The 57671-nt window shown below is 37.1% G+C and carries 70 protein-coding genes (1 of these 70 running past the window's edge); 62 read left to right on the top strand and 8 right to left on the bottom strand.

Features of this window, described 5'->3' with window-relative positions; all coding sequences use genetic code 11:
- The 41 genes from AVJ19_RS00335 to AVJ19_RS00135 all read left to right on the top strand — a co-directional run.
- Positions 1-282, top strand: partial view of a terminase gene (locus AVJ19_RS00335; protein ID WP_111857854.1) — the end only. 1701 nt of this gene lie to the left of the window's left edge; only the last 282 of its 1983 coding nucleotides appear in the window; its start codon lies beyond the left edge, outside the window; it ends in the stop codon at positions 280-282.
- Positions 283-347: 65 nt separating this feature from the next.
- Complete coding sequence (locus AVJ19_RS00330) at positions 348-2069, top strand: hypothetical protein (RefSeq protein WP_162626510.1); 1722 nt, start codon at positions 348-350, stop codon at positions 2067-2069.
- A 63-nt stretch (positions 2070-2132) separates the two neighbouring features.
- Positions 2133-3635 (top strand): phage tail protein, encoded by a 1503-nt coding sequence (locus tag AVJ19_RS00325; protein WP_111857852.1) that lies wholly within the window; start codon positions 2133-2135, stop codon positions 3633-3635.
- A 69-nt stretch (positions 3636-3704) separates the two neighbouring features.
- A complete protein-coding gene (locus AVJ19_RS00320; RefSeq protein WP_111857851.1) occupies positions 3705-3995 on the top strand; it encodes a hypothetical protein in 291 nt (96 codons plus the stop codon).
- Positions 3985-5082 (top strand): hypothetical protein, encoded by a 1098-nt coding sequence (locus AVJ19_RS00315; RefSeq protein WP_111857850.1) that lies wholly within the window; start codon positions 3985-3987, stop codon positions 5080-5082. Before AVJ19_RS00320 ends, AVJ19_RS00315 begins: the two co-directional genes overlap by 11 nt.
- Before the next feature lie 3 nt (positions 5083-5085).
- Positions 5086-6234, top strand: coding sequence for a hypothetical protein (locus AVJ19_RS00310; RefSeq protein ID WP_111857849.1), 1149 nt, complete (start codon positions 5086-5088; stop codon positions 6232-6234).
- A 1-nt stretch (position 6235) separates the two neighbouring features.
- A complete protein-coding gene (locus AVJ19_RS00305; RefSeq protein ID WP_111857848.1) occupies positions 6236-7231 on the top strand; it encodes a hypothetical protein in 996 nt (331 codons plus the stop codon).
- 83 nt (positions 7232-7314) lie between these two features.
- Positions 7315-8124, top strand: a complete 810-nt coding sequence (locus tag AVJ19_RS22410) for a hypothetical protein (protein WP_228203255.1) — start codon at positions 7315-7317, stop codon at positions 8122-8124.
- Positions 8097-9182 carry a hypothetical protein gene (locus AVJ19_RS22405; protein WP_228203254.1) on the top strand — a complete coding sequence of 362 codons (1086 nt, stop codon included), beginning with the start codon at positions 8097-8099 and terminating at the stop codon, positions 9180-9182. The genes AVJ19_RS22410 and AVJ19_RS22405 overlap by 28 nt, the downstream gene beginning before the upstream one ends.
- 67 nt (positions 9183-9249) lie before the next feature.
- Positions 9250-9930, top strand: a complete 681-nt coding sequence (locus AVJ19_RS00295; protein WP_111857847.1) for a hypothetical protein — start codon at positions 9250-9252, stop codon at positions 9928-9930.
- 3 nt (positions 9931-9933) lie between these two features.
- Positions 9934-11223, top strand: coding sequence for a hypothetical protein (locus tag AVJ19_RS00290; RefSeq protein WP_111857846.1), 1290 nt, complete (start codon positions 9934-9936; stop codon positions 11221-11223).
- A gap of 2 nt (positions 11224-11225) precedes the next feature.
- Positions 11226-11981, top strand: a complete 756-nt coding sequence (locus tag AVJ19_RS00285) for a hypothetical protein (protein WP_228203253.1) — start codon at positions 11226-11228, stop codon at positions 11979-11981.
- Positions 11982-12133: 152 nt separating this feature from the next.
- A complete protein-coding gene (locus tag AVJ19_RS00280; RefSeq protein WP_111857844.1) occupies positions 12134-12316 on the top strand; it encodes a type II toxin-antitoxin system HicA family toxin in 183 nt (60 codons plus the stop codon).
- A 69-nt stretch (positions 12317-12385) separates the two neighbouring features.
- Positions 12386-12790: a type II toxin-antitoxin system HicB family antitoxin gene (locus tag AVJ19_RS00275; RefSeq protein WP_111857843.1), complete on the top strand. Its 405-nt coding sequence runs from the start codon at positions 12386-12388 to the stop codon at positions 12788-12790.
- Positions 12791-13029: 239 nt separating this feature from the next.
- Positions 13030-13560 (top strand): hypothetical protein, encoded by a 531-nt coding sequence (locus tag AVJ19_RS00270; protein ID WP_111857888.1) that lies wholly within the window; start codon positions 13030-13032, stop codon positions 13558-13560.
- Positions 13553-13915 carry a hypothetical protein gene (locus tag AVJ19_RS00265; protein WP_111857842.1) on the top strand — a complete coding sequence of 121 codons (363 nt, stop codon included), beginning with the start codon at positions 13553-13555 and terminating at the stop codon, positions 13913-13915. The genes AVJ19_RS00270 and AVJ19_RS00265 overlap by 8 nt, the downstream gene beginning before the upstream one ends.
- Positions 13912-14250 (top strand): hypothetical protein, encoded by a 339-nt coding sequence (locus AVJ19_RS00260; protein ID WP_111857841.1) that lies wholly within the window; start codon positions 13912-13914, stop codon positions 14248-14250. The genes AVJ19_RS00265 and AVJ19_RS00260 overlap by 4 nt, the downstream gene beginning before the upstream one ends.
- Positions 14234-15691: a hypothetical protein gene (locus AVJ19_RS00255; protein ID WP_111857840.1), complete on the top strand. Its 1458-nt coding sequence runs from the start codon at positions 14234-14236 to the stop codon at positions 15689-15691. Before AVJ19_RS00260 ends, AVJ19_RS00255 begins: the two co-directional genes overlap by 17 nt.
- Positions 15676-16281, top strand: coding sequence for a hypothetical protein (locus AVJ19_RS00250; RefSeq protein ID WP_111857839.1), 606 nt, complete (start codon positions 15676-15678; stop codon positions 16279-16281). Before AVJ19_RS00255 ends, AVJ19_RS00250 begins: the two co-directional genes overlap by 16 nt.
- A 104-nt stretch (positions 16282-16385) precedes the next feature.
- A complete protein-coding gene (locus AVJ19_RS00245) occupies positions 16386-17009 on the top strand; it encodes a hypothetical protein (RefSeq protein WP_111857838.1) in 624 nt (207 codons plus the stop codon).
- Entirely contained in the window at positions 17009-17452 is a 444-nt protein-coding gene (locus tag AVJ19_RS00240; RefSeq protein WP_111857837.1) for a hypothetical protein, read from the top strand. The genes AVJ19_RS00245 and AVJ19_RS00240 overlap by 1 nt, the downstream gene beginning before the upstream one ends.
- An 11-nt stretch (positions 17453-17463) precedes the next feature.
- Positions 17464-18363, top strand: coding sequence for a hypothetical protein (locus AVJ19_RS00235; RefSeq protein ID WP_111857836.1), 900 nt, complete (start codon positions 17464-17466; stop codon positions 18361-18363).
- A complete protein-coding gene (locus AVJ19_RS00230; protein WP_111857835.1) occupies positions 18360-18974 on the top strand; it encodes a hypothetical protein in 615 nt (204 codons plus the stop codon). Before AVJ19_RS00235 ends, AVJ19_RS00230 begins: the two co-directional genes overlap by 4 nt.
- 145 nt (positions 18975-19119) lie before the next feature.
- Positions 19120-20727, top strand: a complete 1608-nt coding sequence (locus tag AVJ19_RS00225) for a hypothetical protein (RefSeq protein ID WP_111857834.1) — start codon at positions 19120-19122, stop codon at positions 20725-20727.
- On the top strand, positions 20727-21440 hold the full coding sequence (locus AVJ19_RS00220; RefSeq protein WP_111857833.1) for a hypothetical protein: 714 nt from the start codon (positions 20727-20729) through the stop codon (positions 21438-21440). Before AVJ19_RS00225 ends, AVJ19_RS00220 begins: the two co-directional genes overlap by 1 nt.
- A 72-nt stretch (positions 21441-21512) precedes the next feature.
- Complete coding sequence (locus tag AVJ19_RS21970) at positions 21513-24068, top strand: lipase chaperone (protein ID WP_162626509.1); 2556 nt, start codon at positions 21513-21515, stop codon at positions 24066-24068.
- 3 nt (positions 24069-24071) lie between these two features.
- Positions 24072-25373 (top strand): hypothetical protein, encoded by a 1302-nt coding sequence (locus AVJ19_RS00210; protein ID WP_111857832.1) that lies wholly within the window; start codon positions 24072-24074, stop codon positions 25371-25373.
- A 143-nt stretch (positions 25374-25516) separates the two neighbouring features.
- Complete coding sequence (locus tag AVJ19_RS00205) at positions 25517-31897, top strand: SNF2-related protein (protein WP_111857831.1); 6381 nt, start codon at positions 25517-25519, stop codon at positions 31895-31897.
- A gap of 7 nt (positions 31898-31904) precedes the next feature.
- The gene (locus tag AVJ19_RS00200; RefSeq protein WP_111857830.1) at positions 31905-32348 is read left to right on the top strand and encodes a hypothetical protein; all 444 of its coding nucleotides are present in this window, start codon (positions 31905-31907) and stop codon (positions 32346-32348) included.
- Positions 32349-32546: 198 nt separating this feature from the next.
- Positions 32547-32939 carry a hypothetical protein gene (locus AVJ19_RS00195; RefSeq protein ID WP_111857829.1) on the top strand — a complete coding sequence of 131 codons (393 nt, stop codon included), beginning with the start codon at positions 32547-32549 and terminating at the stop codon, positions 32937-32939.
- 3 nt (positions 32940-32942) lie between these two features.
- Positions 32943-33347: a hypothetical protein gene (locus tag AVJ19_RS00190; RefSeq protein WP_162626508.1), complete on the top strand. Its 405-nt coding sequence runs from the start codon at positions 32943-32945 to the stop codon at positions 33345-33347.
- 1 nt (position 33348) lies between these two features.
- Complete coding sequence (locus AVJ19_RS00185) at positions 33349-33603, top strand: hypothetical protein (protein WP_111857827.1); 255 nt, start codon at positions 33349-33351, stop codon at positions 33601-33603.
- A gap of 326 nt (positions 33604-33929) precedes the next feature.
- Positions 33930-34724: a hypothetical protein gene (locus AVJ19_RS00180; RefSeq protein WP_111857826.1), complete on the top strand. Its 795-nt coding sequence runs from the start codon at positions 33930-33932 to the stop codon at positions 34722-34724.
- Positions 34721-35440 (top strand): hypothetical protein, encoded by a 720-nt coding sequence (locus tag AVJ19_RS00175; protein WP_111857825.1) that lies wholly within the window; start codon positions 34721-34723, stop codon positions 35438-35440. The genes AVJ19_RS00180 and AVJ19_RS00175 overlap by 4 nt, the downstream gene beginning before the upstream one ends.
- A 228-nt stretch (positions 35441-35668) precedes the next feature.
- Positions 35669-36106, top strand: coding sequence for a hypothetical protein (locus tag AVJ19_RS00165; RefSeq protein WP_228203252.1), 438 nt, complete (start codon positions 35669-35671; stop codon positions 36104-36106).
- 4 nt (positions 36107-36110) lie between these two features.
- On the top strand, positions 36111-36398 hold the full coding sequence (locus AVJ19_RS00160; protein WP_111857822.1) for a hypothetical protein: 288 nt from the start codon (positions 36111-36113) through the stop codon (positions 36396-36398).
- Positions 36379-37014: a lysozyme gene (locus AVJ19_RS00155; protein WP_111857821.1), complete on the top strand. Its 636-nt coding sequence runs from the start codon at positions 36379-36381 to the stop codon at positions 37012-37014. Before AVJ19_RS00160 ends, AVJ19_RS00155 begins: the two co-directional genes overlap by 20 nt.
- 9 nt (positions 37015-37023) lie before the next feature.
- A complete protein-coding gene (locus AVJ19_RS00150) occupies positions 37024-37203 on the top strand; it encodes a hypothetical protein (protein WP_111857820.1) in 180 nt (59 codons plus the stop codon).
- A gap of 8 nt (positions 37204-37211) precedes the next feature.
- Entirely contained in the window at positions 37212-38027 is an 816-nt protein-coding gene (locus tag AVJ19_RS22400; protein ID WP_228203251.1) for a hypothetical protein, read from the top strand.
- A gap of 117 nt (positions 38028-38144) precedes the next feature.
- On the top strand, positions 38145-38423 hold the full coding sequence (locus tag AVJ19_RS00140; protein WP_111857819.1) for a hypothetical protein: 279 nt from the start codon (positions 38145-38147) through the stop codon (positions 38421-38423).
- 163 nt (positions 38424-38586) lie between these two features.
- Positions 38587-39213, top strand: a complete 627-nt coding sequence (locus AVJ19_RS00135; RefSeq protein ID WP_111857818.1) for a hypothetical protein — start codon at positions 38587-38589, stop codon at positions 39211-39213.
- 65 nt (positions 39214-39278) lie between these two features.
- Here the strand turns inward: AVJ19_RS00135 and AVJ19_RS00130 are convergent, their stop codons facing one another.
- From AVJ19_RS00130 to AVJ19_RS00100, 7 genes are all read right to left on the bottom strand, one after another.
- Positions 39279-39923, bottom strand: coding sequence for a hypothetical protein (locus AVJ19_RS00130; protein ID WP_111857817.1), 645 nt, complete (start codon positions 39921-39923; stop codon positions 39279-39281).
- A 166-nt stretch (positions 39924-40089) separates the two neighbouring features.
- Entirely contained in the window at positions 40090-40755 is a 666-nt protein-coding gene (locus AVJ19_RS00125) for a recombinase family protein (RefSeq protein ID WP_111857887.1), read from the bottom strand.
- A 50-nt stretch (positions 40756-40805) separates the two neighbouring features.
- Positions 40806-41285 carry a hypothetical protein gene (locus AVJ19_RS00120; protein WP_111857816.1) on the bottom strand — a complete coding sequence of 160 codons (480 nt, stop codon included), beginning with the start codon at positions 41283-41285 and terminating at the stop codon, positions 40806-40808.
- A 14-nt stretch (positions 41286-41299) separates the two neighbouring features.
- Positions 41300-41935, bottom strand: coding sequence for a ParA family protein (locus tag AVJ19_RS00115; protein WP_111857815.1), 636 nt, complete (start codon positions 41933-41935; stop codon positions 41300-41302).
- A gap of 79 nt (positions 41936-42014) precedes the next feature.
- Entirely contained in the window at positions 42015-42788 is a 774-nt protein-coding gene (locus AVJ19_RS00110) for an ERF family protein (RefSeq protein ID WP_162626507.1), read from the bottom strand.
- A 77-nt stretch (positions 42789-42865) separates the two neighbouring features.
- Positions 42866-43054 carry a hypothetical protein gene (locus tag AVJ19_RS00105; RefSeq protein WP_111857813.1) on the bottom strand — a complete coding sequence of 63 codons (189 nt, stop codon included), beginning with the start codon at positions 43052-43054 and terminating at the stop codon, positions 42866-42868.
- 243 nt (positions 43055-43297) lie between these two features.
- Positions 43298-43984, bottom strand: coding sequence for a helix-turn-helix domain-containing protein (locus tag AVJ19_RS00100; protein WP_111857812.1), 687 nt, complete (start codon positions 43982-43984; stop codon positions 43298-43300).
- Positions 43985-44178: 194 nt separating this feature from the next.
- Between AVJ19_RS00100 and AVJ19_RS00095 the strand changes: the two genes are divergently transcribed.
- From AVJ19_RS00095 to AVJ19_RS00075, 7 genes are all read left to right on the top strand, one after another.
- Complete coding sequence (locus tag AVJ19_RS00095) at positions 44179-44490, top strand: hypothetical protein (protein WP_111857811.1); 312 nt, start codon at positions 44179-44181, stop codon at positions 44488-44490.
- A 47-nt stretch (positions 44491-44537) separates the two neighbouring features.
- Positions 44538-45560 (top strand): hypothetical protein, encoded by a 1023-nt coding sequence (locus tag AVJ19_RS21965; RefSeq protein WP_162626506.1) that lies wholly within the window; start codon positions 44538-44540, stop codon positions 45558-45560.
- A gap of 1 nt (position 45561) precedes the next feature.
- Positions 45562-46530: an ATP-binding protein gene (locus AVJ19_RS00090; protein ID WP_162626505.1), complete on the top strand. Its 969-nt coding sequence runs from the start codon at positions 45562-45564 to the stop codon at positions 46528-46530.
- Positions 46531-46959: a hypothetical protein gene (locus AVJ19_RS00085; protein ID WP_111857809.1), complete on the top strand. Its 429-nt coding sequence runs from the start codon at positions 46531-46533 to the stop codon at positions 46957-46959. It begins immediately after the preceding gene.
- An 87-nt stretch (positions 46960-47046) separates the two neighbouring features.
- Complete coding sequence (locus tag AVJ19_RS22840) at positions 47047-47313, top strand: hypothetical protein (RefSeq protein ID WP_416240561.1); 267 nt, start codon at positions 47047-47049, stop codon at positions 47311-47313.
- A gap of 40 nt (positions 47314-47353) precedes the next feature.
- A complete protein-coding gene (locus tag AVJ19_RS00080; protein WP_416240560.1) occupies positions 47354-48556 on the top strand; it encodes a DNA cytosine methyltransferase in 1203 nt (400 codons plus the stop codon).
- A 13-nt stretch (positions 48557-48569) separates the two neighbouring features.
- On the top strand, positions 48570-49064 hold the full coding sequence (locus AVJ19_RS00075; protein ID WP_111857808.1) for a hypothetical protein: 495 nt from the start codon (positions 48570-48572) through the stop codon (positions 49062-49064).
- A 40-nt stretch (positions 49065-49104) separates the two neighbouring features.
- Here AVJ19_RS00075 and AVJ19_RS00070 read toward each other — a convergent pair whose 3' ends face one another.
- Positions 49105-51009 carry a DEAD/DEAH box helicase family protein gene (locus AVJ19_RS00070; protein WP_111857807.1) on the bottom strand — a complete coding sequence of 635 codons (1905 nt, stop codon included), beginning with the start codon at positions 51007-51009 and terminating at the stop codon, positions 49105-49107.
- A gap of 828 nt (positions 51010-51837) precedes the next feature.
- Between AVJ19_RS00070 and AVJ19_RS00065 the strand changes: the two genes are divergently transcribed.
- Genes AVJ19_RS00065 through AVJ19_RS00005 form a run of 14 tightly spaced genes read left to right on the top strand, consistent with a single transcriptional unit; the run spans position 51838 to position 57298 of the window.
- Positions 51838-52092 (top strand): hypothetical protein, encoded by a 255-nt coding sequence (locus tag AVJ19_RS00065; RefSeq protein ID WP_111857806.1) that lies wholly within the window; start codon positions 51838-51840, stop codon positions 52090-52092.
- A complete protein-coding gene (locus AVJ19_RS00060) occupies positions 52089-52823 on the top strand; it encodes a hypothetical protein (protein WP_111857805.1) in 735 nt (244 codons plus the stop codon). Before AVJ19_RS00065 ends, AVJ19_RS00060 begins: the two co-directional genes overlap by 4 nt.
- Positions 52820-52993, top strand: coding sequence for a hypothetical protein (locus tag AVJ19_RS21960; protein ID WP_162626504.1), 174 nt, complete (start codon positions 52820-52822; stop codon positions 52991-52993). Before AVJ19_RS00060 ends, AVJ19_RS21960 begins: the two co-directional genes overlap by 4 nt.
- Positions 52994-53018: 25 nt before the next feature.
- Positions 53019-53507 carry a hypothetical protein gene (locus AVJ19_RS22310; protein WP_213067179.1) on the top strand — a complete coding sequence of 163 codons (489 nt, stop codon included), beginning with the start codon at positions 53019-53021 and terminating at the stop codon, positions 53505-53507.
- Positions 53492-53989, top strand: a complete 498-nt coding sequence (locus AVJ19_RS00050; protein ID WP_162626503.1) for a hypothetical protein — start codon at positions 53492-53494, stop codon at positions 53987-53989. The genes AVJ19_RS22310 and AVJ19_RS00050 overlap by 16 nt, the downstream gene beginning before the upstream one ends.
- A 3-nt stretch (positions 53990-53992) precedes the next feature.
- Positions 53993-54520 (top strand): hypothetical protein, encoded by a 528-nt coding sequence (locus AVJ19_RS00045; RefSeq protein ID WP_111857803.1) that lies wholly within the window; start codon positions 53993-53995, stop codon positions 54518-54520.
- A complete protein-coding gene (locus AVJ19_RS00040; RefSeq protein WP_111857802.1) occupies positions 54517-54816 on the top strand; it encodes a hypothetical protein in 300 nt (99 codons plus the stop codon). The genes AVJ19_RS00045 and AVJ19_RS00040 overlap by 4 nt, the downstream gene beginning before the upstream one ends.
- A 1-nt stretch (position 54817) precedes the next feature.
- Entirely contained in the window at positions 54818-55129 is a 312-nt protein-coding gene (locus AVJ19_RS00035) for a hypothetical protein (protein ID WP_111857801.1), read from the top strand.
- Positions 55122-55664, top strand: coding sequence for a hypothetical protein (locus tag AVJ19_RS00030; protein ID WP_111857800.1), 543 nt, complete (start codon positions 55122-55124; stop codon positions 55662-55664). The genes AVJ19_RS00035 and AVJ19_RS00030 overlap by 8 nt, the downstream gene beginning before the upstream one ends.
- Entirely contained in the window at positions 55657-55878 is a 222-nt protein-coding gene (locus AVJ19_RS00025) for a hypothetical protein (RefSeq protein WP_111857799.1), read from the top strand. The genes AVJ19_RS00030 and AVJ19_RS00025 overlap by 8 nt, the downstream gene beginning before the upstream one ends.
- Positions 55871-56158: a hypothetical protein gene (locus tag AVJ19_RS00020; protein WP_111857798.1), complete on the top strand. Its 288-nt coding sequence runs from the start codon at positions 55871-55873 to the stop codon at positions 56156-56158. Before AVJ19_RS00025 ends, AVJ19_RS00020 begins: the two co-directional genes overlap by 8 nt.
- The gene (locus AVJ19_RS00015) at positions 56158-56607 is read left to right on the top strand and encodes a hypothetical protein (RefSeq protein WP_111857797.1); all 450 of its coding nucleotides are present in this window, start codon (positions 56158-56160) and stop codon (positions 56605-56607) included. Before AVJ19_RS00020 ends, AVJ19_RS00015 begins: the two co-directional genes overlap by 1 nt.
- The gene (locus tag AVJ19_RS00010) at positions 56607-56870 is read left to right on the top strand and encodes a hypothetical protein (RefSeq protein WP_111857796.1); all 264 of its coding nucleotides are present in this window, start codon (positions 56607-56609) and stop codon (positions 56868-56870) included. Before AVJ19_RS00015 ends, AVJ19_RS00010 begins: the two co-directional genes overlap by 1 nt.
- Positions 56870-57298, top strand: a complete 429-nt coding sequence (locus tag AVJ19_RS00005; RefSeq protein WP_111857795.1) for a hypothetical protein — start codon at positions 56870-56872, stop codon at positions 57296-57298. The genes AVJ19_RS00010 and AVJ19_RS00005 overlap by 1 nt, the downstream gene beginning before the upstream one ends.
- Positions 57299-57671: the final 373 nt, after the last annotated feature.

The raw sequence follows: 57671 nt of genomic DNA, 5'->3' as shown, positions 1-57671 counted from the left end.
AAAGCCAAAGCGGAAGAACAATTGACTCGTATTCCGTACACCTTTGATGATCAGGCACGTTTTAAAATCTTGTCTAAGGAAGATATGCGCCGTAAAGGGATTAAATCGCCCGATTTGGTTGATACATTCGCATTTATGTTTATGGACGGTACTGTATATTCGCCCGCAAATGATTGCTTCAGTAGTGATGAGGATATGCAAGGCTTTCATGAATCATCGCCAGACATGGATAAAAAGGCTGATTTGGAGCGCGCTAAGAAGCTTGCGGATCTTTATGCTTAGGAATATCAAAATATTCATTTTGGGGAAATCTCTATAACTATAGTTTTTATACATAGAGATTTACCATGAAGAAATTGTTCATAGCAGCGGTACTGGGATTGGATGCAATGTATCGTTTTTGGGAAAAATTAAAAGATGTGCGTGAGTCTGTTTTAGGAGATAAGCATAATGATTTGGATGAGCAAGCCACCATTGAAAACAAAGAACTTCGCTCAAAAAAACTATTAAAATCATCTTCAATTTTTTCTGGAAATAAAGTTGATTTTTCTAATGAAAATGAAATCGTGAATATGTTTGAAAAATATGGCCAAGTTTTAATTTACCCTCAAACAGTCGAAAAAGTCTGGGAAGGTACGGCGATAGATCATACCAAACATGATTTTGGTTTTTTCATGTCAATTAAAGCTGATGATTTTAATAATTCAGTCAAAATACTGATTGCTAAAGCTTGGAAAAGTGATACACCAGAAGAGCATTGCAAGTACATTGATGTGTTGAGTATTAACCACTATAAAGACTTTCAACATGCATTAGATGAAATTAAATACATTATAGGTTGTTACTCTAATATCACCTTGCTTTTAATACCTGATGGTGTAGGTAAAGAATTTGCTCAAGCTTTAAACAACAATGGTATTGGTTTTGAATCTATTTATTGGGATGGCAATTGCTTTAGCGAAAATGATAACGAAAATTATGTGAATAAACGGTCACAGGCTTTTGTTGATCTTAGTCGTGCCGTACATACCAACCGATTAAAAATTAAAACACAGCATTTTATGGATGAAATTAAAGAGCAGCTTGTATCTTTACATTATGATCTTGATTATCGTGCACGTTTTAAGGTTTTAACCAATAAAGAAATGATGAAATCACCTAATTCATTGGGAATTGCTGAGTTATTGGCTTATATGTTTTTGAATGATGTGAATCATAAGCTTGTTGGTGATGGTGAAGAACAGCAAGAAAAAATAGACGTAAAAAATATGAGTTTCATTGATTATTGCAAAGAAATTCGAGGGGATACAGAATTTTATGACACAGAAACAGTATGTCGTGAATTATCACAAAAAGGTTCTAATTTAAGCCTTACATTTGCGGGCTTTTATTATAGCCAAATGACACATGTGGCTAAAGACGACTTTACTTATCGGGATCGTGGCTTTACATCAAAAGGGATCAGTATATTGGCATTATTCGCCGTGTGGAGTTTGCTGTGCGAAGATGCTTCAAAAATTTATTTATTCACTGAAAAATGTGCTGAAAGCAGTAAATTTTTAAAGGGATATATTGAAAGCCATAAACGTAAACTAAAGCAAAATGGCTACCAATACCTAGCAGATCAAATCATTATTGATGAAGATCGTATTTACATAGATGGTTATAAAGATACTCGTTTTATATGTGTTAAAAATCCTAAAAATGAACAAAATTTAGATGGTTTAGACTTGGGGAATGTAACGATTTGGTATGATGTCCCATATCAAGTGCAAATTATTGATAATACAGAATACATCGATAGCAATCGAACCGACTATGATGCTTTACGAAGTCTTGGTGTTTATGCACATCGGGATAATGTGCGTGTAATTATGACGAATAGACCTTACGCAAAACTCTATAAAATGAGTTGTAGATGGTTTGAATATACATTTAATGCAGAAAATATAGACGGTCCATACACCCAATTTATTAAAAATGAACTTAAAAGATACGGCAGCCGCAATCATCCAGACTACCTATATTTTATACGTGGTATTTTTCCTGATACTGAAACACAGGAATAACGAAAAACCGATCACGCCGTAAATTTATATAAAGATCCTCATTAAGTATGAGGATTTTTTATTATGGCGACAGAAGTTAATGAAATAGTGTTTACTGTGACACATGCAGGGCGAAATGCCGCATTGAATGCTGAAGCTGTAGGATTGATTCTAAAACTCGATAAAATGGGCTTTGGTGATGGTCACGGCGTAAGTGATAAGACGGTTACAAGTCTTGCCAGTAAAAAACAAGAAACAGATATGTCAGCAAGTGGCGTACAGCCAACAACGAATACACTGTTATTGGGTGTAAATTACACACCCACGCAAGACCTGTATTTATCAGAAATCGGAATTTATACTGTAGATGGTGTTCTATTTGCTATTGCTCGTAAAACAGATGGGCATTTTTTCATTCTAAGTAAAGATATTCCGTTTATTGCATCATTTGGTTTACGACTTGCTGATATTAATGAGGGAACTGTTGCAGTTAGCGTGATGCAAGATGCGCCGATTGCACAACAAATGATTTTTGATCATGAGTCACATCCAGATCCACACCCTCAATACTCCAAAGGAATTGGGGATTTAAAGAATTATTTTATTGAATTATTTAATGAATTTACTGAAAACATAGGCGATACTTTTAATGAGTTTAAAAATGAAGTCGCTAATAATTTAGAGGTTATAAATAAAGAAATTGAAAGAATATGGGAACATCTTAATGAAATTACTTATCCGCGTACGATTGTTTGCGGTGTCGCTATGGGAGAGAAATTTACAATAGATGTATCAGGAAAAGTTGATGATTTGCGTGATAACAAATATTTAATTCAAGTCACACCAGAAAACACACATGAAGCTTGGGAGATAAAACGAGAAGCGCAATCGTTTACAGTTACTATCTGGAATAGATCAGGTAGCAATAGAATTGGTTATTCAGGTAGTGCAAACTGGGCAGTTATTCAAGCGACTGGTGAAACAGTGGCGGGTGGTAATGGTGACTACTATGCGGGAAGATACTTCATACAAGTTTTACCAAATGAAACTAAAGACTTTATCTTGGTATCTGGTGGTGGCGCAGGTGGTGTTTCGGCATGGCAAGACTACCCTATTTGGAACGGCGGAAATGGTGGAGTGACTAGCCTATATTTGGATTCTGTCAAGTTAGTGGAAATTGATGGCGGGCATGGAGGACCATGTGGTCACTGGTCAAATGGATCATCTATGATTGACGGAACGGAAGGGACGCGTGGTGGCATCTATGTTTCTGAATTGGTGACACAAGACTCTAAGGTGTTGGGTATTATTGGGGGGAATAAATTAGCGGATCATAAAGGTGGCATTTCAGTTAGCGTGGTTGGTCAGTATGGTGCGGGTGGTAACGGTGCTGATGGTGTTGGTGATGATGGGCGTGCATTTGGTACAGGTGGTACATCTGGTGGCTATGCTAAGATTAAATATAAGAATACAACCGAAGCAATTCAAACATTAACTTTAGTTGTTGGTGCGGGTGGTGAATCCCCTGAATCTAACGGAAATCCAGGCTTTGTTGGCACAAATGGGTTTGCAAGAGTATCTAACTAAGGAATATCGAAAAAATTCAACCGAAAGGCTAATCCAAAATGGGTTAGCCTTTTTTGTGTGTTGAATGTTATGTCACTGAATGAATATCACACTGATATACGCCGTTTGATCAATAAAAATAAAAAACGCCATGGTTATGGCGGTTTTTTGTTTGCATATCAGATCGGGCGTGATGAAATTTATGATCCATCATTGATTAGTCAGCGGGTTTATCAAACGCGCAGTCATGGCGATGTAGTGCGTATTGCCAGTGGTGTGTCATTTGCACATGAGCCATTGCCACAAAACATCATTATTTTGCCGAAATTAGCGCAAATTATCGCACTTCAAAGAAAGTACGGGGTAACACATGCCTTCTAACTTTGATCCAGATAAATTTCGGCAAGAAATCTTAAAAGGTGGTTTTGGTAAAGACCTAAAGCAGCGCACAGCTGAAGATCGGCAACAACGAAAACTTGCTGAAGAAGAACGTGAAAGTAAGGCAGACAAAAAAGGCTCAAAGCCCACATTTTTACGACCGCAAGATATATCAGGTGATTATGATTTTAAACGGGCATTGCAGACCACGCTAGGTATGCCCGAAGGCATGGTAAGGACATTAACCCGTGCCGATTTGGAAGCCTTTAAACATAATATTGAAACGATTGCCAAACAATACAAAGGCGGCATTACCGTTGAACAAGTCATTGCTTTTAGTCGTCAAGATGATATTGATCGGGCAAATCAACAGATCCATGTTGCACATCCCGCACGGCGTAAAGCAGGCTTGGTGCATTTTATTACCAATGCCAGTGCAGAAAGTAAATCACGATTTCACCATGTCAATGTTGAGTTTCAATCTTTTAATGAATTGTCATTGCAGCCGAAAGATGTATCACAGTACGCCGTAAAAAATAAGCTGTCATTGGGTCATGTCAAATTTGAATGTGATTGCGGCAGATTTAAGTATTGGTATCGCTATATCAATACAGTAGGCAATACAGTATTGGGGCGTAAAGAAGGTGGTTTTCCGAAGATCCGTAACCCAAATTTAACAGGTATTGCATGTAAGCATATTTTACGTGTCATGCATTGGATCAAATCAGGACATGGCCAGCGTTATTTAACTCAAGCCATTCAAAACGAACGTACCCGTCAAGTTGGCGCACGTTACAGACAAGACAAGCAAGGTTTGGCTGAAAGCATTGCACAGCAAATAGCGAAAGTAGGCAGTAAACGTAGTGAAATTAAGCCACGCTTACAACATGAGTTAAATAAGCTTGAACAGAAGCGAAAACAGCGTGAGCAGCTACAGAAAAGAACATTGCAGCGTCAAAAGGATCTATTAGAACGCAGCAAAAATAAACAGACCAAACAGCAGTCTTTAACTCGTTATAAAGCCTTACTGAATCAAGGCGTGATTACTGATGCTGAATACCAAGTTTTAGTACAGAATTTAGGAAAATAAGCCATGTTGAAGCCAATTAGAAAAGAATCGACACGGGTAGCAGACGGTCGCAGATTTGCAGCACGTTCTATTGTGATTACCAATCTGTCATCTATCGAATGCTATGTATATCGCCGTAATGTTGTTCCTGTAAATGCCAATGAAACACGCCAAGAAACGATTTATGCAGGGGCGGTGGTATTAAGCAGCCAAGAAGAACACGCCACAGAATATGACGATCTAGGCTATGCCAAGCTGCTATTTGATCATTTCAGCGGTGGCAGCTTACACAATGATATGGATGACATTAACAGCGGTGATCCAATCTTTTATGCACAAATTGAACCGTTTGATTTGGCATACATTGAAAGTCAGCGGGACATGATTCGTAACGTACCTGATTGGCAGCCCAAAAAAGGCGATATTTTCGCATTATTAATATCAGAAGATACGATCAAATGGCTTGAATGTGTTGGCTCACAAGGTCAAAGCATTCATTCTGATTTTGGTAATAAATACGTGTTGAATTTACGTGATCCGCTGGACCATTTAGAGCCGTTTATTTCGCAAGAAGATCTATTAACGCCAGAGTCAAAACTTTATCCATTGCTTATGTCAGATCTCGTTTATAACGATGCGCCAATTTTTGATATTTATGACAATGATCCAGGTACTAAAGACGATGATCAAATTACGATGCGTAAATTCAAGTTTGGCAATATGAATGATCCGACTTTTGAGCGTGAAATGGCTGTATTGGCGATTAAGAACATTCAGCATCGCACGAAAAGCGCATACTTTTTTGATGAAAATGACACAAAAACCATCACTGTCAGCTTAAAAGAGCCTGAAACTTTTGTTTTATCGGCTGATACCGCCGTGAAGTCAATTTGGGTTAATGGTGCATACATGACGTATGGATTGGTGGTGATTGATCATATTGCACTGGTCAAAGCCATTGATACGGATCTCACGGCGAATAAGCCTGTATTGATCACACATGACAGCATTAAATCATTTGAGATTTTACCATCCAATTTTAACGATGTTCATAAATTCTATACGGTGGTCATCATGATGAACCTTAACGCCGTGAATCACTATGAATTGCAATTATCATCGGGTGAAAAACACGCATTTTCTATTGATTTAACACAAATTCGAGGGGTTTAAAATGTCGGATAGCTTAATTGAAAAAATGATTGAAAAAGGCGTGAATATTAATAACTTCCAAGAAGTTTTTAATTTTTTTCATTCAGTCGATGCAATGGAAGATGATCTTTTAAATCTAATTACGCCTTATTTGGTAGGTATAGCACAAGGTATTGTGAATGAGGCAACAGAAGGAAAGGCAGATAAGGTTGCCACAGATTTGGCATTATCACAAAAATTAAACCGTGATGAATATAACAATCATTTTAGAGGACTTTATAAGAGCTATATTGCATTAACAGAAGCTAATATTGTCGCAGTCGATGGGGATTACGCACATATAGACGGCGGTATTAGTTTTGGGCGTATGGCGGCTATCTGGGATAGTGACGATGGAAAATGGGTCATTAATGAGGTTCAAATTGCTTTAAACACGGATGAAATGCCAGAAGGATCAAATAACCTTTATTTTAAACAAGATCGGGTGAAAAACACGGTATTAACAGGCTTAGTTCCGCAAAATCCGACTGAAATTATGCCAACAGATAACATTATTACAGCTTTGGCGAAGTTGCAGGCACAGTTAAAAGTACCACCAGAAGTCAAATGGCATAAAGCAGAAGATGTTCTGATTCAAAAAGTAGTAAAAACAAATCTGTATGCAACGATTAGTGGTGTTCGATTTGATCTTGAGTTTGCAAAAATCAACGGCATGTTGTGGATGCGAGGAGCTTTTGAAGTTTTAAGCTCTATACAGATTGGATATACAATATGGACATTAAAACCAGAATGGCGGGTACAATCAGTTAGGGTAGGGAAAGTACCAAATCACACATCACCATACAATGTATATGTTCCGACAAGCCCTACATCAGAAAATTCACTTTATGTTCATTCTCATGCAGTTGTAAATTCAGATATAACAGTAGAGCAAGATATAAGAGCTTTCGGAACTTTAACAGTAAATGTTTGGGGAGTTGGTGGAGCTGTTTGCTTAGGTTCATTAATCCAACCATAAAATCTAGGAATACCGAAAAACGCATTTTTATAGAATCTACAAAATGAGTTCATACAAGCCAATAACGGCGTGGAGAACTCAAAATGACTCGTTTTTCAGAGAGTGAAATTAAAGAAGCTTCAGCGGCATTTTCTCGAATTGCTTTAGTCGGCAAAAACTTTCTTGACGCAATGAAGTATAAAGATGGTACGCCGTCAGATGCAGTACAGTTGTTTGATAGTGTTGTGGCTCAAGCGGTGAAAAATGGTATTGATCCCGCATTCTATGTGCCTGAAGCTTTATCAAGCTTGATTGATCAATTTAAAGAAAGCCCATTAGCAAAAAAACAGCTTTTAGATAGTATTTCAACAGGTATTCGTGAATATCAATCACGCCATGGTGCAATGCCAAGCACAGGTATTGTTGGTTCGGCACTTGAAGCAGCAAAAACGATTTACTGTGATTTAACGCCAGATAAAACGATGGGCTTGTTTGATAGTGCAACAGCACGCAAGCCAAATACAGAAACACAATCATTCTATGACAGCGTAACATCACAGTCCTCTACCCATATTGCAGATGTACCCGCTTTAGCAATGGTCACAATTACCATGCTGATTGCCAATGCATCGCCGTTGACTGCTTATTTACCAAACCCGAAAGGTACAGCATCATTACCTTTGCTTTATGTTCGTCATATTGCGGGTCGTGACTATGGTTCAACGAAAAAAGGCGAGTTTTTAGACGGTATTAAAGCTGCTAGTCAGTATTTTGATTCAATTCATAAATTCGCTTTAACGACTGCTAACAATATCACTTATACAGTGACAACCAAGCGTCAGCGTGATGAAACCAACGCACCAGTGGCAATGAGCGTTTACCAATCGTGGTCGGTGCAAACCGTGCGTATTTAAACGGGATTTTAGTCGGTAAGGATGAGTTCTATACAGGCAAGAAAAATGCAGCGGGTTCTAAGTTTGAACCACTTGAAAATGTTGAAGTTGTCATTGGTGCGGACAAATTCAAATTAGTGTCAGGTACGCATGATGCAAATACCGATACCATCACTTTAGTATTCGATAAAGCATTACCGCCTGAAGCAAAAGTCCATGTATTGACCGCAGCAGATTATGAGCGTGTAGACAATGCGGGTAAAACCATTCTGATTGCACCAAATACCGATGTTGATTTGGATTATGCAGCAGTACACGCATACGGTATCCGCGCGATTTACACGGCGACCATTGATGCATTGATGCAAATGCAAAACGAGCTTGGTGTAGACATGCGTTCTGCATTCGTAGCCATCGTGATTGCAAAATTGATGCTTGAACAAAATACCCGCTTGTTGACTGAAGCAGCAGAACGTGCAGATGGCTTAGGCTTGAGCCGTGAAGTTGATTTAACGCGCGGTAGTGACATGACAGCGGCATTCAATAAAACATCGGACATTGGTGCGGAAATTTTCCCTGCTATTGAAGATGGTAAACGCCGTATGGTTGAGCGTACAGGTCATCGTCCAAATGGTCATAATATTTACGTTACAGGTGCATTAGGCACATTGATGACTGTATTGGCAGATGATACGCATTTCATCCCGTCAGCACTGTCTTTCGGTATGTCGAATGAAATTGTCCGTATCGGTTCAAAAGGTGCAGATAACTACTATTACGTGCCAACGACAACCAATATCGTCAAAGAAGGCGAAGTCGATGTTGCGGGTAAAAAGAGCGTGTTTTCTGAAATGCTGATTATCGGTCGTAACACTGAAGCTGCTAAATCAGTATTTGTCGGTCATGTGTGCGTACCTGTTATTACGGGTGATGTTCGTTCTGAGGAATTTAAACAGGGCGTAACGTATTACTCGAAAATTGCAGCACAGATGAATGACATTGGTCGTTATGCAGACCAGGTATTCAAGCTCAAAGTGTTGAATCTTCCTAAATCTCTAACTGTATCACCTAGCCCTTAATGGGCTTGTGTGGGGCGTTTTAATAACGCCCTACATGCTGATTTTTATTAAAAAATAGGAAAATGTCATGAGTACAGTAGGTAAAGAAGATGAAACGATTATTGATGCGGGCGGTGATGATCAGCAGCAGCTTGGCAATGGCGGCAACGCAAATGATGAAACTGGTGAATCACTCGATCTTTCCACTGCCACGAAAAGCAATGAAGATCCATTATCCCCAGTGGATGAAAAACCTGTATCACCAGAGTTGGATCAGTCCACCAAATCTGATGATGTGGCAGCAGCAGAGCAAGAATCACAGCCAAAGCCAAAACGAGCAGCTAAAAGCACAGCGAAGCAAGTTCCAAAGCCTGAAGCGGATCAACCTTTGGCGACAACTCAAGCAATTAACCCAGTTGGCGGCGTAACAGCGGGTGATTCAGATCCTAAGCAAGAAGAATCACAGCCCAAGCAAGGTGACTTAACACCTGAAAAGCCTATTGAATCAGAGCAAAACAATGATTCTAAGCAAGCTGATTCAGATCCTAAGCAAGAAGAACCTAAAGCGGAAGTGGTTTTAGATCCATTGGATCTTGAAATCACCAATCATGGTTCAGAAACATCATGTATGGTCACACGTAAAATCATCCCACGCGGTGAAACCGTTATTTTGCGTTATGGATCAATGCATGACAAACATTTGGCAATGGGTAACTTTGCTCAAATCAACGCATTAGCGGGTTATAAACGCTTCATTTTTGAGGGCTAATATATGTTTTTAGTCATGGATACAGACGGCTCTCTAAATTTAGCAGCCGACTTGGTGGGAACACCGCCACTATGGGTAAACCTAGAGCCGTATAGCTTTCTAGGTGATGGGGTTGAATTACATTTGAATTTTAAGCAAACAGATACAGATGTTGATTCTGATACTGTGAAGCTTGAAATTGGTTTTATTGATCAACAAACCAATGATGTAATTTATAATTTTATTGGTTCATTGAATCCTGATATTAATCAAACTAATAGCTTGATGAGTATTGTTGATGCTACTGAAGAATTTAAAGACTTTGAAGTTAAAACAAGTCCTAGTTTTGCAAGTGCAGTTGTTTTAAGTGATGCATTTAATGAGCTTAATTCTTTGGGTCGCAAAAAAGTAAAACTAATGTGGCAATCAGAAGCGCCGCCGTCAAATGTGGATCAATTGGCTAAAATATTAACGCGTGGTCGTAACAAGCCAACACGTTTATATATGCGCTTTAATAATAATGTCACTACATTTACACAGTTATTGCGTGTTGCTGATACGTTAAATATTCGTTTATTTGTTGAATTAGATCCAATGCTTACAGTGGATCAAGCAATTCAAACAGCGAATGATTTAATGCCAGATGATGATCGTGTCGGTTTTCTTTGGTCACCAAATGTTGCACGCCCAATTAATGCACAGTCGTTAAAAGGTCGTAAATTTGGGCGTTTGATCGGTGGCACGTTAATGGCGTGGCATACGTTGCGTGATGCGAATAAAGATGGCAATGGAATCCCTGCTTATCACAATCCAGTTGCGGGTTATGACTATCCTTTCAGCTATCGTGGATTAGATCAACGGCCAGACATTGATTTGGATGATCCAACACGTAAACGCTTGGCAAATTCACGTATTAACGTGATGCAAGTTATTAATTTTCGTGCGGGTGAACGCTTTATTTTGGGTGATGTATTAACGGGAAATAGTGACAATACATCATTGCTTAAGTTGATCAATGCCAGTGATATTTCGATGTTTATTGCAAACACAATTAACGCAATTACTATGCGTCATTTGTTAAAAGGCATGACGACATATATCGAAGATGCGACCAAAGAATGTGTGAAATTTCTGGATTTGTGTTGCACAAATGCTCGTCCATTGCTAGTCCATTCAGAGAAATTAAACGGGTTTTATGATTTTCGTATTACCCCGCGTCAAGACCGCCCATTTGATGCGGTAGACGTTAAATTAGGTTGCCGTCCGCAAGGTGCTACCCGTGCGGCTTACAATGACTTTGCAGTTGAGAAATAATCATGTTATTTAGTTCTTTAAATCCGATGTTGCTTGATAGTGCAGCGGGTGAAGCGGCAAATAAAATTGCAGATGGTGATGGCTTGGATCTAGCCCAGTTTAATCACCATGTCAGCGCATTACGTTTGGCTGCATTGATGGTGGTTTTATCTTTATCTGATGCGATTACAAGCAATGATTTAGATGAAGATGAATTGCCATCATCACGCCTTGAGGCGTTAATGGCGGGCTTTAGTGGTGAAGATGACGGCGAAGAAATAGAAGTTGATGAGCCGACATATAGCATCATTTCTGCCAACGTTGAGGATGCATTTGCATCATTTGGAGTAAGCAGTGATTTGGTTGAAGCTGCATTTGGTGATGATGTTGCGGAAGCAGACCAGGCAATTGAAACTATTGCTGAAATCGTTGAATCCGCCGTGCCGACTGGTGAAGATGAATTAAGCGAATTTGTGCAGGAATTTGTATTCGGTGCAGATAACGGTGAAATTGATGACGATGGCTCAATTTATGATGCTGCAACAGTAGGTAAAACGACTGTTAAAAGCGGTAAATTCGGCAAAGTGATCTACAAAGCTGTGAAAGCGGTACGTAACGGTAAAATCGTGGTTAAAAATACCCGTGTTGGGGGCAAGGTGCGTTTGTCACCGAAACAAAAACAGGCGTTGATTAAAGCCCGTGTCAAAGCACATAGTTCTAGTGCTTTGAAAAAACGTATGCGTTCAGTGACGAAAGGTAAACGTGCAGGGTTATATTAATTCTTAATTAATTCCTATACATACCTAAAGTTTTAAAAAAGCCCTTAATTGGGCTTTTTTTGATTAATTTATAAAAATATAACTCTAGGGTTATTGACTTAATATAACTCTAGGGTTATGCTTTAGTTATCTTAGTTTGGATAGGGGTAGAAGTGAAAAGTCTTGATCTCATCAAGATATTATTAAAAGACGGTTGGTATGAAACTAGGGTTACTGGTAGTCATCATCATTTTAGACATGAAGTAAAAACAGGGTTGGTTACAGTCCCTCATCCTAAAAAAGATTTACCAATTGGCACAGTAAATAGTATTTTGAAGCAAGCGGGTCTTAGATGACCCGCTTCATCCCATTAAGACTAAAAACTCTGCATCTAAAAATTTGTATTTTTAATAGGAATATTCGCTATGTTATATCCAATTGCTGTAGAAAAAGGGGATGACACAAAAGCTTATGGTGTCATCGTTCCAAATATTAAAGGGTGCTTTTCAGCGGGTGATACATTTGAGGAAGCATTAAGCAATGCAAAAGAAGCTATTGCAAGTCACTTAGAAATTCTAGCTGAAGATAAAGAGGAAATTCCTTTAGCATCTGAAGTAAGTGCTTTTCTAAATAATGATGAATATCAAGGTTATATCTGGGCTGTAATTGATATTGATATAAGTCGATATTTAGGAAAATCTGAAAAAGTAAATGTAACTCTACCAAGTCGTTTAATTCACTTGATTGATGACCAAGTAGGAAAAGGTCGTATTTATAAAAGTCGCTCAGCTTTTTTAGCGGCGGGTGCTGAAAAGCTTTTACGTGCTTAATCTTTGAATCCATCACAAAGCCTGTATTTAATAATATAGGCTTTTTTTTGTGTCATATAATCATATAATCACATATATGATTATATGATTATATGATTATATGATTATATGATTATATGATTATATGATTATAAAGTTTAAATCGTCTAGTTTGTATGATCTAAAAATTTAGGAATACCCAAAAACACGCCCTAACAAGCCAAAGCACAATGAATTATAAAATTTATGAGTGTGCGGCAATGGCTAAGAAGTTCCTATTATCTGATTTGTCAGATAAGCATGAATTGGTTACAGAGATTAAAGACATTTTAGAGAAAGCGACTTTACAGCGTGTTGCTTTCATGATGGTTGAAAAAATGAAAAAGACGGCGGGTGTAGCTGTCAAAGACGTTATTTTCAATATGGAAAACGGGCAATCGCTCACGCTTACTTTCCGTACCGATGGTGATGTGATCAAAACATTACTGAATAAAAAGAACATTCCTATTTCTAAAGCGATGGACTATGACGACATGCCGACATTTAAATCGGGTGTCGAAGAATTGGCTTTAAAATTAAAAGGCAATCAATCCAAGTTTGATATAGCACGTACTAAGCAGCGTGTCGTAATTCCTTATGATCCAAGCAAACGCACACCAAGCAAAGCAAAGCAAATGGAGCAATTAAACGCAGAATCCACAGAATTAGACACATTAATCGCTGAAAAACACGCTCAACTTGCTTTAAAACAAAAAGAGTATGCCGACTTAGTGGGGACTAGCAATGGATAAGCAGCTTATTCTCTACTGTATCGTTGTTGTAGTTGGTATTTTGATTTTCGCATGGCAACAGTACCACTTACATAAAAGCGGGCTATTACAGCAATTTAAGGCTATTTGTAATGATCGTTCTTTGGTTGAAACTTTAATTTCAGGCAGAGTAAAGCAGTTGGCCATTCGAGTAATTAAAAATATCGTGGTGGTTGCTTATTTGCTGTATTGCATCGCTGTAATTCTTTATCAAATCAATATCTGGACCATTGATATTCAGATTGGTTTTTCTTTGCTGTGTATATACATGCTTTGGCAACAATTTACCTATGTTACGGCGCAGTATTTTTCTAGTCGAATGAGGGAGATTCAATGAATTACACACTTGAGCCTTCACACATCAAGAAAATGATCGAACATTGGTTGAATACGCCGCCAAACGGGTACATCGGTGTGGATTATGGACGAAATTTGTTTGAAATCTTATTAAAACCGATGAGTGTTGACAGTGCAGATCTAATTTTAAAGTGGATAAAAGAAGATATACCGCTTTTACGTGGTTTAAATGATGATGAACTAATGGTGATGAATGAAGATCAAGGATTCGATAAAAAGGTTTTTTATATACAAATCGGTCAGATCTTAATTCCGTTGCAGAATAGAAATACTGATGAGCAAACAGGGGATACTTTCTATGCCAACGCTCAATAAAATTAGAGAAATTACGTTACGAGTTTTACAAGACTATCCCGAAGTTGCCGCACGTTATCAAGCGGGTGATCCAACGATTGTTGCGCCGTTGGCAAGTATGCAGCACTTTGTTGCTGAATTAAGCCGTGATGTATCAATTTCAGAGTTAGAACCATTTACAAAGTCCCGTGAAGCAACCATCTTAGCGGATGCGGCAAATAAAGGGATCTTGCCAATTGCTACTGCATGTCAGCACACCATCGAAGTCATTAATAATGGTAAAAACACAGTAAGTTTATTGTCTGGTCGTATGATTGAAGATGGTTACGGCAGGGCTTGGCGATTACTGCAAACAGCCAATGTTGCAGCAGGGCAAATGGTTGAAGTTTTAGCAGAACAATCAGAAATTCGTGAAATTAACTATCAGCCTGTTTTGTCAGAACCTTTTCATAACTATACATTGCCTTTATCAACGGATCTTGCTTTGGTGTCATTGTCTGTGAAAGATCAGGATGATAACGACTATAAGTTCGTCACACGTTGGATGAATACTTTAGCTGATGAACGAGCTATCACAATCAATACTAACTCATTGCGTGAATTAATATTAGGTTTTGGTGATAGTAATCGTTTTGGTCAAACACTGAAAAACAATACAATTTTAACGATTCAGTTGTTAGAAAGTTACGGTTACTTTGATCCATCCAGTTTACGTGAAGCATCATTACAAGATGTACGCAACGGATTTGAACAAAAGTTAGTTGTACGCTTTAAAGAAGGTGCATTGGTTCGACTGGGAGCAGATCCTTTATCTATTGATGAATTACGCTTGTTATCTTCATACCCTACTTATGATGAAAACGCCGTATTTCTAGGTAATCATGATTTTTTAGTGCGAAAAACCTTTATGGCTCGTACTTTTTTTGTTTCTGTCTGGAATGAAGCAGTCAACGAAATTTATTACGGCGGAAATTATCGCAGTATAAATAAAATGTTTGTGTCATTTGTCGCTAAAAATGATAATGAAAAAGCTGCTTTAGGTCAGGAAATTTCACATTATGTTGAAAAGGTGGATAACTTTTATCTCAACAATACTGTACTTATAGAACCACAAGAACGGGCTTTTTCTATTCGTATTGATGCGACCATTGCCGCTGTGCATGATGCTGAAACAGTGAAAGAGCAAATAAAAACATTATTATTGGGTTATTACGGCAAAGGAAAAATTGCCGCCAGTTATTTTTTAAGTAATGGTTTTAACTCAAAAGAAATTACCCGATTGCTTGAAAAAAATATTGCAGCTTTCCAAGACCGCACCAGTGATTTTAAATTATTTGTTGAAGATACAGAAAAAAATCCTATTAAGCCTAATCAGTGGCTTTTTATGACAGAAGCAAGTATTTCAACCAATATTAAAGTGCTTAAAACAAGCATAGGTGAAAGCAAATGGTCAGTGATTTAGATGTTTTAGCGAATTACAAACATACTTTTGCTTTTGATGGTGATGAAGCCGTATTAAAAGCAATATTTATCCGTATTATTCATGAATTATTTGATAATACGTTAAATGATATACATCACTATGGTATGCCGCATTTAGGTGGTTCTATGGTGGTTGAACGCTTCACCAAGCAAGACGGTTTAGCTGTGATCCGCAGACCGCAAGACAGCGATTTAATTATGCGGATCATTTACGCTAATTGGCGTTCCATGGCTTCAAAACGTGGCTTCACTTTTCTTGAATTTATTTTAACGATGTTATGGGCAAATAAATGGGAGATTATGCGACTCTATCATAGTTATACACGTAGAGAACAATACCCCAAACATGTTGTTGAAATTGATAGTTCAGAGAATTTTTTAACATCCCGTATTTTTGTATTGATTGACGGTGGTGTTGATGTGAATGAATTGCGTCAATTAACACCAACTTTACAGCGTTTAGTTCCCGCAAATATAGTAGCTACAGTTGGCATACGCATGAACATTAAGCCTTTTGATGTTGGTGTGGCGGCTGTTATGAAATCTTATTCAGTTGCACGGTTTTATTAAAAAATTATTAGCCCACATTAAGCGGGCTTTTTTTAGGAATATGCAAAAACGGCGTTTTTCTATCTCAATGATCATGACTAAATTCTTAACGAGAGAATTTAGTCATGAGAGCGAATTTTCAGCAAACATTGATGGATTATGGGCTTGATTACACCACAGCCAAAAGCTTAGGTGCGCCCATGTTGGCATGTACAGGGATGATTGTTCCCGATATTGCACCACACTTAGCCTTATTAATTACCAATTTTCCACGCCCAGTAACGACCTATACCGAACCTGTAGAATTTGCCTATGCAGGTGGCTTGCAAGCAACGACAACAGGCGTGCCGAAAACCAGTCATACAGGTAATTTACAGTTTATTGAAACTGATTTCGGTCAAGCACAGGGCTTCATGGAGCTACTTATGGCACATGGAGGGGTAACAGACTGTACGGTTTATGATGGTCGTCCTGATCGTTGGATGCAAGCATACCAGTTACATGATTGTGCCATTACTTTTGAACCGTCTGAATTTGATGCTGAAGGTCGTAGCACACTGTTAAAAGTATCCGCACCAATGAGTTATATGTATTTCGGCTTAAATACCAAACTAGGTACAAGTGGTGTTGTAAATCAGATTACAGGTGCAAGTAATGTTGTTGATCAATTCCTAAATAAAGCCAATCAGACATTAAATATAGTTCGTGCAGGGAACAATATTGTTCGTGCGCTTGGAGATCTATTCTAATGACGCTATTGCTGCATGTCGGTGATACGCTTCAGATCAGCAAAGCGGGGGAAATTCATGCCCTTGCTGCTGATTTGTTAGACGAATATCAAACAATGGGATATAGCCTGGTACAAGAAGATTTAGAAACCATTTTAATTAATGATTATAAATTTTATGCGGGATGGGCTTATACACAAGAACAACGCAAAGCGGATCAGAAAATAGATAAAGATACTGTGATCAGTATTGGTGAATGGGGCATCATTTCACAAATGATTCGTCATCATTGTGATTATATGCACGCTCAACGCATGGAAGCATCGGGTTCATTGGGTGGTGAACGTTTTGGTTTGGATTCAATCACGGCGCGTCAAAACTATGAAGCAGCACAATTAGACGTTAAAAAAGATGCCTTTGTTGAGCCTGTTTTTACCATTGATTTTGACTATGTGAAGCCGTAACAGAGGGCATTATGCGTATTGTCTTAAAAGATGGTGTTGTACTGCCGTTTAATGTGTTGGTTAGTGCTGTTTTACGGTCTGATAGCGTTCCAGTCCCCTTGACGCTTGAATTTCAAGTTCTCTTAAATGCGGAGATAGAGCCACATTTAAAAGAAAGTGAAATCGTATTTATTGGTGAAACTTACATTGAGATGAAAATCATCAAAGCAAATATTCAACGCACTGGGATTGTACGTGATGGAAAGCGTGTAGTGATCGGTGCGTTTATTGCTGTTTTGAATGGCTGTGAGCAACTTATTAAGCCATTGGCTAAGGCAATTGCACTTGAAAATACTAGTATTGGCGCAGCATTAAAAGCAAGTGGTACAAAGTTATTGATTGCTGAAGATGTGCCATTGATGCGGTATTTCTGCCCATTTGGACAAACGCCAACGTATGAAATCGCCCGTAAATGCGCTGAAGAAGCCGCTGTGATTAATTCAGACAGTGAGGGAAAAATCACAGTACGCCGTTTATCAGCACTAATGCAAAGCACTGAGCCGAAAATAAAGCTCGATGCAACATCTGTTAGTTGGAAAAACAATAGCACAGGGCTTTTACATGAAGTACCGAGCTACATCACGATCAATAAAGATGGATCAACGGTCGAAGGTGAAATATCAGCAGGGAAAATAGCAAGTTATTACCCTAATTTGGACGCACGCCGTTTAAGGAACTTATCCACTGCTTTGGTATGTAAAGGCGTGATACAACGTGCATTAAGTACAGAGCTAATGGCAGGAGATTTAATCGAAGTAGACAGCACTCGTTATTATGTTTTAACCGCTGCACACCGTATTGATACTGGGGCTTTAGGTGGTGCAAAAGTCACGGCGACTAAGCTTTGGATTGCACAGGTAGAGAAGCTATGAATAATCAATATCATGGATTTTATCCCGCAAAAATACTGTCTTATAGTGCAGCAGAGCGCACAGCAAAGGTGAGCGTAGAACCAGTGACCAAAGGGATTGAGGGTGGCATTACCGCTACTTTTGCTTATCCCGTTGGTGATGATGACTTAGATACAGAGCGTGAAATCTTAACGGGTGCAGATTGCTATGTATTCTTTGATCAAGGCGACCCTTATAGCCCTGTAATTTGGGCTTATCGTTCACATGGTACGGGTGCAACAGTCGGGCATCGCCGTATTCGGCAAGAAAACATTGAACTTTACGCAAAGAATAATATTGATTTATTCGCTAAAAAGGTACTGATTGAAGCCCCAGACATTATTTTAAAAGGCAATGTGACACATGAGGGGAATTATAAGCACACTGGGGATATGACACATCAAGGCGATACGCTACAGGTTGGTAAATACACCTTAAATGGCAGTCAGACGATTTCTGGTGGTTTAGGTGTATCAGGTACAAGTAATTTTGCAGCAGCGGCATATTTCCCGCAGGGTGCAGTAATCAATGGCACACCGTACAGCGTACACTATCACGTAGGCGCACATGGCAATACAAGCCCACCTGTTTAAATCACTTATATGATTATATGATTAAAACATAAATCAGCCCCATTTTAGGGGCTTTTTTGTGTCTGTAATTTAGGAATATCAAGAAACCGTATTTTTTCAAAGCTGAAAAATGAATGTAGTTATAACTATGCATTCAGGCTAAAAAATGAGTCGTGTTGGTAAGATTTTAAGCGGAATTTTTGCGGAAGGGAGAATTGAACAGAAAATCAATGCTCAGCCTAAAATGTCCGAAATTAACCAGAGCTATGAGAATTTTGCACCATATTCACTAGGCACGTACTATCACAAAGACCTACAACGCCGTGATCGAAAGACGATTTACACAGCATATAAACGTATGCAACAAGATCCAACCATTGATGCTGCATTAAATTTGCTTGTCACTGCTGCATTGGGTGGACATGAAACACGCGGCGAAGTGGTATTTATTAAAGCTGCTGATCATTTGCGTAATGATGGTTTACGGGCAAAAGAGTTACGCCGACTCGTTGAAAAAGAAAGTAAGTATTTACAGAATTTAATTAACAATTTTATTTTTGCTTTGGCTCGAAATGGCATCACATACGGCGATTCATACGCCCGTATTTACGGAACGCATGGATTTGGGATAACGCATGTCATTTGTGATGAGCATGTGGAATCACCCTATATTCAAGCTTATGAACGTGCAGGAAAAACCGTAGGCTTTCACCTTTTAGAACAAAATGAGTTTGAAAATAAAGGAATTACCAAGCTCACAACGGCGCAAATGGTACGAATGAAAATGCAACGTATCGTACCAGTCCCGCAGTACAGCTTAAATCAGGTATTACATGGTCGGATGTTACAGACCAATGAAATTGACCAGGTGCCAATTGTACCTAGTCCAGTGGGCGGATCATTTCTGCAAAACGTTGAGGGTGCATTTGAGCAAATGCAACTAATGTTTGCTGCATTAAATAGCCAACAAATTGCAGACAGTGTGAAAAGCATGTTTATGACAATTGATGTGTCAAACATGCCACCTGAAAATCGTAAAATTTACAAAGAAAGTTTAATTAAATCCTTTTTAAAACATCACGAAAAGACCAAAGATGCTTTAAAAGGTGGTGATCCTATTTGGGGAACAAATGTTGTTGTGTTGCCGCAGTGGGGCGACAAACAAGTTATGAACCCGCTAGGTGATATTGCACAACGTACAGCACCGTTAAGCATGGAACTTGTGATGACACACATGCGCCGTGCAATGGGTTCACTGGGGCTTGATATTTCGCTTGTTGGGTGGGCGGATACGTTGGCGGGCGGGCTTGGTGATGGTGCAGCTTTTCATACGTCAGCACAAGTCATGCAGCGTGCAGCTTTAATTCGTCAAGCGATTACAGAACCTTTAATCGACCTTATTTTGCTACATTTTGCGTATAAAACAGGGAAATTATTTAATCGTGCGGATTTGCCTTTTAAAATTGAGTTTTATAGCGACATTAGTGCCGCAGCGACCGAAGCACTAGACAATAAAAACACACGTTCTAATACACTCATTCTGACAACACAAAGTTTAATGGCACTAAAAGAATTAAAGCTTGATGATCAATCAAATAGAATTTTACTGACTGAATTTTTAGGCTTGGATGATGATCAAGCAGAAACGATCGGCAGTGGATTAAAGCAGTCGATCGCAGAGGAAAAAGCCGCACAAAATGCTGAAAATGGATTGCCGACCACAATAGATCCAAATGCAGATGATGATGAACCTTTAGGCGAGGATGATGAGTAATGGCATATTCAACAACAATCAAAAAACGCCCTCAAAGAAGTGGACAATTAGGAAAAAACGGCGGTGGCGGGCTAAATAAGAAAGGGCAAACCGTTGAAGAAGCTGTTTTAAACCAACAAGCTGAAGATCTTAGCTCACAGACCACAGAGCAAGTCCAAATGCAGCAATGGGCAGGGTTCTCTAATGCTGAAGCGATGTTGCGTTACAAAGAACTATATTCACTTGGACACTACTTAAAAGCTCACTACTGGGTCAAATTTGCGCCGTGTAATGATAACTTAATTGGATTACCGCTTTTTACAGATGATTTGGCGGGATTTTTGGTGACTGAAACAAGTTTGCCATTAATTGATGCTGAGTTTGAAGAAAATAAAGTCGGTGCATATTACAGTAATGTATTCACAGGAATACGTGAACCCGATATTCAAATGACTATTTTAGAAACCAATGACAATAGAATTATCAATAGCTTAATGGTGATACGTCAGGCAATGGTAAATGATGATGGGACAATTAACCCGCCTGCCGATTATGCAATGGAAATCACTATAGGTTTATTTTCTAAAAAATTTGGTTTTCAAAGTACCGCAGCAGAACGGAATTTTATTGTTGCACCCACACAAGCAAGTTTGGATGGTTTGACTTCAAAGAGTTTTGAGATCTTAGATGTACCGATTAGCTTTAAGGTTTTGAAGCCGTATCAGTGGAAGTAGGAATATCAAAAAATTAATAAAATAAATTTAGTCAATGATAAGTCCATTCTTTGAAAAAATGGGCTACATACGATGGCTAAGCACGATGTTTTTAAGGTACAGCACGAAACAGGGACAACCCGTTCAATACAGTTTGCCAATGGCACGGTTACACAAGACCGTTGTATTGCAAATATTGGAGAGTTACAGGGTCAAAGTCGTAATATTCCCGCAATTTTGTGTGATGGTGCAGTTGAACAAGACCATTGGAATATCGTTAATTTAGTTGATGAAAACGGTATGTTTTTAAATCATGTTGCTGTCCGTGGTGCAGTCAGTGAAAATCAACAAAATGAATTAATTGAACGTTATTTTCAACCAATTTTAGCGGATAGTGTAGTCCATAGTAGCCATGTATTAACGGACGGCGGTTTACAGCGTTTTTTAGATGAAAAATTAACGCCAAGTAATACAGATTTTTTACTTTTAGATGATGCAAACCACTTTAATCATCGAGTCACAAAAATAACGCCGTTATGGGATGAAGATCAAATCACATCGCATAACGGGCGTGTTGGTGAATTTCTACTTGATATGGTTCGTCATGATGATCAAGCAGAACTTTTAGAGCATGTTACGCCACAGGACCTTATTGCAATTTTGCTTGACGGCACAGAAGGTATGTTGGCTGATGCCATGATGCTTGAATATAAGCAATTTGATCGAGTTATTAAAAAACTGGGCGATGCTTTACAAAAACAAGGTGATCAGGAATTTAATGTTGCAAATGTTACGCCTATTGCGCCATTCAAAAAAAATGGCGTGGTCAATGTTGGTGTAATTTTTGAAATGAATGATACGCAGACCGTCACTGTATTATTCAATAATCCAGACAGCACACCCGCTAAACTTACGCCGTCCGATGTTTTGACTTCATGGAAATGGATGTTAAATAAACGTGATGTAACAGCAGCTTTACAACCGAAAGCCAAAGAATCAACACGCTATACACTGATTGCAAAACGTATGATGCAGCTTTTAGTTAAAAATCATGGTCGCTTTCAGCGTGCAGCAGGCGAGCGTTTGCGTATTGATCGTGAATTACAAGAAGCACAAACCCTTGTGGATCAGAAGAAACAAACATTGCTTGATATGGATCAGCAAATCGCTGATGAGCAGGCAAAAATTGATGCATTTATGGCTGAAAAACAGCAGAATAATAATGCCGATGTAACGCCAGATACAAAAATGCAGACATTAATGGAAAAGCTGAAATCTTTAGGATTTACGGCAGAAAATGGCTTAAATGGACTTTCTAAAGAAAATATCGCTGTCAGCTTAGACTGGACAGGGGAAAAAGCAGTTGTTGCAGTAGATAACAAACAAGTCTTTGTATCCGAAAGCGAAGATGAAACCATTGATTTTGTTAAGTCTGAACTATCAAAGAATACAACTTCTCGAATTAATGATCAGTATGATATTGAAGTAATGGCGGCGGAAGTCGCAAAAGATGCTGAAATGAAATATTACGCTGATGAAGATAGTCGAGGTAAAGCAGAGTTAATCAAAAATGCAATGGCTTACATTAAATTTGATTTGCCAAAGGGTATTAAATTTGGTGATTTTCAGAAACTTGTAGAGTTAAATTTAAATGATGTAACAGAGCCAGAGGGTACGTCATCTGAAGAACCAGAACAAGACTTAATCAATGATTGGGAAAACAAAATCCCGCCTGAATTAGATCAAGAAAAGTTTAAACAAGGTATGGATTTTATTCAAAAACACATTGAAAAAAATGGTATTGACTGGAATACAGCAGATGCTTTTAAGTTTGTAGCAAACACAAGTCTTAAATTTTTAGGTGCAGACCAATCAATTGCTGAATTTGCGGATGTAACCAGTTCATTAATTAATACTGGAAATACCATGTCACGCCAATTATTTGCGATTCACACAAATGGTAAAGTGGTTTTAGGTTCAAAAGGCAAAAAAGCATCGCAAGAAGCTTTAGAGCAATACGCACTTGAGCATTTTACAGCAGAACAACAGCAAGCATTTACTGAACAGCAAAAACAAGCTGAAATTGAACGCGTAAAAGCCAAGCAGCAAGAAACCCTAAACGATATTAAGCTTGAAATTGTGAGTATTTGGAATGCATTAAAAGATGATAAATATTTGATTTTAGATTGGATGAAAAAAGGTTTTCGTCCTCAACCAACCAAAGTTGGTGCAATTATGCGCTTTAAGTTTGTTAATGGAGATAGTTATTACCCATTTCAAAATAATAAAACATATCGCTCACTGGAACGCATGATCAAAGCATCTAATCAAATTTACGGATCATTTGAAAATGCTTTAATTGAATTGGGTGCGTGGAAACCTGAAACCGCAGTACCAGAACAACAGCCTGAAGAAGTAACACCAGACACAACAGCACAACCTGAAACCGCAGCCGCACCAGAACAATCACCCGATGAAACATACTTAAATCAAGTGATTCAAGGTTCAATTGATTTATCTGGTCAGGATGTAGGGGATCGTTTAGAGCAAATCGGCGAGAATTTACCACCAGAGCTTGAGCCTTTATTTGAACAAGCGGCAGATGCCTATGCAGCATTTGCAATTGAAAATGCAAAACGTGCGGGGTAAGCCATGTTGAAGCCACTTGAGAAAATTAAGCTTTCTAAGGAAAGCACAAGCATTGTTGATACTTTGCTCAATGGTTCGCCTAAAGCTTTAGAGAAAATTAAGCTTTCTAAGCGATTAACTGAGATTACAGCGTTATTAATGGGTTCGGGTAGTCAGCAGACCACCGAAGCCCCAAGCGTTGATTTATCGCCGTTTGAAGCGATTGTAAACTCTAATGAAATCACGCTTGATACGTTGGGCGGTGCAATTGCAAGTACAAAACAGATCTTAGATAGAAATTTGACTGTGCCAAGTATTTTATTACAAGCCGCTGAAGTGGTAAGTGATAAATTAAACAGTGAATCATTTTTCGACTCGATGACTACAGATGAAAAAAATGATTTCCTGAAAATGTCGCATGAATTATCCGATTTGTTAGATCCAGAGCATATTGAAAGTATTGAGATTAACGATGTTTTGGCACAAACGGCGGATACAAGTGCAATCAGTACCGCAGATCCAAGCCAACAAGACTTAATCGACAATAACTATCAGACAGGCAAAATCAAGATCAATGGCTTAAACATTGCAATTGAAAATCCTATCGGGTCGGTGCGTTCTGGTACATCGTCAAGCGGTGTGGAATGGCAAACAGAAATGACAGCACATTATGGCTACATTGAAGGCACAAAAGGCGCAGACGGTGACGAAGTAGACGTATTTGTTTTACCAGGTATTAGTCCCGCATACATCGGTACATATTTTGTCATTTTTCAGAATGATGAGAACGGTAATTTTGATGAACATAAAGTCATTATTGGTGCGCCGTCCCGTATTGTTGCAGCACAAGTTTATCGAGAACATTATGATGAGCAGTGGTCAGGCATGGGGCAAATTGTTGAATATTCTTATGAGGGATTGCTTCAATTTTTAGAAGATTTGAAGCATGAAACTGATTATTCAACGGGTGCATTCTATGATGCATGGTCTGCTGATGGTGTGTATGAGTTTGTGCCAGTATCTAAAATCATCACTGAAAATGCACCAGACTTAAAAGAAGCCAAGATCAGTCGTGAAGATCCAATTGTTGTATATGAGCGTATGAATCAATATTACATGGTACATGGCCATGAACGTATAGCTTTAGCTGAAACACGTAAAGAACGCATGGTCCCATGCATTATTTTTCATGATGAAGATGGTATTAATTGGCAAATCATTAAAGCAGCGATACGCCGTGCAGGGTCGCCAGTTGATCCAGTAAGCTTAGGTGCTTTGTTGCAAGATGAAGTTGAGAAAAAATCCTTAAATAGCTTAGTCGCTTAAAGTAGATCCCCGCAAGTCGGGGATTTTTATAAATCACATATATGATTATATGATTATATGATTATTTTTTTAGGAATATCCAAAAACGCATTTTTATAACTTCATCAAACTCAAAAGGATTTTTTCTATTTTGAGTTTTCAAAATGCCTAAAAGTAACCCGTCAGTTTTAAATGCTTTAGATACCTTTATCGAAGCAAGCCGCAAAATGAAAGAACAGCTTAATCCGCTGCCAGAGCCGCAAGGTCGTTATGGTTTTAAAGAAACCAAAGTTACCCCATCGGTACGTCAAAAAGCCAATAACAAAGCAGTTGAAACCATGCGTTTGATTGATGGTACTGGGGAAAGTGCCACAGAAGAACAAAAAGAAATTTTATCGAAATACACAGGTAAAGGCGGTAATTTAGAGGTTGAGGGTGTTAAAGGCAGTCAATACGAATACTACACACCCAAGCCACTTGCTGATCAAATGTGGTCGCTACTTAATGATATGGGCTTTGATGGTGGTTTAGTCTTAGATCCGTCAGCGGGTACAGGTATTTTTGCAGCGGGTCGCCCTGAAAATGTGGTGATGCAGAGTGTTGAATTGAACGATGTATCGGGAAAAATCAATGCATTGGTCAATGATGAAAGTAATCATAATGTCATTGTTAGCCCATTTGAAAAAGTCGCAGCGCAAACCGCTGATAATACCTATGATGCAATCATTACCAACGTGCCGTTTGGCTCTAATGCAGATCGTGGAGCTAATCCACAATACGATATTTACGACAAAGATCCGCTAGATTCTTATTTCGTAAAACGCTCAATCGACAAATTAAAGCACGGTAAATTGGCAATCTTCATTGCTCATACTAAGTTAATGACAGGTGCATCATTTCGTAAATTCCGTCATCAAATTTCACTTAAAGCTGAATTGGTTGGTGCATATCGTTTGCCGACAAGTATTTTCCACAGTACAGGTGCAGACGTTGTAACGGATCTATTGGTTTATCGCAAACATAGCGAAGAAATGACTGATAAAATTCAGCAACTTTATGAAAACGGCGGCTTAGAAACCTTAACTGAATCCCGTGTTTTAGATAAAGATATTATTGACGGCAAATACTTCAAAACAGAAGGGAAAAAATTCGTACTTGGTGAAATTACCAAAGTGGCCAACTTCCGAAATAAAGCGGAAGAAATCGAAAAAGTTGTCAATAATGATAGCTTGCCAAACATCCTTAAACTAATTAAACGCTTTCCAGATAGCCGTATTAATTTTGAAACCTTAAACCTTGCTGAAGTGCCGCAAACATTGCCAGTACAAGAGGGTGATGTGCGTGTCATGGCGGGTACAACATTCGAGTATCAAAATGGCAAATGGACACCATCTAAAACCATCGCACGTTTTAGTCATGAGTCTGACTTTGAAACGCCATTAGCTGCATATAACGCACGTATGACACATGATCATTTAACGCAAATGATCGGTTATTGCCAATCTTCAGGTAAAAACCCGCCTGAATGGGTACAAAAGCTGTCTAATGTTGTAAGCGAACCTAAACAAAATGCGAATTTTAATGCCTGGTTGACGATTTTATCTGTTAAGCACGTATTAGATACCGTTGGCCGTGTTGATAATTACGCTGAAGCATTCCCAGAGCTTACATCGGGCATGGTGACACATGCAGCACTGATCAATCAGAACCAAATCAAACACACACTGTTTAAAACAGAATTACGTCAAGCCAACATTGCATTTGATAGCAATGGTACAAATGGCTTATCGGATCATTGGTATGGCAAATCAATCAATTTAGATATTCAACTTAATGCCAAAGAAGCCTATGAAAATGCGATTTATCGCGGACAGGCAGATAATTGGATGGTTGATATTGCGGAAATTCGTAAATCAGATCCTAATTTTAACCCATTAACCAATGATGACTATGCAATCAATGCAGATGGTACAAAAGTATCCTTAAACCGTGACTATTACACAGGCAATCACGGCGATTTCTTGGCACGTATTGATGAACAAATCAAAAATGCCACAGATCCAGAAATCAAAGGCAAATTGATCAAACAGCGACAGAAATCCTTTGAATTTACCCATAATGTTGATGTAACCAAATTGAATCTTGGTTTACGTGCGACAAACGTAGATTTTCAAACCAAAGCCGAATTTTTAGGTGCATACGGTGGGGCTGATGTTGTCACTGATTTAGATGGGAAAATTACATTAGCGCAGAAAGCAGAAAGCTTAGATTTTGTTTTAAGACGTTACAAATATGATGGTGCAGACAAAGCACGTAAAGATCATCGAGTTCAGGCATATTTTTTAAATCGTATTTTAGATTCGTTAAATAACGGTTCAAATTTCCATATCAAAGCAAAAAAAGACTCACTGACGCAAGCACAGTTTGATTTTATTTATGCTGAATTATTGGAATATGCAAAAGAAATGGATTCCACATTTAACGCATATTTGCAGTCTAATGTTGGGTTTATGGACCTGTTAAATCAGAAGATTAACGATCCAAAACACAAGGAAATGACGACTGAGTTAGATGACAGTCCGTTAGAAATCACAGGCTTTAACCCAAAGCTTGACACATTCAAAGGTATGAATACCTACCAAAACGAAGAAGTACGCCGTTTATCACGCCGTTTTGAGGGGATTACTGCATTTGATGTGGGATTGGGTAAAACCATGACTTCCATCGCTGTAACGCAAGCCATGCACAATATTGGTGTTAAAAAACGCACCATGTTTGTTGTGCCAAGTCATACCATTTCAAAATGGTACAAAGACATGAAAATGTGTCTGGACAATGTAGACGATGTTTTGGTGATTGGTAGTGATGAAAACCGCTTAGATGGGATTAAGTCGGGTAATTATCCAAAGGATCTAAACTTACTGCTGTCTAAGCCATATCGTAAAATCATCATTACATCCGATGCATTTACCATGATCCCGTTAAAAGATCAGACTGTTATGGATTTTTACGGATTTAAATTGGATGGTGTAGAAAAAGACAAGGATATTGAAAAAGCCAAAGCCTTTATTGCAAAAAAAGAAGCTATCTTGCAGAAAAATAAAGGGCAATATCCATTTTTTGAAGATCTAAGCATTGATAGCATCGTATTTGATGAAGCACAAATGTTTAAAAATGGTGATGCTGCTGAAGGTGACTCGAATTTTCAGCGTATTTCGGGGCTTTCATTGCTTGCTGAAAGTCAGCTATCAGGTCGTGCGATTTCAGCAAAAGTGAAGTCTTGGTATGTACGTGGTCAAAATGAGTTAAATGACGGCGTAGTATTGCTTACAGCGACACCGATCACCAATAGCCCCGCTGAAATTATGACAATGTTATCGCTTGCTGTTGGTGATGAAAAAGCCCGCCGTATGTTAGGTGGTGCAGCGATTAATTCAGTTGATGACTTTTTAAGTACCTTTGCTCATACCGAGCTACTACAAAGCAAAGACATTACGGGCTATCTGAAAAACGAAGAAACCTTCACAGGCTTTAAAAACGTTGAATTGCTTAAAAATGCCTTGCATACCATCGCCAACGTCCAAACAGCCAAAGAACGTGGTTTAAAGATTCCCGATCAAGAAGATGTAAAAACGCAAATTGATTTGCCAGAATCCGAAAAAAATGTCTTAGACATGATGAAAGATGCCTATATCACAGCGCGACAAGTCACTAAAGGCGGTGGTTTAGGTGTAAGTGAGGATGCTATGGCAAATCTGGACAAAGTTTCCGAAATGCTGGGCGAACCAATGGACCTTATTGCAAGCCCATTTAATCTGATCTCTAAAATGTCCGACATTATTTTGATGGGTGAAGATATTGCTGTCACCCGGTCATTTGTGGTGGATATTGATGCAGATGGTATTCCTATGGCGGGGAAAGTTGCAGATCTATTCAACAAAAAAGCCATTAAGGTTGAAACCGAACGTAATTTTCCACTGGTACAGCCTGAAGATATGCGTGTAAAACGTATGGCGAAAGACTTTGGCGACAATACACTTTATGAAGTGACAGCACGTTGTTTTGTCGATGAAGATAAAAACCAATTACGTTTAACAGTGAATGATTCAAAGGCTATTGCGGCACTACTTGAAATTGCGGATAAAGAAAAGCTTTCTGTTAAGCCGAAATTGTCAGCAAAGGTCCAAGCATTTTTGGAAAACTTTAAACTTGAGTTGGCAAATCCACTATATTTCGGACATTCAAAGCAGCTTGTTTTCTGTGACACTGTTTCAATGCATCACATCATCAAAAAGGCATTGGTTGAATATTGCGGTGTACCCGCTGCAAAAATTGCAATTTTAAACGCACAAACCAAGCCCGATGGTAAAGTTGGAAAGCCTAGCACGGATGACGTTCAAACGATTCAGGATGAATTTGCAGAAAACAAATTCACCGTTGTTATTGCAAATAAAAAAGCAGACACAGGGATTGACTTACAAAAAGGTACGCAAGCACTCCACCATTTAACAACAGGATGGACACCAGACAGCCTACAGCAGCGCAATGGTCGTGGTATTCGTCAAGGTAACACCCAAAAATCTGTACGTGTTTATTTCTATAATGCTAATGGCACATTTGATGAATATAAAGTTCAGGTGGTAAGCGGGAAAGCCAATTGGATTGATCATTTAATGGATAAAAAAGAGGATACAGAAGGAACGGTTAAGGTATCTCAAGCATTAAGTGATGATGAATATGACTTGATGATTCAAGCGGATAGCCCAGAAAAAGTCACTGAACTTTTAAAAGAGCGTGAAATCCGTGAGCAAAAAAACCGCCGTGATCGAGCAGTTAAACAAAGCACTTTACTGGGTAATATTGCCAAAAAAGCGGCTGAAAATGCGGGACAAACCAAAGTACAAGTTATTTCTGATCAAATTAAGGCAGATTATCGCAAATATGCCTTATTGATGATGGAAGATGATAAGGCAAAAACATCGGAAGAACGTGCAGAAATTTTAAAGCGTAAGCAAGATATTATTAAACCGTATGACGGCATTATCCCTAACAACATTGTGATCAATTGGGATAAAAGCTTTGCTTGGAAAGTTCAACAAAAAAGTATTGATAACATGTCTGTTCAATCTTTAGGCTCGACACATTTCGGCGTTACGAATGATATTATCAGTGGTATGCCGCAGCGGATCATTGATTCAGAAAAGGGCGAGTTATATCAACGCTTCAAAGATTCACATGAGTCAATTCAGCGCATGGCTGAAACCTCTATGAAGCAGTATTTAGACTATGCAGATAGTCCATTTACCCAGATCGAAAAACAAGCTTTATTCAATGGCACGGCTGTATTACTTGAAGATGGGACAGTGCGTAAAGCGGGTGATATTTGTCAAGCAACGGTGGGCGGTAATTTGTTATACGGCGTATTCCGTGTTGAAAATGGTATTGAAATTGCACCACGTTTAAGTACAACATCATGGGTGACACCAAAAGATATTGCACCAATTGCGCCACAGGATCGTCAAAAAGCAATTGATGATTTTGTGGAATTTGAAAAAATCGAAATGGTCAAGCTCAATGTTTATTCTTATGAATCATTGTCTAAACGTGATGCTACTGATATTCGCCGTTTTAGTTCTATTTTTCCAGAAGTAGAAGCTGCTGTTTTAAAAGCATTAACTGAAGAACAAGCACAATGGATTGATCAGAATACAACGGTACGTTTGCGTTCAATTAAATTAAAAAATGGCTTGTATTATTGGCATGAAAGTATTTATAACGAACTTTATGTTGATAATCCAGATCTTGTAAAAGCCTACAATTCTAAATTTGATGGTTTAATCAAAGATGTAATATTGGATGATGATCATGTCCCATGCCTGGTAGTCCCAAATGCAAAATTAAATGATTTTGTGCGTGATACTTTGCTTAAAGACCAATTTATGTTGGATGAAATATTTTATATTGCTCAAAAACATAATCATAAAATTAAGTTTAGAGATCCATCATCATCAAAAGCAGCGCATGAATATTTTCTTGAAAACCAAAGTCAAGTTAATGCCAATATTATTGAACAAATTAACAATGAAAGCTCTCGTTTGTACCCATTTGATACAGTTTTATCGGATGAGCAAAAAGCAGATATTGCCAAGTCAATCGCAGTAAATAGTTTAATTGAGGCTGAAAATTCAGAAGTCTTTTTAGAAAATGTGATGAATACGCATACATTCAAAGAACTTTTGAAAAAATATGCAGTTGATGCGTCTAGTCCTGAAGGTATGGTGAAAAAATATACCAAATTGCATACAGGGCTTGGGCGATTTAAAAATCAAAAAATTACTGGTGTGGCATTTATTGGTAATGGTTCATTTGGTAATTCATTTAGAACTGATTACAAAGATCGTATGAAAACCTATGCCACATCACAGCGTAAAAACTGTGTGTGGGATAATAGGAATACTCGTTGGATTATAGAACCTGAAGTGATGTTATGGATGATGCAGCAAGACTGGTTTAAACTTGATTCAGTAGAATTTTTTGAAGAATAGGTGAAACATGAACATTAATAAATTAACGCCAGAGCCAGAAAGCCTAAAGCCCATTGTGGACCATGTGACAGCGGTTTTAAATCAAAACGGCGTGACTGATTATGTGAGTACAGTAATCAGCAACATGAAAGAAAATGCACAATTGTTGGCTAAAAACCATGTGGACGCATGGATTGGCTACGGCGCATATTTGCCCGCAGTAGAGCGTGTTATTGCACTCAATGCAGGTGAAACGGAGGATTCATTCTATGAGCGCACGCAATATCCCGTGCATGTCGTGGAAGCCTACACTGTACCAAATGATGATTTGGCAACGTTGGTTGCAGCCGATCAGTTCTATAAAATGCACCGCCGTTTAGTACCATGTACGACTACAGTTTGGTCGCTGAATGATGATGAGCAACATTTTATTAATTTAGATGAATATGAAAACCGACTGAAATATATCTAAGTTTCATTAATTTAGATCCCGCTTAGTGCGGGATTTATTTTAAATCATAAAACTACTTATATGATTATATGATTATATGATTATATGATTATATGATTATATGATTATATGATTATATGATTATATGATTATATGATTGCATTCCTAATAAGAGTAAAGCATAATCAGAACAGTTAAGAAGCAAATGGAATAAAAAATATGGATTTAAATTTAAGTTTAGAAAGTTTTCTCAATGAAAATCTATTAAATGATTGGGGTAATTTTTCTATGGAATCACTGCCGTATAATGTGCATAGTTTTATTGAAAGTGAAGCCCGTGCGTATTGCGGGGTCAATCACATGCTTAGCAGCCAGGATATTGTGCAGCACTGGGGCAGTGGTGAAAAATATCATGAATGGCGTGATGAAAAAAGCAAATTTGCCAAAGAAGTCAATTTAATGTTTTTAGTTGGTAAAGTGAGTGCCTTACAACAAGTATGGCGCATGAATCAGATCCAAAATTACGGTAAAAAACCATCACAAGTAGAAAAAATTGATTCTAAACAATTTGCACAAGATATTTTAGATAATGCAATGGATACATGGGAATAAAACATGATGTACCAGGACTTAATCGCTATGCAAGAACAATATCTTGCAGTAGAAAATGAAAAAATTAAGGCTTCAGGATATGAAGATCATTGGTTGCTTACAATGGATGATCTAAGAAGCGATGAGCATGTTTCAGCTTTGTTGATACAATGGTTAGAAAAAAACCCAATACCAAAATTTACTACACACAAAGACTATGATCATGCTGTAGAAAAGGCTTACTGGGCTTTACGCAAAGATGAAGCGTGTACATTTTTTTTAGAAGGTGTATATCCACTTCATGTCCCATCTTATCGCTACAATATTGAGCAAGCTATTTTAGGTCGTGCAGATGGTACAATGTTAGCCGCTTCAATGGCGTATGTGGAGAAACTAATGACAAATCAAGTTAAATTAGGCGGTGCTTAAAATGGAAGAAATGCGTTTAAACTATGTCGCAAATAAAATTATTGAAGTGTTTCAAGAAGCTTTTCCCGATGATACAGGGTATATAGCATCGAAAAAATATCGCCTTGCTGAATTTGGCGAAGATAAAGCAGGGACATTCTACTGGGCGATAGATCAATTAGATGATAAGAATTTTGATGCACTGTGTAACAAATTAGGAATTGAAAACAATCCTTCATACTTTCATATTTTCAAAACAATTATGCAAAAGCTTTAAATTAAAGTTATATAAATTTAAAAGCCCGCAATTGCGGGCTTTTTGCTACCTTTTTGGGGTAGTAACAAGACAGTATCTTTAAGCTGCTTATATGGCAGTAAAAAATTTAACTCACATGTTTTTTCTAAGCTGCCTGTGCGGCAGTGAAAACATCAATACGGAGTCGAGCTATCGTTTCACATTTCTAAGCTGCCTGTACGGCAGTAACTAGGAATAGTTATAACCATGTTAAGAATAAAAATCAAGCACTAAGACTAGGAATATGCAAAAAATCTAAAAATTAATCGCTTTTAGACTCTAAAAATCGGAATTAGAGATTTTTAGTCATGGGTTACAAGGTTGAGCCAACAGAGCAGCCTGTTAATGAGCCTGCACTTGCGCCAGTAGAAAGCTTAGAAAAATTAAACGGACTCAATAAGAAATTACAGTTCCGTGTTCGTTTGTGTGATGTAGAAGGAAATCCACTTGAGGGTTCTACAGAACAGGTTGTATGTGTTGCATTAAGCGGTGAAAAACCAATTGAAAATCAGTATTCAACACCATTCGATAATAGTAATCCAGAGCATCGGCTACCCACTTTGATGGGGCAATTACAATCAGGTGAATGGTTAAATACTTTAGATGCAGTGATCAGCGCCATTCCTTTTGTTGGCGCATTGTCTGACGAGCAAAGAAAACAATTAAGTACATTAACAGGGCGAAGCAACTTAACTAAAGTTAATTCAGTCCAAGTTTTTACATCGACAGCATCCATCCATTTACCTATGACGCTTTTATTTGAGGCTTGGGCAGATGCTAAAACTGAAGTTGAAGATCAAATTTCATTACTTGAACAGTGGGCTTCGCCAGAAAAGCTTAGTGAAAAATCAATCATTTCTAACGTTGCTCAAGAACGCTCTATAGAATCCTTTTTCCCTTCCCTAGTACCGCCTTATGTCGCTGTCTATTACGGCGGTAAACGCTATGCACCGATGTTAATTCAGTCTGTTAGCGCACCCATTGTTGCACCAATGGATCGAGATGCAAATCGACTACTTGTGCAAGTACAAGCAACATTTATCAGTCGTACTGCATGGGACAAAACCGACATTCAAAAACTTTATTCAGGGGTTGGGTCATGAGCTTTACTAATATTGAAATTGGCAAAAGCCACTATGACTTATGCCATTTACGTGTATCAAATATTTTACAAATGGCAAAAATCCGCCCAGATTTTTACGAAAAACAACTTACACAAGCGATTTATACAATTGCACCGAACAATAAAGATCCTCAATACGCATTAAAAATGAGTGTTCAAGAGCGTTATGCCATTCTTTTGAGCTATTTACAACTTGTTGAGAATCGACTCGATGATGATGTGCAAATTTCTGAATATTTAGGTGAGGATCTAACGAATTTTAGTCATGAACGAATTGAAATTAATAACATTTCTGTACGACCTTTAAACGGCTTAGAAGCCCATGCACTAGAGGAAGGTTGTGAAACTACAATTGATTGGATTATGGGTGCAATGGCGATTCAAATCGGTTGTGATGAATTACCACCAGTCGATGATTTTACCAACCTTAATTTTACTAAAAATCTAATAAAAACCCGTATTGATCAACTATCCAAATTAGAAATATGGCGATTTAACGAGCTTTTTAACACGTATCTACACATCGAAAATCAATTTAACAGCCTGGTTAATATTGTTTTTGATAATGGAATTGTCTTGCGAAAAATAAACGGGGGTACAGATGATGCGCCGTTGCGATTTCGCATTACTTCCGCATTCACAGGACATGCAAACGACATACTATCAATCGCTTATGAAGATGATCCAGATATTTAGCTATGACAGCGACATAAGTTTTGATGCTGTTTTAGACCTACCGTTTTTCTTCATACATGACTATTACGAGTCTGAAGCTTGGAAGATCAAAAAACAGCTAAAAGCTAATGATGATCAAATGAAGAAAAATGAGATTCAGCTTTTACTCAACATTCAAAACTTATTGCGAGGTCGGTAATGACTAGATCACTGGTTTTGGGCTTGATGTGGCGGATAATGTGGTTTTTCTTGCCGCTAATAAGCGAAGTAGCTTTGGCAAGCAATCCAAACCGACCAAACAGCCTATTTACAAATGAAACACTGCGGTCAGCCGCAAGTATTTATAGCGATGCTATTTTACTTGTGTCCTGCCTTATGTTGTTGATTTTAGGGTCAACGATTGGCTATTTCTTCCCAACGCCACGTTACGGCGCAAAGCCATACCCTAAACCGCTAAAACTACTAATTTCTATATTTGGTGGTGTTCTAGCATTCATTTATTACATCCATACCGAAAACAATATCACGCCTGCTGTAGTGATTTGGGTTGCGGGTGTTTCTTTTGTTTCCCCTGCAATCATTCATCTTTTTCATGCAGCGGCAATCAAAATCACAGGTTCAAAACTAGATGTTACGGATGAAGATATTGACCGTATTAGTCAATCTTTTGATCGTGATCGGGAGTAATGACATGGATCTATACGAATTTTTGACATTTAAGAATGTCGTTTGCTTATTGGTGGTGTTTGTGACAGCGATTGTGGTTTTAGCACCACATCACATCTTTGATACATCGACATGTAAACGCACGATTTACGCCGTTTTAATCATGCTTTCAGCACAATTTTTCTTAATAGATAAAACTCTTTTTGGATGCTTATTGAGTTTTATTTTACTGACAGCTTGGTTATCGAACATTGTTTTAAAAAAACTTCACAGCTTTAGGATGGAGATCCCACATGAACAGCACCGTAAATAATATTGAAGTTGTTGCACAGGCTTTTTCTTGGTTACGTGCAATGTCGGGCAATTCACTAACTCAAGATCAAGTGATTGCGGGCGACAAAATCATTGATCAATTGGGATTTCCTGTATTTGCTGAATTGATCAATTACAAGCATGAGCCTGAGCGTTCAGGCGTAACAGGTCAGTATGATATTTCTGACATGGGTTACAACATGATTAAGAATTTTGAGGGTTTAGAACTCAAAGCCTACCCAGATTCAGGCGGTATCTGGACAATTGGACACGGCACAATACGCTATCCGAATGGTAATAAAGTGCAAAAAGGCGATACATGTACGGCGGGTCAGGCACTTGAATGGCTCAAAAATGATTGTCGTTGGGTCGATGCCTGTCTTGATCGTTATGTGACTGCCAAAATCTCACAAAATCAGTTTGATGCATTGGCTTCCTTTATTTACAACGTGGGCGAAACAGCATTTAAAAACAGCACTATGCTTCGTTTAATTAATGCGAATGAACTCAGATCAGCAGCTAATCAGTTTGATGTATGGGTGAATGTAAAAGGTAAGCGTATTCAGGGTTTAGTCAATCGCCGTACCGCTGAAAAACGCCATTTTTTAGGGATTTAGGTAAAAATCATGAAAGTTATTCAACGTGGAATACCAAAAAATACAACTCACCAAACACAATGCCGTCATTGCAATTCTGTTTTAGAGTTTCAGGAAAGTGAAGCCAAAACGATCAATGACCGTAATGAGCTTTGTATGGTGGTGAATTGCCCAATTTGCAAAAACGATATTTATATCGCAAAGAAGTAGGTATAAAGATGAACAAAAACACTTTAAAAGTCGGTCAAAAAGTAAAATTTGACAAAGAAAAACGCTTCAATTGGACTGTTCAAGCGGTACGTGAGCAATACGCTATTTTAACGGCAACATTGGCGGGTAAAGGTTATTACACCATTATTGATTTTAATCATAATATCCGTTCTTCAGGCACATCATGGGGCTTGGGGCATGAAACACGCCAAGATTGTGAAATGTCTATGTTAGCGTTGTTTGGTGAGCATCCAAATGGTATTGAGCAAGAGTTATCTAATCGCCACGAAAAGCCGCTGTGTATTGCGGCGGTGAAAGATATGCAAAACTTAATAGAAATGAAAGATCTAAAGATTAAGTTGAAAAGCCATAATGAATTTAAACAGGCATCGGATGCATTTATTGAATTAGGTTATTTTTGGGGTGGTTGCACAGTACCGCACACAGCACCTTATTTATTCACTTATTCAGATGGGCGTATTCTTGCTGATTATTTTGATGTTGAAGATGCAGATTTATCTAGTCCTAACTCAGCATTTGGACATTTCACAAATCATCGAAACACTGAAATTACTTTAGATGAGTTATTAAACTTAGCAATATGGAGCAAAGCCCCTGCGGAAGCTTATGCTTGGGAGCGTTTCCCTAATGAGCGTTGTGTTTGGCATTGCCGTAAAGATAACCAATCTTTTGATAAAAAAGCACCTGATTTAAAAATTAAGTCTAATACATTATGGCGTGATCCTGAAAAGCAGAAAGAAGCCATTGAGATAAAAAGTAATCTCAATAAACAATTAAAAGAGTTAAACATTACTTTGGTTTAATTGTTTTATCACTAAAAAGCCCGATTAATCGGGCTTTTTTTTCATCCAAAGGAATTTGAAGAAATATATAAAATATATAACGGCGAAAATAAGGCTAATTTATAGCGAGTTTTTATCATGAATGAATTAGAGCAAGTTGGATTTAATGTTGGTGAAATCTTAATTATTGAAGATGATGACTTATTGATAGAAAGCACCCCAGTCATTACAGGTAAATTTCGGCGTGGGCGACTAGATCAACACATGCTCATCACAAAGCAAAATATTAGAGCGCAACTTGGACATGATCCACGAAATTTAGACTATAACAATGTATGTGATGCATTAGAGAGTGTGCCTGCCGTGTATGTTATGCGGATTTTTGAGGGTGATATGTTCCCTGAAGCCTATTTCTAAGAAAACTACTAAGTGTTTTTAAAATCAAAACGTGAACCTACGGGATGGTCGGTTCACGTTTTTTAATTATTCCTATGGGAATATCTTAGAAATTTAGGAATACTCAAAAACAGCATATCTACAATCCTGAATAATAGACTTAAATTGTTCTAGGATTGCAGATATGCACATCACCAAAGTTTTAGAGAATGAAGTTGGGTTACAGTTTGATCGTGTAAAAGACAATACTGGAAGCACAGGTGCAGCACCTATTAACGGTGTTATCACAGGGTCTTTTAAGCGTGGTCGTACAGATCGTCAAATCCAAGTTACGCAAAGCAACATTAAAGCGGTACTGGGTTATGATCCAGACAATCCCGATTATGTCGCCGTACAAGATGCATTAAATACGGGTGTGCCGTATGTGAATGTCATGCGTATTATTAATAGCAATCCCTATATTATTAGTTGTGATGGTGCATCAATAGCAGCGAGTCTTGGATTGCAGCTAGAACCATCTGAATACCTAGAATATTTAATAAAAATAAATGGGACAACTGTTTTATCAGGTTCTATTGATATTCAGGTTCAACTTGATGGTGTAGATATTCAATATACAGACAATACACTTGAATTTTTGAATGTAGAAACATTGGATAAAAGAGTTGAAATATTATCTTTAAAACAAGATGATAGAAAATATCTATTCAAGCCTACCCCCCAAGAAACATTAAATGAAACATTATTATTTGAAGATGGACAAGATGGTTTTTATTCAAAAGTTTCATTTTGCTTAAGCGGTGTAGGCTAGGATATAACCTAATAAACATACAAATAAAAACCGCCAATAATGGCGGTTTTTTTACTTTAATTAATTCAACCAGAATACATTTCATTGATTAAAATTTTTGACCAATTTTCATATTGTTCAATGTCTTTAATTAATTCCTCTGGTGATAGCCAAAGCGGGTCTGAAATTTCTTCAGGATCTACTTTAATTTCGTCCAAATAATGAATTTTGCGTAAAATTGGAATGCCGACATGTACCGCACCAACTGGATTAGATTGGTCCACCAATAATGATGTAAATTCACTTGTACCAACGGCGGTGACGAAATTTAATTCTTCACGTAATTCACGTTCAGCACTCACAGCAAGCGAATTAGCAAAACCATTATTCAATTTATAATCGTAATCGGTAATATCTACATGCCCGCCAAAACCAATGCTGCGAGAGCCATGTAAACGGCTTTCTGCGCCTTTTTTACGTGAATAGGTTAAAACCTTTCCGTCACGCTTGATCACGCCATACACCAAAATTTGCGGTAATAACTGCCCTATTTTTTTATATTCATCGTCATCATTATTGTTTGCACGATCCGCAATTTCACGATTTAAAAAATGGAATTGGCTTTGATCTACTTTTAACATATCAAAAGCATACACGCCGTATGCATTATTTTCAGGTATGCCATGTTTTGTAAATTCTTCACGGGTGATGCAAAGTACAGGCGGTTTCATTTTTATTTCCAACATTTCATATTAAGAATAAAAAAGAATATAGCAAGGAATAATTTAAAGCAATAAAAGATTAAAAGGAATAAAACTTAGGCTAAAATTCCTTTTAGAATCAATATATTATAGCATATTAAGGAAATTAAAGAATACTAGGGAATAAAAGAATATTTCATATTCTTTCTAAAATTGATTTGACAGTTTTGGCATACCAAATGCCGCCATGCTTTGATTTAATATTCTGTTTATTGAGTTGAGTTGCTATTTTCCTATGTCCATAGCCCAATTGGGAATATTCATACATTTTTTTTATAATCAACTGTTCAGCAAAATTTTCTACCAAATAACCATCTTCATTATTAAAGCCATACGGTATATGTGAATACACTTTGTTGTTGTCTTTTAAGTGCTGCATTGCCATCTTTGTACGTTCACTAATTACATCACGCTCAAATTCATTAATAACAGCAAGCATGTTAAAAACCATACGTCCAGATGATCCTGTTGTATCTATGCGTTCAGATAAACTTATCAGGTCTGCCCCAGTGTCTTTGATGTGATTACTAATCTTGAGCATGTCCTCAAGTTTGCGACTTACACGGGATAAGCTATAGCACACAAAAGCCATGTTTTTATTCAGTGCTAAAAGAGCTTCTTGTAGATCTTTACGATGTGCGATGCTTTTACCAGACAGCCCTGCATCCTCATAAATATGGACCAGTTCATAATCATTTAGATTACACCAAGCTGCTATCTTTTCTTTTTGCGCGTCAATAGATACGCCGTCTGTGACTTGCTTAACGGTACTTACACGAACATAGCCAATGGCTTTTTTCATAACATCCCCGATAAAAAAGGGCATAAATGCCCTATTGATTATTGTTTAACTTACTTATATTTATCTAAACCATCCTTTATGCATTGAATAATAAAGTCATTTTTATATTTAAATTTGCAATTTGGATCAGCCAAGAACTCTTTTATCTTTTGTTTCATTTCAATAGGGAGTTTTGCAATTTCACGCCCCGTTGTTTCCTTTTTACCAACTTCTGGCACTGATACTTTTTTTACATACTTTGCTAAACCATCACTTATACACTGAGTAACAAACTCACTTTTGTTCTTAAATGGGTAATCTACCGTTGCAACAAACATTTTAATTTCTTGCTTTAAAATAATTGGTACATCAAATGCTTCAGGATATTTTTTACCACCTGTTGTTGTTTTTACAACTTTTGGTGACGCTTTTGGGGCTTCAACTGTTTCATTTGGTGCAATCGTATTGCTTGCAAATATAGCAGCTTGGTCAAAACGGCTAGTCGTAGTTGTTACTTTTGGCTTACTAATAGCGATTTTTTTGCCCGTCATATTTTTACTCCAATTTATTTAATTAACTTCTCAATTTCTTTGGAAAAATCAAGAAATTCTATTTTGGCTTTTTGGTGATTATATGCACCTACCCAAGTACCCATTCCCATCACATCAGAATAAGCTATATAATCCGATAATGGTTGCTTAATACTTTCATGCCCTAGCATCTCTTTAACCTGTTCTTGCAACTCCAAACGCCGTTTTGTAGGCTTAAATTTGTTCCAGACTAAGCGCAATTTAAGATCAGGTTTTTCGGCTTTAGCCGTTTCGATTAATTCTGAAATATCGCTTGCCGCCCAGAAATCTGGTGCTGAAGTGGTAACAGGCATAAGAATTAAATCGCTAAATAAAAGGCTAGAACGTGCAAGATCTTCTAAACGTGGAGGTAGATCCACAATTACAAAATCATATTTTTCATCAGCATCTTTTAATAACGTAATGAGTTCATCTAAAGAAAAAGTAGAGCCAAATTGGAAGTTTTTATCTTCAATCATGCTTGACCAAGCAGACAATGTCCCCTGCTTCATATCAGCATCAACAGCCAATACTTTTTTATTTTTAGAAAGAAAATAGCCCGCAAGATTTGCTGCAATTGTTGTTTTTCCTACACCACCTTTAAGCTGTAGAACTGAAATGTATTTAGTCATTAGGATTTCCTAAATGGTTATGCATTATAGTTTACCCATATAATCATATAATCACAAATATGATTATATGATTATATGATTATATAGTTTTCATCTTTTCCGCTTCAACTGCTTCAATGTGCTTGTAGCAGTTATTGGATTCTTCCATCAGCATCTCAGGTGTGATTTGATCACGCGTGATTTTTCTTTTTTTAAGGAAACGTTCAAATGAAATATTGGCAATTTGTAAGATCTCAATGAATTGGGAAAGTTGTTCATCCGTCACAGTATTTACAGATCGTTGCTGCCTATTATTTTGTTGATTATTCTGCTGCTGATAGTGATTTTGATTGTGGTTGGTCTGCTGCTGATAGAACTGTGCATTTGATTGTTGTTCAATGTCATTTTCCCCTTTTGTTGGGATGCTGAACATTTGTATATAACAATACTTATGTGCATTAGATAGGGCTTTTTGGCTACCTTTATCTGTTGAGTCTTTAGCTTCTCCCGCCATTCTAATGGTGACAAAGCTTTCATCAACGATACTTAAAAATTTGTACTCAACTTCAATGTGTGTGTGATGGGATATTTTCCCATAACTATCTACAAGCTTTTCAACAGTAGTCGATTTTACGTCTGGGATACATACAATATTATTTTCAGAAAGCAATGGTGTAACAACATTATAAATATCATCCACACTGCGAAAATTATAATCCTGAAAATTAGAATTTTGCTTGTTATTGGGTCTGTTAGATTTTGTTGAGTGCGATTTAGCAATTCCTACTTTAGCTAAATACGCTTGAATAGCATGGATAGCAAGATAGATTGCAGGGATTTGAGTTTGTGATTTTTGAGATTGATTGTTTGGCATATTATTGATTCCATTATAAATCATACAATATATGATTATATGATTATATGATTATATGATTATATGATTAAAAATTTTTAACGTTTCATCACTTCAAAGTATTTCTCGTTTGCATCCAAACGACCTTGTTCCTCAATTTGTGAAGCATCTACCCACATGATCAGCGTAAGAAAAAGAACGAAAGTTAAGCCACCAAAGAACACAATAAACATGATGATGTTTTTAATAAAATCTTTCGTTAAAAAAACTAAAAGTGCTTTAAACATAAGGATCACCTTATAAATACAAAATTATTCCCAAAAGAATAATAATTATTCCTAAATTTAGCAATAGGGAATTTATTAGAATATAAAGGAAATTACACTTTTGGTTTATTTTCTTTCTAATTGGTTAAATTTTGTTAAAAAAATGGTAAAAAGGTATTTTTATTTCTTTTCTTAAATTTTGTAGGGAATTATAAGGAATAAAAAAGGCAACATAAGTCGCCTTTATTCTAAATAAGTTATAATTTAGTTCACAATATTTGTGATTGTTATTACTTTACCTAATATTTTGAAATTAGATTGATCTAGTTTAACAATTACATCTGGATAGTTTTCTTTATCTTCAGCACTAATTCTGACTTGTTGATCAGGCAATAAAAACAGATAGCGTGGTTGTAACAGCCCTCCAATTTCAATCGTATAAAGTTTCCCAGAAATCACTGAAGTATTTGTTTTATCAAATGTTACTCTTGCGCCAACATTTGCAATTTTCCCCATACCTGTGTCTTGAACAATGATGTATTCAATATCATCAACCGTTTTCCCTTCTGGTAAAAGCTCTTTATCAAACATTAAATTATTTTCCTTATCATGGGTTGTATCTGGTGATTCATCGACCCTAGAATTTATATCACCATACTTTCTAATAAGAATAAATTTATTTGCTTGTTGTAGCAAACCGCTTTGATTAGAAATTATGCTTTCCGTTGAATCTTTTTCACCAACCCCATAAAGTAACCATTCTATACTTACGTTTAATATTGAAGCAATTTCAAGTAAGTATTTACTTTTTTTAGTTTTATTTGTACATATTTTACTAACAGTTCCTTGCTCCACATCTAACATGTCTGCTAATTCTGCTTGTGATATATTCTGCTGTTGTAATAATCGGGATAATCTATCTCCGACTGTCATATTATTTTGCATATTCATAATTACCTCAATTACATACTGTCTATAAACGCACTTAAAAAATAATACTTTTAAGCATGTGTTTTGTTTGATTTTATGCTTAAAAGCATTGAAAGACTATGACTTGATAAAAACCTAAAAGATTCTTTTTAGTTGCTAATGTATTCCTATTTTTATAATATTATTCCCACATGTGATAATTAGGAATATTTTGTATGCTAACTGTTATGAGTTTTACAGATCAGCAGCGTGTGGAATTATTAGAACGCTTCTCTATTGATGATACTGCTAAGCATTACCCTAATTCAGTAATAGACAAAATATTGCGTTTAAATCTAGCAATTGGACTTTATTTCAAAAATCAAACTGAAGCAGCAACTTATCTTGAAGTTCAACAGCCCAGTATTTGTAAGTATCTCAAAGGGCAATTGCCATTACCTAAGCACCGTGCTGAAAAATTAGAGGAAATTTCTAAAAAATCTATTTTGGCACAAGATATTTGCTTCACGTTAGATGAAGTCAAATAAGTAAGTTTTATTTTTTATTTTTAAATTTTTATTTTCAGGAAAGCAGAATGACGGATCTATCTATTGCTTTGCAGTTAGAAAATGCTGCAAAACGTGTAACTGTGTTTAGAGATCAACATAACAAGGAAAATCCCTATTGTGTCATCTCAAACAAGGTTATGCGTGACAAAAATATTGAAAAATTTTCTGATCTTGGATTGCTCACTTACTTGTTGAGTTGGAGCAATCATCATCGTGTTTGTATTGAAGCATTGGCAAAACGTGGCAAAGATGGGCGAGATGCTATACGCAATATGCTGAAGCGTCTTGAATCACTGGGCTATGTCAAACGCACACAATTAAAAAGTGAAAATGGTCAGTTTGGCGAAGTCATTTATCAAATCTTTGAAAGCCCAGAACAATTGCAACCATCGCTAGAACTTGGTGATGCCAAAGCAGCAACAGAGCAGCAAAAAGAGCAATTAGAAGATGCTCAATTAGGTTTTGATTTCAATGTAGATTACCAGGATGAATCCATGACTTTTTATACTGAAAATGAATTAACCGCAAGCGGGTTTTCCGTCAACGGGGAAAGCAACACTAATAATTACGATGATTCAAGAAGTACCATTAGTAATAGCGAAGAACAGAAAAAAATTGAAAAACAGGAAATCATAAATCGTTTTCCTTTAAAAATTGATGATCCTATTGTGAAAGCAAGATTGAATATGTCGATGTTATCTAATGTTGTTTCAACACAAGCACAATTAGACAGTTACTTACTTGATTTCAATTTAAATCATTCTCAATATAAAAATTTAACCCCTCATAAACGATTATTAAATTTCATTGTATTTCTCAACAAAATTCACACCTCAAAAGCGGGGCAAAACGCCCATATTGCCCGTTTGAGAGCAAATGGCTTCACTGAACTACCAAAAGCACCTAAAAACACACCTAAAGCGAAACCTAAGCAGGATTTTAGCCGTTTTACCCATGTTCAGCCTCAATCAAGTCAGGCTGAACAGGTCGATGCTGAAGCACTGCAAAAAATCGCACAACAAGCTGCAATTGATTTGGATGGGTTCTGATATGAATACAATGGTTAATGTGGCTAAAGAAGAATTTCAGTGTGAAACACACGGCGGTTATATCAAGTTTGAGAGTGAGCTAAATAAAAACTGTCCCTACTGTGAACAGCAAGAAGCTAAAAAAGCGATTGCGAACCAGGTTAAAAAATTGGATTTTGGTTTTATTGATTTGGTTGAAGTGCCTATTTCATGTTTAAAGCATGGTGATCAGATCGTTAAAGTACCTGAAGTCATTTCTAAACATGCTCAATGTCCTGAATGCCGTACTGAAGCAATGACAGAACAGCTTAAAACAAAAATGAATGATTGGGTAAAACAGGAATGTAGAAAAGCTGAATTGCCCGTCAATAGCTTTGGTACTTTTAAAGAGCTTTCAAAAACTGTTAGAAGTGAAAAGCAAACACGTATTTATGATCGTTTTAAACAGTATGTTTTATCTATGTTTGAGTCCAAAACAACGGAAGGACACCAGAATATTTACTTAACTGGGAACATGGGGACAGGTAAAACGGTCATGGCCAGTATTTTGATGCAGAACATTGTTTTACGTTCTGTGAAATGCGATAGCTTAGATCCGAACGATATAACGTTTAATGCCACATACAAATGCTTATTTATCACTGAAGCAAAACTCAATGCTGAAATTTATGCAACATGGCGTAAAGATAGTGAATCCACATATAAAGCACTTATGGCCAAGTTAATCAAAGTGCCGTTTTTGTGCATTGATGACATTGGCAGTGTGTCGCAAAGTGAGCATTTATTTGAAGCTTATATGATGATCATTGATGAGCGATATAAACGCCGCTTGCCCACTGTCATTACTTCAAACGTACCATTTGATCAATTACAAGAAATTATAGGCGCACGGGCTAAGGACCGCTTTGCAGAAAAGAATCGAATTATCGTTGTGAATTGTGATTGGGAGGGGTATCGCACAGCCCAAGCTAATGAAATTGAGTTTTTTTAAATGTTGGGGTATCGGCTTAAATTTCATATCACGCTTGAAAAGTGGGTCGGAAAGCGTAGAGGACGTTTATCAGAGTTGGCACGGCGTTTAAATACAAAGCGTCAAACGCTATGGAGTCGTATCTCAGTATATGGTCTTTCATTGCTTGAAATGGATCGGATCAAAGTGCAGCAATTCAAAATTGAACGTGATGAAAAGCGGGCGATTGATTTGTTGCGCTTCATGAAAAAATGGATGAGTAAAAAACAAGGGCGACAAATAGCACTTGCACAGCGCATGGGGATTACACCGTTTGCCTTGCGTCAGTTATGCAATGCAAAAAAAGATAAACGTTATTCCATTCTAAAATACGGGATAACCGCTGTACGTCAGGCAATTAGAGAGATTGAAAGAAATTTGAAGATCGCCTTGAATCATATAATCATATAATCATATAATCATATAATCATATAATCATATAATCATATAATCATATTTATGATTTATCATATTAAATTTTTAAACAGGAAAAACAGCATGACTTTTGACTTACTTCCACATGAGTTAATCATTGATAATTTTGCGGGCGGTGGCGGCACAAGTACGGGGCTAGAACAGGCATTTAATCGTCCTGTAGATGTTGCAATCAACCATGACCCAAAAGCTTTAGCGATGCATCGAGTGAATCATCCTGATACCAAGCATTATTGTGAATCAGTATGGGACATTGATCCGATCCAAGTGACGGGTAATCAACCTGTAGGCTTGGTATGGCTTTCACCTGACTGTAAACATTTTTTCTAAAGCTAAAGGCGGCAAGCCTGTAGAAAAGAAGATACGTGGATTGGCATGGGTTGCATTACGTTGGGCTGCCAAAACTCGCCCACGTATTATCATGCTTGAGAATGTTGAGGAATTTAAAACATGGGGTGATTTAGGTGAAGATGGAAAACCATGCCCAAAAAATAAAGGACGTACTTTTAATTCATTTGTGAATGCGCTTAAACGTCAAGGCTATCAAGTGGATTATCGTGAATTAAGAGCATGTGACTATGGTTCGCCCACCATCCGTAAGCGTTTTTTCTTAATTGCTCGTAGGGATGGATTAAAAATTCAATGGCCCGAACCAACACACGGCGACCCTAAAAGTGTCTTGGTGCAAAATGGGGTTTTGAAAGCTTGGCGTACTGCTGCTGAATGTATTGACTGGTCATATCCATGCCCTAGTATTTTTGACCGAAAAAAGCCTTTAGCCGATGCCACATTACGCCGTGTCGCAGCAGGGCTATCCAAATATGTCATTAATAGCGATGAGCCTTATGTGGTTAATGAAAAACAATCTCCATTTTTGATGAAGTTTCGCTTTAATAGTCACGGTGAAGATATTCAAAAACCATTACCTACAATTACGGCAGGCAGTTTTATTAAAAGACCAGGTGGTTCAGGCCATGCGCTTGGTGTATGTGTGCCGATATTGACTGAATGTGCAAATGCGTCATCACCTCGATGTATGGCAAAACACTACACTGGAATTATCGGTAATGATATTAAAGATCCTCTTAGCACTGTAACAGCGAAAGATCATAACAGCCTTGTAACAGGAACATTGATTAAATTAAGAAACGGTTGTGTTGGTCAGAATGCAAATGAGCCTTTGCACACAATTACATCCAGTGCAGGGCATTTTGCAGCCGTTCAAGCCTTTCTGACTGCATTCTATGGCAATGAAAAAGATGGTAACAGTTTGACTGACCCATTGCGTACAGTGACAGCTAAAGAACGATTCGGACTTGTCACAGTTAAAGGTGTACCACATCAAATCATTGATATTGGGTTGCGTATGCTTCAGCCTGTAGAGCTTTTTAAGGCACAAGGATTTCCCGATTCTTATATTTTTAGCTATGGAATGGATGAAAACGGTCAAACCGTAAATCTAACCAAAACAGAACAAAATCGAATGGTTGGTAATTCGGTCTGCCCGCAACTTGCGCGGGCTTTAGTTGAAGCAAATTTCAAACATGAGAAAAAATATAAAGGTGCGGCTTAAACAGGTGTAAGTTATGTGTAATACATTTAATTTAAAGAAAGCATGTAAAGATTGTCCCTTTAAAAAAGGGAATACATATCTTCACCCAGAGGGGTTAAAAGAAAGATTTAACCACGTTACTAAAGAGGATCGGTCTTTCTCTTGTCATAAAACCGTTGATTATGATGCTTACAATGAATACCGAGAAGCACAAAGCGAAATAGAAGAAATTTTGCAATGCATGGCTGAAGATGGTCATTCATTTATGGAAATCAATACAGAGCGTCAAAAGCTAGAAGCTGATCCGTATTTTATGGATGTTCAGGAAAAATATCAGACTACACTTAAAAACGAGATGTATTGTGCAGGCATGTTAATTCTGGTGAAAAAGGAGAATATGATTTTTAATAATTTCCCTTTACGGTACGCCGTATCAAAAGGGTTATTAGATCTCAATCAGTTTAAAGATGAGCATGAGGTATATGACTCTATAGATGAAGCCATAGAAGCACATGCTAACGGGGTTTAATTTTTATTTAATCATAAATATGATTAGTCATATTTATGATTCACTTAATCTTAGTCACAACCAACCCATTAACACCTTTGTATTTAGTCATTTTTAAGTCATACCAATCAAATAGATCTTTGGCTTTGGCAGCTTTATTAATTTCCAAAGCTTCATAGATTGTTTTTAGCTTTTCCTTAGCATCGACATTAGAGATAAATTCACCATTCCTTAATGCTAAGCGGGCTTGAATGGTCCTTTTATTGTCTTGTGATGAAAATTCGGCTTCATATAGTTCTGTAATGTCCTTATTTCTATATCTGAGGGCTTTAATCTTATCCGCACCTAATGAATCAAAATACTTTCTAAATACCAGGTTACGGGCATCTATGAGCGTATAAATTTGTTCATCGGGCTTTTCGCGCGCCGTCACATATTCTTCCATTGTTTCACTGAAGCTTTGGTATCCGCTTAATAGCTTGGACATACCAGAGATAGGGCTAGTGAATTGCACTTGTTTTGATTCATCATTCAATAGATCTCGAAATGATGCTGAAAATCCAGATGCTTGATAGTCCACACCTTCAACATCACGGACCACATAAGTTGCTTCCATTGCTTCATAAGATTGCAATTCAGATTTTAAGGCAACGTCCGACACGTAGTATTGCTTGGTGTCGTCATTTAAGAAGATATATGGATCTTTGCCTATGCTGTCTAGTAAAGCTTTCACAACAGCGGGTTTATCTTTATTTACGGGGCTATTTAAAGCTTCAAGAAGATCATTTGAACCTTGAATTTTGGTTAATACAGTGGATTGCCATTCATCTTTAGTACAGCTTGCAACTTCAGGTACATTACTTAAAAGAATATTGATGGATTCATTGTATTCACTATCACGTAAGCGACCGCAAATTTGAGGAATCAAAACAAAAAAATCAATTTTGGTATAATCCCGCAGTCCGTTGATGATGATGTATGTTTTACCTTTTTTGTCGTAAATATCCGCACCCTCAAACATGGTAGATGTATAGAAATTTAATTTACCTACTGGGTTATCTACCACATCATCGACCAAGCCCCATGCGCCAAGTTTATTGTCTAATTTTTTTTCATTATTTGGGGATTTAGAACAGATCAAGCGAATATCATCACGATTAAAAGCAGGCTTTCCGTCAGATCCTATTATTTTACTTAACCATTCCATAACTTTGGTGATTTCAGTTACAGAGTTATAGAAAATATGGGCGTTACCTTCCTCACGACCTAATAAAAAACTTAAACATAGGTTAAATAGGGCATTGTTAATGCTTACGCCTTTTTCTAAGCGTTGTAGATTAAATTTAACTTCACGGACGTTATCCCATTCAATCGTACAAAGCGGTAGATGATTGATCATGTCAGGGAAGTATTCACGTTTTGTTGGTGTTGCTGTCAAGAAAACAGCACTAGAAAACTTTGAATAGTTTTGTAGGATAAATTCGCACTTTGGGGCCTTGAACGAACCCAGATTGACTAAAGTATGTGATTCATCTACAAGCAGCTTAAATTCACTGGGATTGAATCCTTTGATTTTCATTAATGCGGGTAGTGAGTCAAATGTGCAAATGATTTTGCGGGGTTTTGATCTATCTAAAAGCTGTTCTGAAATTTCATCATCATTATCAGTCCACTTTCCACCACGAATGATTAAATTGATTGAATCAATATCTTTATTGTCTGCAACTTTTGATTTTAAAAGATTCACATACGGCACAAGGACGACATAATCAACTAAATTTCTTAAAACAAGTGTAGTACCACCGCAACCAGTAATTTGTTTGTTCACATAGCAATTATCTGGAAAGTCTTTAATGATGTTTGAAAGGCGTTGAGCTGAGTCACCCACGTAAATGGTCATCGTGTTTTCAGCATGATTTTGTTCAATACGTGCTGTGTTATTAATGACTAAGCTTTGTAATTCCATTTATGCAGATACCTAATTTTCGATTTTATGATCAATACTTAGAACAGCTATTGTTATTCGGAAATCACTCTACTTAATTAAAAGAACAGTGTCAACTATTTTTTTTGACATTTAAATATTGATTTAAATATATAAATAACTGATATTTATAAAAATGTTGTTTTATCATCGTCTAATAAATTTAGCATTTCTTTACGACATATAAGGTTTTTTAGAAAAAAATTAGACAAAAAATTTCCCTAATTCAGCACTAAATTCTCGAAAACATTAAATAGATAAGGTGCGTTATTCACGCCATTAAATGTCATCATGTGATTGGTATTGTCATGGGCGTGATACTTTTAATTAATGTTGCTTTGTTATTATTGTGATCAATCGTTAATGTTGATAAGTCGCAACAATAATTAAAAGTTTAAATTCAAAATTAGCTAATAATCCAATTTTTCATTCTAAAAAAATAGACAATAAAAAAGTGCTTGATTTTTTAGTTAAGTTATTGATATATAATTAAATTATGTTTTTATGTTGTCTAATTTTTTTGACATTTCACTATTAATAATAAAGATAATAGATTTATGTTTAAAAGTTATCAACAGTTTTAAATTTAAAAGAACTTGAGTGTTAAATCATGATGGAATATTTTTAGAATAAAAAGAATATTTATTGTTCTTTTTGGAATAAATAACGTGTATTATTCTTAAATATTCTTTTATTGAGTATTTAAGGATGAAAAAAGAAATTTATGAGTACGAAGGCAAGCGATTCGTCTATGACGTTGAACAACTTCGCTTGCAGCAAATTTTAGATTCAAAACCACAGGTGTAAATCATGGAAATACAAAAACATTTAATACCAATTGCATTGTTAAAAGCTGCTTCGTTGGCAATTTCAAGAGATAATTTTTTACGTCCAAATCTCGAAGTTTTAGCAATTGAAAAAGGTCATATCATTGCAGCGAATGGTCATATTTTATTTTGTTCAAAATTAGATATAGATCCTGAATTTAAGGTTTATATCCCATTGCCGCATATAGAAAGCTTTCTAAAAAAGTTGAAAAATTTGACAGCTATTATTGTGAGTTGAGTTTTGATGTTACGGAGCAGAAAGGCTTATTAGAGATTAAAAATCATTATGGTGCATACGAAGCTTTTATTCAGAACTGGAATAATTTTACAGATTGGCAAAAGGTTGTTGTCAGCAAACCTGAAAAAATAGAATTAAGTGCTTATCCGTATTTTGATACCAAGTATTTAAATATGGTGAATGAAATGGCGAAAATACTAGGTGTTTCGAGAGGATCTATTTATCCAACTGGTACAGAAACGGCAGCATTTATTGATTTTAAATATAGTGAATATAGTGATGCCTTTGTTTTATTGATGCCATTATTAGATCAGCCTGAAAAAAAATGGGCTGTTCAATGTGGTCATGATGATGAGGATGAAATTGTTCTATTGCCCGCTGAATCAGAAGAAATAGCATACAAAGCCGTGCGCCGTATTAAAAATGATTTAAATTTTTCATCTTATGGACCTAATGAGCCACGCTTTAAAAGTCGCCATGACAATGTTTTTGTTGTTTGTTGGAATGGTTCTACTGAAGAACATAAAAAAGAAATGTTTTACAACCAAGCGTGGTTTGATCAGCCATTACTTCAATTCGATGATTGCGCCAAAGCTATTCGCTACATCACTGAATTGGATGAGGTGGTGCGTTGCTATATCCCTAAAACAGAATTTGAAATCGTCACTCGTTCAGTTGATGAGGTAAAGGCATTCTTTAAACGTCATTCGATGGAGGTTCTACCATCATGATTAGTACGGTTTATTTGGTTTTGGTTATTACTTTTAGTTACGGTGGTGAAAAATCTGTAGCAGTCGAAAAGATCCCACAAGCCAATATGCAGCAATGCCAAGTTAATCAAAAAGCGTACTCAAAAGATGATGCCATTCGCCGTGCCTTTTGCATCGTTGGTGTGAAGTAAATCAATTTTTAAAAAGGAAATCGTGATGAAAAAATTTAAATTAACGTGGGATGAACGTGTTGTTGATCAGGACGGCGAAACTTTGCATCTTGAGCAAAAAAATCAAGTTATTGAAGCGGAAAGTGAAGCTGCTGCATGTGAGCAATGGAAAAAAGAAAATGAACACAATGAAAATCAAAACGGCTTAGAGAGCTGTGAAGAAGTAGTCGAGCATCCGTTATTTAGTAAATGCCTGGTTGTAACCATGTCAGATGAAAGCCAATGGGCTGTACCTGTTGAATTTATTGCCCGTCACCGTGCTGCTTATTACGCCATTAAAGAATATGAGGGGAATATAGCAGAAAGTTTGCGTGATGATACCTTGCCTTTGTTTGAGTCTGAACAATATGAAATTCATGATTGGGCTGCAAACAATATGAATTGGTCTGATGTTCAGTGTGTCGCCGTTCAAGTGGAAAAACCAAGTGTCGATTATGAAGATGGTTGGTGTAATGGTGAATGGAGTATCAAATAATGGTCAATGGATGGTACGACAATCAAGCGGGCTTAGTGGATTACACCCAACCAAGTTCTAAGCCAAAAATTGTGGTTAAAAAACGTGGCAAGGTTGATATTAATTCATTGAGTTTTGATGAATTAAAGGAAATCTATGCTGAAGCAAGTTTGCGCTTAGAAGAATATTGCAAACATTCCGAAGCAGTTCAGAAATTAATTAAAGATCAGATCGTTGGTACGGTTAAGTATCTGACGTTAGTTAAAGTTCGGATGAGTCTAATTGCATCGGGTGAGCAATCAGTACAGTTATCTTATCTCAGTGATTTAGAAGATGAAAAATTAAAAAATTCTAAGTTGATTGCAGAATTGACCCAGAAGCTAAGCGAAAGTGAGCGAAATCTAAGGGAAAAAACCAGAGAAATCAAAAAACAGGCTGCACATATTTCCGAAATGCAAGGTCGATTGGCGAGTGCAAGAACTTTTAAGGCACGGAGAAAATAAGAAATGGAAATTTCAAAAATTAAAGAGTTGGCACTTGCAAGCGGATTTAAGCTGAAAGACCAGGTAAACGGCGAACCAGATTTAAATGCTTATGTGTATGAATTTGCACAGGCACTTGAAAAAGAAGTGTTGGCACAATCTCATAGTGTTTTTGGTCAAGAAGCTGTAACGATCAATGATACGGAAACTTTAGACAGTGAAATTACTCAAATTTCGGAAGCAATGGCTGAGAATCATTGTTTTGGGTGTGGTGAATTAGATCAATTAGAAATACTTGTTGCTAAAGCAATGAAACTTGGTGAGCTTTATGAGCGTCAAAAGTGGCAAGAAGCTAAATCCATCCCTGAAGGGTTTGTTTTGATGCGGAAAGAAGCAACAGCATCATTTAAAGAAAAACTTGATGAGCTTCTTTTTAATCTTTGGACGGGTGATCATGGGTGTGATTGGGATGGTTTTGTAAGTGTTGATGCTATTGATTCTGATGAAATTTGGCAGATGGTGATCGAAGCAAGTCAGGAGAACAGCCAATGACACCCCAAGAAATCCATGTAACCAATTCGCTGAGTGGTGAACCAATTGAATTGGTTGCAAATGTTATTAGTGTTTTACCAAAGATCATTGATGCTGTTAATCAAAGTAATTGGATTGATGTTGGTTTTCTACTACCACCATACGACACAAAAGTTTTAGTTAGTTTAGGTGATGATTGTGATCCAGAATTTGATTATTTGACTACTGATGCTGATGAAAATGAAGTTTTTGCAAACTATGGTAGTGACGTAAAGCACTGGATGTATATGCCTAAATTGCCACATGTAGAGCAGTAAGATGCAAATTAAAGAAGTCAGAACCCATCACATCCCATCGCAAGATGGGGTGGATTCAATCAATTTATTTGTTGCCTGGTATGGCGAATGTAGGTCACAGGTGACAATTCAATGTTGGGATCATGCATGGACTGCCTATTGGGGCGGGCATTGGGTTGAAAGGGTAGAGGATTTTATAACAGATCCAGAAATCATTGATTATTTGATTAGTAATTTTTCAAGAACTAGACAGGTACAGGAACGTAAGTGGTTACGCCAAATTATTGAATCAATCAGAAAGTATTTTAAAAATCTTGAGGTGCAAAATGGATAAGTTTTCAGCCAATGCGGTAGTGGCAAAAATGGTTATTAATGGCTTGGTCGCTGTTTTGGAACAACAGGAAATTGATGTTGATAACATGCAATTTTCTTTGAAAAGTGATAATGGTGAAGCGACACCAGAGCTTAATTTTAAAGAATTAATAGATTGTACGCGGGGTTGGTTACAGCAAGTAGAAAACGAAGAATTTTTGATTGTTCGCCGTGATGCTGTTAAAGGCTATTTTTCCAATGATGGTGAAAATTATGAAGTTCACGACACCTTAGCTGAAGCAAAACATGAAGCTGAGTGTGCAATTGAATCATTTAGTGAACGTCTTGCTGATCAAGGGTTAGATCCAAGAAGTGATGGTAATTTTCATCAAGTGGGCTATGGCATTGTGTTGGCTAAATCAGGTCATACCGTTGAACATGTTGTTACTCAGCAAGATGTAGATTGTGGTGATTCTAAATATGATGTTGGTACTGAAATTATGAGCTTACATCTTGATTCTTGTTCTATTGATGGGGAGGGGCAAGATAGTGAGTAAATTAATCAAAAAAAGTTCTGAAATGGCACAGAACGATATTAAAAATGCATTGTCTGAATTACGCAATTGCCACGATGAAATAAGAAGAGGGCTGACTTGTAAGACTTATGCAGTTTTAGCCCAAGAAAAGCTAACCAAAGCAATCAAACACATGTTGGATGCTGAAAGTTGGGTGGATGCAATACAAGAAGCACAGGAGCAAGACAATGGCTGATCTTAAATGTCTTTTTATTGGAACAAAACATAAGCCAAATATGATTGAGCTTAAACTCAATAAAGTGGGTGAAATGCAATACGTTATTAAACGTGTGGGATATAACCTTGTTGGCGGGATTACTTGGAATTTTCCCGCTGATGCACTGGAAGGGGTGACTGTAAATATAACAAAGCATACGCCTACAGATATGTCGTGCGATGATTTTTTTCCAAAGCATGTGCGTGAATACATGTCGAAATGGAATTTAGAATCTTGTGGATATACAGAGGTGGCTTGATGACTAAATCTACCAATACAGCAATTCAGGAAATTATTTTCGATGCAGAGCTTTGGATCTATCAGCGTAAATCTGCATTCCCAATGGTCGCTTGTTTACCTGGTCCTGCAAATGGTTTGTGGGAGAAATTTAACTATCATCCTGTCTGTAATGGGAATGTTCTCCAAGATCAGGATATTTTAGTTTTGGGCTTAGATGGAGCTTATACCGTTAGATCTAAGCCTTGTGATCAGGATAAATATATTCATCTAAATGACATTATTAAGGCGAAATTCGTGCCTGCCTATGGTGATGAGGTCGAAATTTACGGTCGTGTACGTGAATTTAAAGGCGATATGATTTGCTGCAATGAGATCCATAGCGAAAGCCCTTTTTTCTGCTTTGAAAATGAAGCTGAAAAGATAGATTTACCTGAAAGCGTTATTAAAAGTTTGTGTGAGGTGGTGTGATGGAAAAACTATGGTCTGTAAATATTCCTGAAGAACCAGATTCAACTTTGTTACACCCTGTGCCATCTCAGAAGATTGGTAAGCAATTGGTTTATCGTTTAAAGAAGGAAGCTTTAAAACAGTTTCCAAAAGCTGGTCAATGTATTGCTGATTCGATCACTTTAGAAATTTGGGATGGCACTGAAGAAGATCATAAAAAGTATCTTCAAGAAAATAAAGAGTGGTGGATTGAAACTACTTTTTTAGATGATGAGGCGGTGTGATGAATATTCAAAGAAAAAACTTTATAACTCAGGTTAGTGAGTTGGATTCATTTAATTTATATGAATTTTCAATAAACCCATTTGAGTGGGATGAGATAGATCAAAAATTTTATTTCCCTCCAACTCAGCTTTTGTGGGAAACATGGCAAGCAGCAAAATCTATCCCTGAATGTTTTGTTTTAGTACCTAAACTTTCAGCCAATTACCTGTTTAATCAAGTACCTGAACTTGGTTTTAAAGATCAAGATGAAAAAAACACAGTTCTTTATCATTTGAATTATATGGCTTCTGAGTTTAAAGAATCTGCAAAAGAGTTTGTCAAAGAGGATCATGAAAAACAGATTAAATTTATTAAGGAAGATGGAAAATGGATCGGTGGTTTTTATGACAGCATATCGGACGATTTTCGCTGTAATAACAAAGAGTAAATAAACATGACATGTGAAAACTATGCAAGCCCAGATGAAATAGCCGCAGGGCATAAGATAGACAAATAGATTTTGTAATGCTGATGATAAAAAGCCTAATTTTAAACATTAGGCTTTTTTGTAGCTCGTTTTCTTCTTGGACAGCGTGAACAACCATGGCCATGTAAGTGATTATTTACGATTTGCTCAAATACGCCATGTGTGGGACATATAATTTTAATTGGTTTTTGTGAGCCTTCATAAACAGATTGGGAATAGTTATATTTATCACCATGAACCGTTTTAGCCTTTTTTAAAAAAAAATTCTAGGTTTTTTTTCGGTTTTCTTTTCTTTGTGCTTATACAACTTGGGCAATCCGCGCCTTGCAAATGG

This window comes from Acinetobacter sp. CFCC 10889 (assembly GCF_003268395.1).
Lineage (GTDB): Bacteria > Pseudomonadota > Gammaproteobacteria > Pseudomonadales > Moraxellaceae > Acinetobacter.
The sequence above is the reverse complement of the archived record's forward strand: the minus strand, read 5'-3'. Positions and strand labels throughout refer to the sequence as shown.

Excerpts from the sequence above, each read along its gene's own strand:
- AVJ19_RS00010 (WP_111857796.1), top strand. The coding sequence starts at position 56,607 with ATGGAAAAACTATGGTCTGTAAATATTCCTGAAGAACCAGATTCAACT.
- AVJ19_RS00270 (WP_111857888.1), top strand. The coding sequence starts at position 13,030 with ATGGCTAAGAAGTTCCTATTATCTGATTTGTCAGATAAGCATGAATTG.
- AVJ19_RS00150 (WP_111857820.1), top strand. The coding sequence starts at position 37,024 with ATGAAAGTTATTCAACGTGGAATACCAAAAAATACAACTCACCAAACA.
- AVJ19_RS00330 (WP_162626510.1), top strand. The coding sequence starts at position 348 with ATGAAGAAATTGTTCATAGCAGCGGTACTGGGATTGGATGCAATGTAT.
- AVJ19_RS00190 (WP_162626508.1), top strand. The coding sequence starts at position 32,943 with ATGATGTACCAGGACTTAATCGCTATGCAAGAACAATATCTTGCAGTA.
- AVJ19_RS00075 (WP_111857808.1), top strand. The coding sequence starts at position 48,570 with ATGTGTAATACATTTAATTTAAAGAAAGCATGTAAAGATTGTCCCTTT.
- AVJ19_RS00020 (WP_111857798.1), top strand. The coding sequence starts at position 55,871 with ATGGCTGATCTTAAATGTCTTTTTATTGGAACAAAACATAAGCCAAAT.
- AVJ19_RS00315 (WP_111857850.1), top strand. The coding sequence starts at position 3,985 with ATGCCTTCTAACTTTGATCCAGATAAATTTCGGCAAGAAATCTTAAAA.
- AVJ19_RS22410 (WP_228203255.1), top strand. The coding sequence starts at position 7,315 with ATGACTCGTTTTTCAGAGAGTGAAATTAAAGAAGCTTCAGCGGCATTT.
- AVJ19_RS00130 (WP_111857817.1), bottom strand. The coding sequence starts at position 39,923 with ATGAAACCGCCTGTACTTTGCATCACCCGTGAAGAATTTACAAAACAT.
- AVJ19_RS22310 (WP_213067179.1), top strand. The coding sequence starts at position 53,019 with ATGAAAAAATTTAAATTAACGTGGGATGAACGTGTTGTTGATCAGGAC.
- AVJ19_RS00175 (WP_111857825.1), top strand. The coding sequence starts at position 34,721 with ATGAGCTTTACTAATATTGAAATTGGCAAAAGCCACTATGACTTATGC.
- AVJ19_RS00120 (WP_111857816.1), bottom strand. The coding sequence starts at position 41,285 with ATGACGGGCAAAAAAATCGCTATTAGTAAGCCAAAAGTAACAACTACG.
- AVJ19_RS00205 (WP_111857831.1), top strand. The coding sequence starts at position 25,517 with ATGCCTAAAAGTAACCCGTCAGTTTTAAATGCTTTAGATACCTTTATC.
- AVJ19_RS00115 (WP_111857815.1), bottom strand. The coding sequence starts at position 41,935 with ATGACTAAATACATTTCAGTTCTACAGCTTAAAGGTGGTGTAGGAAAA.
- AVJ19_RS00155 (WP_111857821.1), top strand. The coding sequence starts at position 36,379 with ATGAACAGCACCGTAAATAATATTGAAGTTGTTGCACAGGCTTTTTCT.
- AVJ19_RS22400 (WP_228203251.1), top strand. The coding sequence starts at position 37,212 with ATGAACAAAAACACTTTAAAAGTCGGTCAAAAAGTAAAATTTGACAAA.
- AVJ19_RS00320 (WP_111857851.1), top strand. The coding sequence starts at position 3,705 with ATGTCACTGAATGAATATCACACTGATATACGCCGTTTGATCAATAAA.
- AVJ19_RS00180 (WP_111857826.1), top strand. The coding sequence starts at position 33,930 with ATGGGTTACAAGGTTGAGCCAACAGAGCAGCCTGTTAATGAGCCTGCA.
- AVJ19_RS00240 (WP_111857837.1), top strand. The coding sequence starts at position 17,009 with ATGACGCTATTGCTGCATGTCGGTGATACGCTTCAGATCAGCAAAGCG.
- AVJ19_RS00160 (WP_111857822.1), top strand. The coding sequence starts at position 36,111 with ATGGATCTATACGAATTTTTGACATTTAAGAATGTCGTTTGCTTATTG.
- AVJ19_RS00230 (WP_111857835.1), top strand. The coding sequence starts at position 18,360 with ATGAATAATCAATATCATGGATTTTATCCCGCAAAAATACTGTCTTAT.
- AVJ19_RS00045 (WP_111857803.1), top strand. The coding sequence starts at position 53,993 with ATGGAAATTTCAAAAATTAAAGAGTTGGCACTTGCAAGCGGATTTAAG.
- AVJ19_RS00225 (WP_111857834.1), top strand. The coding sequence starts at position 19,120 with ATGAGTCGTGTTGGTAAGATTTTAAGCGGAATTTTTGCGGAAGGGAGA.
- AVJ19_RS00085 (WP_111857809.1), top strand. The coding sequence starts at position 46,531 with ATGTTGGGGTATCGGCTTAAATTTCATATCACGCTTGAAAAGTGGGTC.
- AVJ19_RS00275 (WP_111857843.1), top strand. The coding sequence starts at position 12,386 with ATGTTATATCCAATTGCTGTAGAAAAAGGGGATGACACAAAAGCTTAT.
- AVJ19_RS00065 (WP_111857806.1), top strand. The coding sequence starts at position 51,838 with ATGGAAATACAAAAACATTTAATACCAATTGCATTGTTAAAAGCTGCT.
- AVJ19_RS00090 (WP_162626505.1), top strand. The coding sequence starts at position 45,562 with ATGAATACAATGGTTAATGTGGCTAAAGAAGAATTTCAGTGTGAAACA.
- AVJ19_RS00245 (WP_111857838.1), top strand. The coding sequence starts at position 16,386 with ATGAGAGCGAATTTTCAGCAAACATTGATGGATTATGGGCTTGATTAC.
- AVJ19_RS00290 (WP_111857846.1), top strand. The coding sequence starts at position 9,934 with ATGTTTTTAGTCATGGATACAGACGGCTCTCTAAATTTAGCAGCCGAC.
- AVJ19_RS00135 (WP_111857818.1), top strand. The coding sequence starts at position 38,587 with ATGCACATCACCAAAGTTTTAGAGAATGAAGTTGGGTTACAGTTTGAT.
- AVJ19_RS00250 (WP_111857839.1), top strand. The coding sequence starts at position 15,676 with ATGGTCAGTGATTTAGATGTTTTAGCGAATTACAAACATACTTTTGCT.
- AVJ19_RS22840 (WP_416240561.1), top strand. The coding sequence starts at position 47,047 with ATGACTTTTGACTTACTTCCACATGAGTTAATCATTGATAATTTTGCG.
- AVJ19_RS00295 (WP_111857847.1), top strand. The coding sequence starts at position 9,250 with ATGAGTACAGTAGGTAAAGAAGATGAAACGATTATTGATGCGGGCGGT.
- AVJ19_RS00035 (WP_111857801.1), top strand. The coding sequence starts at position 54,818 with ATGCAAATTAAAGAAGTCAGAACCCATCACATCCCATCGCAAGATGGG.
- AVJ19_RS00285 (WP_228203253.1), top strand. The coding sequence starts at position 11,226 with ATGTTATTTAGTTCTTTAAATCCGATGTTGCTTGATAGTGCAGCGGGT.
- AVJ19_RS21970 (WP_162626509.1), top strand. The coding sequence starts at position 21,513 with ATGGCTAAGCACGATGTTTTTAAGGTACAGCACGAAACAGGGACAACC.
- AVJ19_RS00050 (WP_162626503.1), top strand. The coding sequence starts at position 53,492 with ATGGAGTATCAAATAATGGTCAATGGATGGTACGACAATCAAGCGGGC.
- AVJ19_RS00005 (WP_111857795.1), top strand. The coding sequence starts at position 56,870 with ATGAATATTCAAAGAAAAAACTTTATAACTCAGGTTAGTGAGTTGGAT.
- AVJ19_RS00195 (WP_111857829.1), top strand. The coding sequence starts at position 32,547 with ATGGATTTAAATTTAAGTTTAGAAAGTTTTCTCAATGAAAATCTATTA.
- AVJ19_RS00220 (WP_111857833.1), top strand. The coding sequence starts at position 20,727 with ATGGCATATTCAACAACAATCAAAAAACGCCCTCAAAGAAGTGGACAA.
- AVJ19_RS21960 (WP_162626504.1), top strand. The coding sequence starts at position 52,820 with ATGATTAGTACGGTTTATTTGGTTTTGGTTATTACTTTTAGTTACGGT.
- AVJ19_RS00305 (WP_111857848.1), top strand. The coding sequence starts at position 6,236 with ATGTCGGATAGCTTAATTGAAAAAATGATTGAAAAAGGCGTGAATATT.
- AVJ19_RS00095 (WP_111857811.1), top strand. The coding sequence starts at position 44,179 with ATGCTAACTGTTATGAGTTTTACAGATCAGCAGCGTGTGGAATTATTA.
- AVJ19_RS00310 (WP_111857849.1), top strand. The coding sequence starts at position 5,086 with ATGTTGAAGCCAATTAGAAAAGAATCGACACGGGTAGCAGACGGTCGC.
- AVJ19_RS00185 (WP_111857827.1), top strand. The coding sequence starts at position 33,349 with ATGGAAGAAATGCGTTTAAACTATGTCGCAAATAAAATTATTGAAGTG.
- AVJ19_RS00105 (WP_111857813.1), bottom strand. The coding sequence starts at position 43,054 with ATGTTTAAAGCACTTTTAGTTTTTTTAACGAAAGATTTTATTAAAAAC.
- AVJ19_RS00015 (WP_111857797.1), top strand. The coding sequence starts at position 56,158 with ATGACTAAATCTACCAATACAGCAATTCAGGAAATTATTTTCGATGCA.
- AVJ19_RS00265 (WP_111857842.1), top strand. The coding sequence starts at position 13,553 with ATGGATAAGCAGCTTATTCTCTACTGTATCGTTGTTGTAGTTGGTATT.
- AVJ19_RS00325 (WP_111857852.1), top strand. The coding sequence starts at position 2,133 with ATGGCGACAGAAGTTAATGAAATAGTGTTTACTGTGACACATGCAGGG.
- AVJ19_RS00255 (WP_111857840.1), top strand. The coding sequence starts at position 14,234 with ATGCCAACGCTCAATAAAATTAGAGAAATTACGTTACGAGTTTTACAA.
- AVJ19_RS00070 (WP_111857807.1), bottom strand. The coding sequence starts at position 51,009 with ATGGAATTACAAAGCTTAGTCATTAATAACACAGCACGTATTGAACAA.
- AVJ19_RS00200 (WP_111857830.1), top strand. The coding sequence starts at position 31,905 with ATGAACATTAATAAATTAACGCCAGAGCCAGAAAGCCTAAAGCCCATT.
- AVJ19_RS00210 (WP_111857832.1), top strand. The coding sequence starts at position 24,072 with ATGTTGAAGCCACTTGAGAAAATTAAGCTTTCTAAGGAAAGCACAAGC.
- AVJ19_RS00125 (WP_111857887.1), bottom strand. The coding sequence starts at position 40,755 with ATGAAAAAAGCCATTGGCTATGTTCGTGTAAGTACCGTTAAGCAAGTC.
- AVJ19_RS00235 (WP_111857836.1), top strand. The coding sequence starts at position 17,464 with ATGCGTATTGTCTTAAAAGATGGTGTTGTACTGCCGTTTAATGTGTTG.
- AVJ19_RS00040 (WP_111857802.1), top strand. The coding sequence starts at position 54,517 with ATGACACCCCAAGAAATCCATGTAACCAATTCGCTGAGTGGTGAACCA.
- AVJ19_RS00260 (WP_111857841.1), top strand. The coding sequence starts at position 13,912 with ATGAATTACACACTTGAGCCTTCACACATCAAGAAAATGATCGAACAT.
- AVJ19_RS21965 (WP_162626506.1), top strand. The coding sequence starts at position 44,538 with ATGACGGATCTATCTATTGCTTTGCAGTTAGAAAATGCTGCAAAACGT.
- AVJ19_RS00100 (WP_111857812.1), bottom strand. The coding sequence starts at position 43,984 with ATGAATATGCAAAATAATATGACAGTCGGAGATAGATTATCCCGATTA.
- AVJ19_RS00030 (WP_111857800.1), top strand. The coding sequence starts at position 55,122 with ATGGATAAGTTTTCAGCCAATGCGGTAGTGGCAAAAATGGTTATTAAT.
- AVJ19_RS00140 (WP_111857819.1), top strand. The coding sequence starts at position 38,145 with ATGAATGAATTAGAGCAAGTTGGATTTAATGTTGGTGAAATCTTAATT.
- AVJ19_RS00110 (WP_162626507.1), bottom strand. The coding sequence starts at position 42,788 with ATGCCAAACAATCAATCTCAAAAATCACAAACTCAAATCCCTGCAATC.